The organism is Bradyrhizobium sp. NAS80.1, assembly GCF_001908205.1.
Lineage (GTDB): Bacteria > Pseudomonadota > Alphaproteobacteria > Rhizobiales > Xanthobacteraceae > Bradyrhizobium.
The window spans coordinates 1-56,075 of sequence record NZ_LGHL01000038.1 but is presented as its reverse complement, the minus strand read 5'-3'; the positions used below and the strand labels follow the sequence as shown (position 1 = coordinate 56,075).

General features: G+C 64.0%; 47 protein-coding genes and 2 pseudogenes. 28 read left to right on the top strand and 21 right to left on the bottom strand.

Annotation, left to right across the window (positions count from 1 at the left end):
- Positions 1 to 48: 48 nt before the first annotated feature.
- A complete protein-coding gene (locus tag AC629_RS09860) occupies positions 49 to 2,325 on the bottom strand; it encodes a hypothetical protein (RefSeq protein WP_084804604.1) in 2,277 nt (758 codons plus the stop codon).
- Between the two features lie 331 nt (positions 2,326 to 2,656).
- Between AC629_RS09860 and AC629_RS09855 the strand changes: the two genes are divergently transcribed.
- Entirely contained in the window at positions 2,657 to 3,025 is a 369-nt protein-coding gene (locus AC629_RS09855; RefSeq protein ID WP_084804608.1) for a hypothetical protein, read from the top strand.
- Here AC629_RS09855 and AC629_RS09850 read toward each other — a convergent pair.
- The 5 genes from AC629_RS09850 to AC629_RS09830 all read right to left on the bottom strand — a co-directional run bounded on the left by AC629_RS09850 (position 2,970) and on the right by AC629_RS09830 (position 7,529).
- Positions 2,970 to 4,301, bottom strand: a complete 1,332-nt coding sequence (locus AC629_RS09850) for a tyrosine-type recombinase/integrase (RefSeq protein WP_084804603.1) — start codon at positions 4,299 to 4,301, stop codon at positions 2,970 to 2,972. The genes AC629_RS09855 and AC629_RS09850 overlap by 56 nt on opposite strands.
- Positions 4,302 to 4,927: 626 nt before the next feature.
- Entirely contained in the window at positions 4,928 to 5,605 is a 678-nt protein-coding gene (locus AC629_RS09845; protein ID WP_084804602.1) for a hypothetical protein, read from the bottom strand.
- Positions 5,606 to 5,742: 137 nt separating this feature from the next.
- A complete protein-coding gene (greA, locus tag AC629_RS09840) occupies positions 5,743 to 6,225 on the bottom strand; it encodes a transcription elongation factor GreA (RefSeq protein ID WP_084804601.1) in 483 nt (160 codons plus the stop codon).
- 102 nt (positions 6,226 to 6,327) lie between these two features.
- Complete coding sequence (locus AC629_RS09835) at positions 6,328 to 6,813, bottom strand: hypothetical protein (RefSeq protein WP_084804600.1); 486 nt, start codon at positions 6,811 to 6,813, stop codon at positions 6,328 to 6,330.
- A gap of 383 nt (positions 6,814 to 7,196) precedes the next feature.
- Complete coding sequence (locus AC629_RS09830) at positions 7,197 to 7,529, bottom strand: hypothetical protein (protein WP_084804599.1); 333 nt, start codon at positions 7,527 to 7,529, stop codon at positions 7,197 to 7,199.
- A 284-nt stretch (positions 7,530 to 7,813) separates the two neighbouring features.
- On the opposite strand from AC629_RS09830, the gene AC629_RS09825 reads away from it, so the two are divergent.
- Positions 7,814 to 8,047, top strand: a complete 234-nt coding sequence (locus AC629_RS09825) for a DUF3551 domain-containing protein (RefSeq protein ID WP_084804598.1) — start codon at positions 7,814 to 7,816, stop codon at positions 8,045 to 8,047.
- A gap of 334 nt (positions 8,048 to 8,381) precedes the next feature.
- Positions 8,382 to 9,917, top strand: coding sequence for a peroxidase family protein (locus AC629_RS09820; RefSeq protein ID WP_084804597.1), 1,536 nt, complete (start codon positions 8,382 to 8,384; stop codon positions 9,915 to 9,917).
- Positions 9,918 to 10,236: 319 nt separating this feature from the next.
- Here the strand turns inward: AC629_RS09820 and AC629_RS09815 are convergent, their stop codons facing one another.
- Entirely contained in the window at positions 10,237 to 10,755 is a 519-nt protein-coding gene (locus AC629_RS09815) for a hypothetical protein (protein ID WP_084804596.1), read from the bottom strand.
- Between the two features lie 37 nt (positions 10,756 to 10,792).
- Positions 10,793 to 12,340 (bottom strand): acetolactate synthase large subunit, encoded by a 1,548-nt coding sequence (locus AC629_RS09810; RefSeq protein WP_084804595.1) that lies wholly within the window; start codon positions 12,338 to 12,340, stop codon positions 10,793 to 10,795.
- A gap of 267 nt (positions 12,341 to 12,607) precedes the next feature.
- Between AC629_RS09810 and AC629_RS09805 the strand changes: the two genes are divergently transcribed.
- Together AC629_RS09805 and AC629_RS09800 are read left to right on the top strand one after the other, a co-directional pair.
- A complete protein-coding gene (locus AC629_RS09805; RefSeq protein WP_084804594.1) occupies positions 12,608 to 13,186 on the top strand; it encodes a L,D-transpeptidase in 579 nt (192 codons plus the stop codon).
- 84 nt (positions 13,187 to 13,270) lie between these two features.
- Positions 13,271 to 14,086, top strand: coding sequence for a DUF2927 domain-containing protein (locus tag AC629_RS09800; RefSeq protein ID WP_084804607.1), 816 nt, complete (start codon positions 13,271 to 13,273; stop codon positions 14,084 to 14,086).
- A 168-nt stretch (positions 14,087 to 14,254) separates the two neighbouring features.
- On the opposite strand, the gene AC629_RS09795 is transcribed toward AC629_RS09800, so the two are convergent.
- Positions 14,255 to 15,382 carry a threonine synthase gene (locus AC629_RS09795; protein WP_084804593.1) on the bottom strand — a complete coding sequence of 376 codons (1,128 nt, stop codon included), beginning with the start codon at positions 15,380 to 15,382 and terminating at the stop codon, positions 14,255 to 14,257.
- A 387-nt stretch (positions 15,383 to 15,769) separates the two neighbouring features.
- On the opposite strand from AC629_RS09795, the gene AC629_RS09790 reads away from it, so the two are divergent.
- From AC629_RS09790 to upp, 3 genes and pseudogenes are all read left to right on the top strand, one after another.
- Positions 15,770 to 17,026 (top strand): GTP cyclohydrolase II, encoded by a 1,257-nt coding sequence (locus tag AC629_RS09790; protein ID WP_084804592.1) that lies wholly within the window; start codon positions 15,770 to 15,772, stop codon positions 17,024 to 17,026.
- A 7-nt stretch (positions 17,027 to 17,033) separates the two neighbouring features.
- A pseudogene (locus AC629_RS09785) lies at positions 17,034 to 18,273 on the top strand (URC4/urg3 family protein).
- Positions 18,274 to 18,328: 55 nt separating this feature from the next.
- On the top strand, positions 18,329 to 18,958 hold the full coding sequence (gene upp, locus AC629_RS09780; RefSeq protein ID WP_084804591.1) for a uracil phosphoribosyltransferase: 630 nt from the start codon (positions 18,329 to 18,331) through the stop codon (positions 18,956 to 18,958).
- Positions 18,959 to 18,967: 9 nt separating this feature from the next.
- Here upp and AC629_RS09775 read toward each other — a convergent pair whose 3' ends face one another.
- A complete protein-coding gene (locus tag AC629_RS09775) occupies positions 18,968 to 20,080 on the bottom strand; it encodes a M48 family metallopeptidase (RefSeq protein ID WP_084804590.1) in 1,113 nt (370 codons plus the stop codon).
- 3 nt (positions 20,081 to 20,083) lie between these two features.
- On the bottom strand, positions 20,084 to 21,241 hold the full coding sequence (locus AC629_RS09770; protein WP_084804589.1) for a YjgN family protein: 1,158 nt from the start codon (positions 21,239 to 21,241) through the stop codon (positions 20,084 to 20,086).
- A gap of 302 nt (positions 21,242 to 21,543) precedes the next feature.
- On the opposite strand from AC629_RS09770, the gene AC629_RS09765 reads away from it, so the two are divergent.
- Together AC629_RS09765 and AC629_RS09760 are read left to right on the top strand one after the other, a co-directional pair.
- On the top strand, positions 21,544 to 22,809 hold the full coding sequence (locus AC629_RS09765; protein WP_084804606.1) for a cytochrome P450: 1,266 nt from the start codon (positions 21,544 to 21,546) through the stop codon (positions 22,807 to 22,809).
- 181 nt (positions 22,810 to 22,990) lie between these two features.
- Positions 22,991 to 24,265 (top strand): cytochrome P450, encoded by a 1,275-nt coding sequence (locus AC629_RS09760; RefSeq protein ID WP_084804588.1) that lies wholly within the window; start codon positions 22,991 to 22,993, stop codon positions 24,263 to 24,265.
- Positions 24,266 to 24,659: 394 nt separating this feature from the next.
- Here the strand turns inward: AC629_RS09760 and AC629_RS09755 are convergent, their stop codons facing one another.
- Positions 24,660 to 25,580 carry a LysR substrate-binding domain-containing protein gene (locus AC629_RS09755; protein WP_084804587.1) on the bottom strand — a complete coding sequence of 307 codons (921 nt, stop codon included), beginning with the start codon at positions 25,578 to 25,580 and terminating at the stop codon, positions 24,660 to 24,662.
- A 126-nt stretch (positions 25,581 to 25,706) separates the two neighbouring features.
- Between AC629_RS09755 and AC629_RS09750 the strand changes: the two genes are divergently transcribed.
- The 4 genes from AC629_RS09750 to mdlC all read left to right on the top strand — a co-directional run bounded on the left by AC629_RS09750 (position 25,707) and on the right by mdlC (position 30,659).
- Positions 25,707 to 26,876 (top strand): acyl-CoA dehydrogenase family protein, encoded by a 1,170-nt coding sequence (locus tag AC629_RS09750; protein ID WP_084804586.1) that lies wholly within the window; start codon positions 25,707 to 25,709, stop codon positions 26,874 to 26,876.
- A gap of 9 nt (positions 26,877 to 26,885) precedes the next feature.
- The gene (locus tag AC629_RS09745; RefSeq protein WP_084804585.1) at positions 26,886 to 27,989 is read left to right on the top strand and encodes a CaiB/BaiF CoA transferase family protein; all 1,104 of its coding nucleotides are present in this window, start codon (positions 26,886 to 26,888) and stop codon (positions 27,987 to 27,989) included.
- Between the two features lie 14 nt (positions 27,990 to 28,003).
- The gene (locus AC629_RS09740; RefSeq protein ID WP_084804584.1) at positions 28,004 to 28,855 is read left to right on the top strand and encodes an HTD2 family dehydratase; all 852 of its coding nucleotides are present in this window, start codon (positions 28,004 to 28,006) and stop codon (positions 28,853 to 28,855) included.
- A gap of 181 nt (positions 28,856 to 29,036) precedes the next feature.
- The gene (gene mdlC, locus AC629_RS09735; protein WP_084804583.1) at positions 29,037 to 30,659 is read left to right on the top strand and encodes a benzoylformate decarboxylase; all 1,623 of its coding nucleotides are present in this window, start codon (positions 29,037 to 29,039) and stop codon (positions 30,657 to 30,659) included.
- A 325-nt stretch (positions 30,660 to 30,984) separates the two neighbouring features.
- Here mdlC and AC629_RS09730 read toward each other — a convergent pair whose 3' ends face one another.
- Complete coding sequence (locus tag AC629_RS09730; RefSeq protein WP_084804582.1) at positions 30,985 to 31,779, bottom strand: SDR family oxidoreductase; 795 nt, start codon at positions 31,777 to 31,779, stop codon at positions 30,985 to 30,987.
- A gap of 41 nt (positions 31,780 to 31,820) precedes the next feature.
- On the bottom strand, positions 31,821 to 32,516 hold the full coding sequence (gene trhA, locus AC629_RS09725; protein ID WP_084804581.1) for a PAQR family membrane homeostasis protein TrhA: 696 nt from the start codon (positions 32,514 to 32,516) through the stop codon (positions 31,821 to 31,823).
- A gap of 175 nt (positions 32,517 to 32,691) precedes the next feature.
- Here trhA and AC629_RS09720 point away from each other — a divergent pair, with 175 nt between their 5' ends.
- Positions 32,692 to 34,161, top strand: coding sequence for a YcjX family GTP-binding protein (locus tag AC629_RS09720; protein ID WP_084804580.1), 1,470 nt, complete (start codon positions 32,692 to 32,694; stop codon positions 34,159 to 34,161).
- Positions 34,158 to 35,186 carry a YcjF family protein gene (locus tag AC629_RS09715; protein WP_084804579.1) on the top strand — a complete coding sequence of 343 codons (1,029 nt, stop codon included), beginning with the start codon at positions 34,158 to 34,160 and terminating at the stop codon, positions 35,184 to 35,186. The genes AC629_RS09720 and AC629_RS09715 overlap by 4 nt, the downstream gene beginning before the upstream one ends.
- Positions 35,187 to 35,300: 114 nt before the next feature.
- Here AC629_RS09715 and AC629_RS09710 read toward each other — a convergent pair whose 3' ends face one another.
- Positions 35,301 to 36,842 carry a glycosyltransferase family 39 protein gene (locus AC629_RS09710; protein WP_084804578.1) on the bottom strand — a complete coding sequence of 514 codons (1,542 nt, stop codon included), beginning with the start codon at positions 36,840 to 36,842 and terminating at the stop codon, positions 35,301 to 35,303.
- A gap of 378 nt (positions 36,843 to 37,220) precedes the next feature.
- On the opposite strand from AC629_RS09710, the gene AC629_RS09705 reads away from it, so the two are divergent.
- From AC629_RS09705 to AC629_RS09690, 4 genes are all read left to right on the top strand, one after another.
- Positions 37,221 to 38,948 (top strand): adenylate/guanylate cyclase domain-containing protein, encoded by a 1,728-nt coding sequence (locus AC629_RS09705; RefSeq protein ID WP_143199030.1) that lies wholly within the window; start codon positions 37,221 to 37,223, stop codon positions 38,946 to 38,948.
- 135 nt (positions 38,949 to 39,083) lie between these two features.
- On the top strand, positions 39,084 to 40,283 hold the full coding sequence (sorA, locus tag AC629_RS09700) for a SorA family sulfite dehydrogenase catalytic subunit (RefSeq protein ID WP_084804576.1): 1,200 nt from the start codon (positions 39,084 to 39,086) through the stop codon (positions 40,281 to 40,283).
- A gap of 12 nt (positions 40,284 to 40,295) precedes the next feature.
- Positions 40,296 to 40,598, top strand: a complete 303-nt coding sequence (sorB, locus tag AC629_RS09695; RefSeq protein WP_084804605.1) for a SorB family sulfite dehydrogenase c-type cytochrome subunit — start codon at positions 40,296 to 40,298, stop codon at positions 40,596 to 40,598.
- A 208-nt stretch (positions 40,599 to 40,806) separates the two neighbouring features.
- Positions 40,807 to 41,007 carry a cold-shock protein gene (locus tag AC629_RS09690; protein WP_008563500.1) on the top strand — a complete coding sequence of 67 codons (201 nt, stop codon included), beginning with the start codon at positions 40,807 to 40,809 and terminating at the stop codon, positions 41,005 to 41,007.
- 170 nt (positions 41,008 to 41,177) lie between these two features.
- Here AC629_RS09690 and AC629_RS09685 read toward each other — a convergent pair whose 3' ends face one another.
- On the bottom strand, positions 41,178 to 41,639 hold the full coding sequence (locus AC629_RS09685; RefSeq protein ID WP_084804575.1) for an Lrp/AsnC ligand binding domain-containing protein: 462 nt from the start codon (positions 41,637 to 41,639) through the stop codon (positions 41,178 to 41,180).
- 114 nt (positions 41,640 to 41,753) lie between these two features.
- Here AC629_RS09685 and putA point away from each other — a divergent pair, with 114 nt between their 5' ends.
- The 3 genes from putA (at position 41,754) to AC629_RS09670 (ending at position 47,216) form a co-directional block, all read left to right on the top strand.
- Entirely contained in the window at positions 41,754 to 44,753 is a 3,000-nt protein-coding gene (gene putA / locus AC629_RS09680; RefSeq protein WP_084804574.1) for a bifunctional proline dehydrogenase/L-glutamate gamma-semialdehyde dehydrogenase PutA, read from the top strand.
- Between the two features lie 321 nt (positions 44,754 to 45,074).
- Positions 45,075 to 46,280 carry a CaiB/BaiF CoA transferase family protein gene (locus AC629_RS09675; RefSeq protein ID WP_084804573.1) on the top strand — a complete coding sequence of 402 codons (1,206 nt, stop codon included), beginning with the start codon at positions 45,075 to 45,077 and terminating at the stop codon, positions 46,278 to 46,280.
- 288 nt (positions 46,281 to 46,568) lie between these two features.
- The gene (locus AC629_RS09670; RefSeq protein ID WP_084804572.1) at positions 46,569 to 47,216 is read left to right on the top strand and encodes a glutathione S-transferase family protein; all 648 of its coding nucleotides are present in this window, start codon (positions 46,569 to 46,571) and stop codon (positions 47,214 to 47,216) included.
- A gap of 6 nt (positions 47,217 to 47,222) precedes the next feature.
- Here the strand turns inward: AC629_RS09670 and AC629_RS09665 are convergent, their stop codons facing one another.
- Complete coding sequence (locus AC629_RS09665) at positions 47,223 to 48,773, bottom strand: hypothetical protein (protein WP_084804571.1); 1,551 nt, start codon at positions 48,771 to 48,773, stop codon at positions 47,223 to 47,225.
- 93 nt (positions 48,774 to 48,866) lie between these two features.
- Positions 48,867 to 49,889 carry a hypothetical protein gene (locus AC629_RS09660; RefSeq protein WP_084804570.1) on the bottom strand — a complete coding sequence of 341 codons (1,023 nt, stop codon included), beginning with the start codon at positions 49,887 to 49,889 and terminating at the stop codon, positions 48,867 to 48,869.
- 289 nt (positions 49,890 to 50,178) lie between these two features.
- Here AC629_RS09660 and AC629_RS09655 point away from each other — a divergent pair, with 289 nt between their 5' ends.
- Positions 50,179 to 50,550 (top strand): Crp/Fnr family transcriptional regulator, encoded by a 372-nt coding sequence (locus AC629_RS09655; RefSeq protein WP_084804569.1) that lies wholly within the window; start codon positions 50,179 to 50,181, stop codon positions 50,548 to 50,550.
- Entirely contained in the window at positions 50,547 to 51,359 is an 813-nt protein-coding gene (locus AC629_RS09650; protein ID WP_084804568.1) for an MBL fold metallo-hydrolase, read from the top strand. The genes AC629_RS09655 and AC629_RS09650 overlap by 4 nt, the downstream gene beginning before the upstream one ends.
- Before the next feature lie 174 nt (positions 51,360 to 51,533).
- On the opposite strand, the gene AC629_RS09645 is transcribed toward AC629_RS09650, so the two are convergent.
- The 3 genes from AC629_RS09645 to AC629_RS09635 form a co-directional block, all read right to left on the bottom strand.
- Positions 51,534 to 52,031 carry a TPM domain-containing protein gene (locus AC629_RS09645; RefSeq protein WP_084804567.1) on the bottom strand — a complete coding sequence of 166 codons (498 nt, stop codon included), beginning with the start codon at positions 52,029 to 52,031 and terminating at the stop codon, positions 51,534 to 51,536.
- 2 nt (positions 52,032 to 52,033) lie between these two features.
- A complete protein-coding gene (locus AC629_RS09640; RefSeq protein ID WP_084804566.1) occupies positions 52,034 to 52,960 on the bottom strand; it encodes a TPM domain-containing protein in 927 nt (308 codons plus the stop codon).
- 137 nt (positions 52,961 to 53,097) lie between these two features.
- The gene (locus AC629_RS09635; protein ID WP_084804565.1) at positions 53,098 to 53,706 is read right to left on the bottom strand and encodes a LemA family protein; all 609 of its coding nucleotides are present in this window, start codon (positions 53,704 to 53,706) and stop codon (positions 53,098 to 53,100) included.
- A 165-nt stretch (positions 53,707 to 53,871) separates the two neighbouring features.
- Between AC629_RS09635 and AC629_RS09630 the strand changes: the two genes are divergently transcribed.
- The 3 genes and pseudogenes from AC629_RS09630 to AC629_RS09620 form a co-directional block, all read left to right on the top strand.
- Entirely contained in the window at positions 53,872 to 54,726 is an 855-nt protein-coding gene (locus tag AC629_RS09630) for an enoyl-CoA hydratase (protein WP_084804564.1), read from the top strand.
- A gap of 5 nt (positions 54,727 to 54,731) precedes the next feature.
- The gene (locus AC629_RS09625) at positions 54,732 to 55,880 is read left to right on the top strand and encodes an acyl-CoA dehydrogenase family protein (protein ID WP_084804563.1); all 1,149 of its coding nucleotides are present in this window, start codon (positions 54,732 to 54,734) and stop codon (positions 55,878 to 55,880) included.
- Positions 55,881 to 55,895: 15 nt separating this feature from the next.
- Positions 55,896 to 56,075, top strand: a pseudogene (locus tag AC629_RS09620) (acyl-CoA dehydrogenase family protein); the annotation flags it as partial.

Below are 56,075 nucleotides of genomic sequence, written 5' to 3'. Positions count from 1 at the left end.
GCTAACTTCTAGCATGTTTAGTCGGCCGTTTTCCTTGCTGGACGCTCCTCAGTTATCCTCCTCATCGGCCGTACCGTTAACGAGGTCAATGATGGTCCGAAATTCCTGTTGATTGGGTGCAACGGATTCAAAGAATTTGGTATCGCGATTTTCGGATCTCGTTGCTTCAAATTGTGGACCGAGACTGCTGGGATTTGGAATCCAGACGCTCATCGATTTTGGAAAGAATTTGAGTCTACAACAGACCGAAGGAGCAACGTTCCCTCCGCTCCGAGCCTCAATCTGTTGGCGGACTCGTTTCGACAGGGTCCAGGATAAAGGCGCTTCAAATTCAGGGTCAAAAAGCTCGTAGGCATGGACCGCTTTAAAGCCGGCGTCCTTCGCATCTGACGGTATGAATAGCCGCGCCTCTCTCACAGCTTCAAAGGTCGCAATGGGCGCAGTGAGCTCCGATTGAATGCTTCGCGAACCGCCCTTTTGTAATACTAACCTGGTGTGACCAAATGATATTAGATGGAACTCAACGTTAGCCATTAGCTTCTTGATCTCATCAGAGTCCTTCAGCTGGCGTATGATTTCATTAGCGGCACCGATGCCGCTGTTGTCCCAAAATCCGCCATCGATCAATTGCAATCCATCCGTTTCGCGCAACGTGACATCCGCTGCTTCACGACTTCTACGATACAAAATCCCCGGTGGGGTGACGTACGGGAAACGAGCACTTAGAACAGCAGCGGTACTCTTATTGAGCTCCAGATCAGGCTGGTATTCCAACAGGTTGAAGTATGAGGGTCGGTTGTACGCGTTAGCGATAAGAGCCTCCGCTAGTTTCTTTTCAAGAGGCTCTTCAGCCGACTTGGCGTCAGCTGTTTCGAATAAGAAATTTTGGCGCTCCCTAAGGAACACCTGCGATATGATAACAGGGACGCCGTAGTTTGAACTTGTGGTGTTGAAGAATAAGGCAGGAATACCAGCCTCAGGCGACCAGCTTGAGTAGAACGGTGTTGAAGCTCCAATTGCGCGCTCAAACGCCAATTCTAGAATGCGAGCGCGATCGTTAGTAAAGCGAAGTTGAGGAATCAAGAGCCTAGGAAAATCGAAAAAGAGCCCAGATGCGATAACCGGACTCACAAAATCGTTTGAGAAGAAACTTCGAACAGATTGCTCTAACAGCCCCGGTGCTGTCTCGGCGTAAGAACACTCGGTGCGTGGCGTGACCGATCTCCGAAGGAGTTCGGTGAACATTGCCGATCCAAAGCTTCCGCCCGACACGGCACTAATCGCGAATACATGATCCTTCAACTGAGGGCAGTAGTCGTAGAGACGCGCTAGGGACAGGGCCGTGTGATACGCCGCGTATAATCCGCCTCCTTGGGCGGCCACAATAAAGACTGGGAATTTTCGAACATCCGTGGGGGTTAGCTGATATTCGCGTTGCGCGTGGTTCCAGCGATCAAGCCGTGGATGAATCCAGTCATTGAATGCCTTCGGAAGGCTCGGCACGCCTCTCAAATGTACGGCGCGGTCGATAGAGCCAGCCTTAGACTGAGATAGCTGAGCAATTGTATGAGAAAATTCTGGTGGTTTGGATGCAAAAACGTGGCTCGCAACAATGATGAAGGTCGACCAACCCACAATGCTCAACCTACGCCTCCTAAGAAAACCGAAGGCAAGCAACGCCAGCGAAATGCAGATCAAAAAGAGCAAGATAACTCCGAAGCCTCCCATGAAGGTTGCGGCGCCGATCACGTCCTTCAACATCCAGAAATAGATTGTAGAGGCGGAGACGATTGATATTGCCATCAACAGAAGGCCGAGTCGGTTTGTTCTGGTACTGGTTTGACCTTTGAGCGCCCGCTGCCAACATGTGACGAAAATTCGAACTTGGAGAACGGCACTGAGGACAAGTACGAGAAAGGCGATCCACATCACCCAAGCAACGCTCGTGGTAGAAAAAGCCGCGCTTAAAACGAGGAAAGCAAAGGCGAGAGTTGGAGCTACGGCCGCAATTGCGCGCGCTGCGTGATCGATAAACAATTTCGCGCGCGAATTATATGGAACTGCTACTATCAAGAGGCGACAGTGAAGTCCTGCAAACAAAAGGTAAAGAAATATTCCGAGCCAAAATTGCAGGATTAGTCGGCTGCCAAAGTTGGCGGCCGTATATTCGGCTATATAAACGAAATAATCCTTTAGCTGTGCGAGCTGTGTAGCGGCGACACACGCGCACACTATCAGTCCCGCCGCCGTAAGCACGAGAAGGATGATCCCCCAGTCGGGGTCGCCGCTATCGCCCCTTTCAACTTCTGGATCAGTGACGTTCATACTGTCGCGTCCTCGGACAATCTAATTGGCCGGTTCTCGCTCTCATTCGCGCCCGCCGCAGCCGTCCGCTTCGAGCACGATTTTCGGGCTTTTTCGCCGACTCGGTGGTCAGCCTTGGGAATAAACTATTGCTCTTGAATCGGCTACGGGGTCAGGCGGCGTGCGACGGGTGTCCAAGGGGACGTTAGACCGCGAGCTAAGAGACCATCTCGATTCGTCCTATTTGTACGCCACAGCTACCCAGCAGCCATAAATGGGCTCTAGATTTCTTTCTTGCTGGAGAAGCCTGCGATCTTATTGCCTCAGACCGATGATGGTACGGGGCGGAGGTATGGGCGGCGAGGACGAAAAGACCCAGATGGAGGCATTAGGGACGCCTGGTAGTCGGAAAATGCTGAGTACCACGAAGCGCCGCCGCAAGAATCGTGGCATGCCGCCGCCCGCGACCTTCGATATCGATACGCTGCCGGGCAGCTCTAATTTGACGGCATTAGAGGCTGCTGCGGTCATCCGGCGCACGCCCGGGGCGCTGGAGCAGTGGCGGCGCGATCCGAACCACCCGCTGAAATGGCGCTACGTCGATGGCCGGCCACTCTATCGTGTCGATGCGGTGCGTGACTATCTGGTCCAGCGCGACAAAACCATTAAGACGCCTCAGCCGCATAATGCTCACGGAGACGCCCGAGGAGCTCGGCCTTGATCGGGTCAAGCGGGTTCGTCCGTTGCAGCCGCACGACTTTGCCGACCCGTTTCGCGCCGACCAACTCCGCAATGTAGTCGTGAGCCGCTTCGAACGCCATCTTGCGGATGATCCACTGTTCGTCGTGATTGTAGACCTGATCGATTCCGCTTGGCTTTTGCCCAACACACAGGCGCTGGATTTCGTTGTCGTAGCCACAGCGTGACATGATGGTGCGCAAGCTGCGCCTTAAGTCATGCATGGTGAACTTGGCGACGCTCGCTTCCTTGACCAGTCGGTTGACCATCTTGGTGAAGCCGGACATCTGGCCGCCGGTCTTTGGTGACGGGAAGACATAGTCGGAGGTTGCTCGCTGGAAATGTTTTGCGGCCGTGAGCACCTCGTCAACCAGGTGAGTACGCGGCACATCGTGGTGCAGCCCCATCTTGGTCCACGCCGCATCGAAGGTGATCCGGTCATCCATGATGTGCTTCCGCCATTCGATCATGGTAGGCTCACTGCGCCGCGGCCCACCGAGCAGGCACATCCGTGCCAGGAGACCGAAAGCCCCGAGCTTGCCGGATGCATCCCAGACCTTGATGATTTCCTCATCGGTCAGCGCGCGACCCTTCGTTCGGCGTCCGACCCTTTGCGCGCGGGTTTCCTTGGGCGCGCGATAGCCGGCGAGCACGTTGTGCTCGACATAGCCCTCGCCGACGCACCATTCGAGCAAGGTATGCACGTGCTTGCGCAAGTCCTTGGCTGCACCCCGCTTGCCGGTCTTGGCAATCTTGTCGACCGCAGCCATGATCTGCCGTCGCGTCAGGTCCCCCACGCCGCTCTCGACGTGATCCTTAAGCCCGCGCCGCAGCGCCGACATTGCTGGCTTCCAGTTGACGACTTGACGTTCGGTCAAGGACGTCTGGTAGGGACCATCTTCAACAATGAGGGTCGCTAGCGTGGTGCGCTGCTTCTCGGCTGCCTGTTGCCGCCTCGCCTCGCGCTTCGCGTCATTCGGGTCCAAGCCCTTGACGACCTCGCCTGCGGCGATGGTGGCGGCCCTGCGCGCGGCCTTCTCATTATATTTAGGCCACGCGCCGAGGGTCTTGCGCTGGGTCCCCCTCACCCCCGGTTTGGTGAAGAGGTAGACCCAGGTCCGGCCGCCGGTGGCGCGCAAGCGCAAGGCGAGGCCGGGCAGCTTGTCGTCGTGGAGATAATGCTGCGCCTTACCCGGCGGCAGCGTTGCGTTGCGGATCACCGCATCGGTGAGTGTCAGCTGGTTGGCCGGCTCCGTCATGCTTCCTTCCCTCTCTCTGTGCCCGGTGTGCCCCGCAAGAAGGGCGTCAGCCCTCGAACAGAACCGGAGCTCAGACCTTCCCCTTGCCGTGTGCCCGCGCAGGGAGGATCCACAGACCCAAACAGAACCGGGTCTCAGACCTCCCCCCGTTTTTTGTGCCCCGAGGGAAAATCCACGGCGGGCACAACGGGGGCATACAAAATGTAGCAAGGCCACCTATGGGCACTTATGGCCGCACAAGGCCATAACCCCCATTAATTAAAGGGGTTTTTACATCTCAACTATGGCCGGATTTGGTTGGCTCGGGTCTACGGATTGTGGTTCACACGGGAGAGGTCCAAGGTTCGATCCCTTGTGCGCCCACCATTCATCCTCCTGAACCATTCCGGTTGCGGCGATCGTCGACGCCTGACGGCCTTTGAGGCTGTCTGATCAAAAATGTCGAAAACAACCCCATGCACAGTAGCCGGCGCGAGCCGGATCAATGGGTTACGCCTTTTCCGAACTCGATTGACTCGTCGGGCAAAACAGCGGCACGATGCCATCATCCAGGGAGAGGCCCACGCCGGCTGAGCCCCGCGACCTTTCCTGCCAGGCCGATCTCCCGTCGCAATGACCGATCAGGCTTAAGCGGCCCGATCCGGCCGCCAGGCCGCGTAGAGACCGACGAGGGTCCCGATGGCGACCAGCCCTGCCGCCAGCAGCACCTGCAATTCTCCATCATCGGTGGCGCCTACGGACGACACAAGTCTGGTCACGACGACGAACAGAATACCCACAGAGGCCGCTGCACCCACGCAAAGATGGGCAAGTTCTCGCGCCAGGTTCCGGCCGAGAAGTCCGAGTGCCGTGAAATACATCGCGCAAGCGTTGGGATGAACGAACAAAGCAACGCGCGCGTAAGCACCATAGGCGTCGAAAAGGGACTCGCATCGGCTCAGTGCCGCTTTTGAGGCAACCCGCTGCAAGAACGGTCTGAAAAAACGAGCCTGTCCGTAACTCAGAACGGCACCCACGATGATGGCCAGCCACGCCACGATAAAAACGGAGACGTCCGCGGGCTTCGGATTGAGCGCCACGGACATCAAAATGAGGGCGGTTCCGGGAAAATAGCCAAAATACGGGAAGACCGACTCCAGGAGCACGCAGACGAACATGAAGACCGGAAACCACCATGAACCGGTCGCACCCTCGACGGTGGCGTTCAAGTCGAAGAGGTTCGTCTTGTACAAGACGAGGTACATGCACATGGCCAATCCGGCCAGCGCGTAAAACGGCAACGCTCCCGACAGAAACCGTCTCATCCAACCATCGGGCTTTGTTGCGCGGTCACAGCGGAGACCATCGATACCAGGACAAGACAACGGAAACGTATGGATCATGCTTTAGGCGAATGAGATTGCTCCTGTCGATAGCAATCCTCGCCTCGCCCTGCGCGCCCCTACCCAATCGACAAAATCTCGATCTCCTGCGCGCCTGAACCGACGACGTCGCCGACCGCCTTCCCCATCAGCGACTTCGCGACTGGGGCTACGAACGAGATCGAGCCGGCCTTTGGATCGGCTTCGTCCTCGCCGACAATGCGGTAGGTTTGCACGCGGCCGTCGGCACGGCTGAAGGTCACTGTGCTGCCGAAGGCGACTGTGCCGGTCGCCTCCGGATCGGGAATGACCTGCGCCGTGCGCAGCCGTTCAGCCAAATAGCGGGCGTCGCGCAAGGGCACCGCCGACTGACGGCGCTTCTCGTTGACGTCCTCGATCCGCTGCGCGGCCTCATAGGCTTCACGCGCTTCCTGAAGCTGCGTCTGTAAGGCTTGCAAGCCTGCTTCCGTCACGAGGTTTGGATGCGGAGAGATCGGGCGATCCGGCAACAGCGTCTCGGACGCGGTTTCGGCGCTCTCTTCCTTGGTAAAGGCAACGCTCAATTCGAAAATCCTATCGAACTGTTTCGGGTGACCGCTGCGCCTTCACCCCGCGATTCATCAACGGGAATCGCGCGAGGCAGCCGACGGTGATTTGACCCCGGACTATATCTCAAGTTCGACGAAACGACGGAGCTTGAAAACAAGATCCGGCATGGCCTGGCGGAACCGTGTTGCATTCTGGAATGTGGTCGAGAACGGCGCGAAGGTGATCATGGCGTTCCAATGCCGGTAGCCATAGACCGTGACCGAGGCGCCGGTCGCCGGAAAATCCTCGATCTTGCGCAACTCTCGGAGCACGAGATCGGCAATCGCCTCCGCAGGCAGCAATCGCTTGCCGTCCGGCGTCGTGGCAATTTTCGCCGGCTGCTCGACCGGCGTCACAGCGGCCGGCGCGACGTTGGACGCATCCTCGTGCCTGATCGATGGCGCTTCGGGGATGGACGCCGCAACAGCCTCGAATCCGTTCGTCGGCGCTATTGGTGGAACTTCAGCAGGCGGCGGTGATGCAACGCTGTCTGCGCGCTTGTTGCCTCCCAGGATGCTGCTGATCATCGCCACAAGGCCAGCATCCTTCACGTCATCGTTCATTACTCCCCCCGGGGCTTTGGCCTACTCTAGCACCGCTCTTGCAGACCGCCACAGCGGATGTGTGGTCGGGCCCCCTGGCCAGGGCTATCGCATATGAAGAAAGACGTGGCTGGAAGCTCGCCTGCGGCCATCCTTCGAGACGCCCGCGTACGGCGGGCCCTCAGGATGAGGTTGCGGCTCGCGGCGAGATATCAAACCCTCATGGTGAGGAGCCCGCGATAGGCGGGCGTAGCGGACGATGCTTCGCATCGCCGCGAGAACCATGCAGGCCGAGCACGTTCGGCAGCTTCTCAACCGTCATAGGCGATAGCCCCTGGCCAAGGCCGTCTTTCGATGGCACCGGCGGCGCAACGGCTGATCACGTCGCGCCGCCCTGCGATCGGTCACTGCTTATCGAACGGAATATATTGCTGGTACTGCTTGGGCACCGAGCTGCGGTAGCGTGCCGGAACGGTGCCGGTATCGACTGAATGCTCGATCTCCTGCTGCCGGGTCATCTTCTTCTTCGCCGGCTTCTTCGACGTGCTCTTCTTCGGATCGGGTGACGGAGTGGAGTTGGTCGCGCCCGGCGCTGGCGTCGTCGCAGCCGGCGCGGTGGTTGTCGCTGCAGGCGCCGTGGTTCCGCCGGCGGCTGGCGCAGTCTGGGCCAGCGCGAGCGGCGTTTGTGTGATAAGCGCCAGCGCTGCTGTCACAGCCAGCAAGTATGACCTTTGCATCAGAATCTCCAAATTTCCTGATCCGAATGAGACGAAGCGTAGGCCTCCGGGATCGACACGTGCAAGTCTGCCCACGATAGGGTGGTGCCCAGCCGCGAACTGTGGCCGAGATCACATCGCCGGCCACGGGCTGCGTCATGATGGGCCGCATCACCAGCGCAACGCACCGAGCCGATCCAAGACACACATGATCCCGCATCGGTCGAGCTCCTTTGAACGCCAGTTCTCGGAACACCAAGGCTCGGCTGACATGCCCATCCACTCATTTTTCGAAGGAGATTGAAATGCGTCGCACCATTCTCACGCTCGCATCATTCTCAGCCCTGATCGCCGCGACATTCCCGGCGGCTCAAGCCCACGCGGAAAATGACAGATACTGCCTGCAAGGCCGTATCTGGGGCTATCCCGGCAACTGCCAGTTCGCGAGCTATCAGCAGTGCCTCGCCACCGCCTCCGGCACATCGGCCTATTGCGGCATCAATCCGCGCTACGCGTTCTCGCAGCAGCGCCACTACTGACGACGCGGCGGCGTGCGCGCATGACGCGCGCGCCGCCACAATTTTTACGTGAAGACCATCCGGTTCACCGATGGCCCGGCGAATCGACGCCCTCAAAATCGCTTGCACCTGTCGATGACGAGAATGTTATCCGTCGTCGCTCCGCGAAAAATTTGCAAAGCGCGGCCGCAGCTTGTTGGCATCGCTCTCTTCCGGAACACGTCGAAGCCGAGCGCTGTGTGAAGCAACGGCTTGCGGCCGTCGCATCGCCCGATCTAGCCTAAAATGCATACCCTGTTTCGATCAACCTTAGCTCTATTCGTTTCCGTCGTAACTTTTCAGGGAGGTGTTTTCAATGAGCAGCCGCCACAGCATTGTCCCGCGCGGTCTGAACGCAACGCGTTCGCCGCTTTCGCAAGGCCGCTTCGGCCGTATGTTCCGCAACGTCACACCGGCGAAGTTCGGACCGACCGACGCCGACGCCATCGCAAACCTTTCGGCGCTGGCAGACAAGATGGTCGCCAGCTTCGATCCGCCGAAGGACGGACCGGACGCGGAGGAGAGCGGTATTCCCGCGCTCTACACTTACTTCGGCCAGTTCATCGACCACGACATCACCTTCGATCCGGTGAGTTCGCTGACCAAGCAGCAGGATCCGGATGGGCTCGTCGACTTCCGTACGCCGGCGCTCGACCTCGACAATCTCTACGGCCGCGGTCCGAACGACCAGCCCTTCATGTATGACGGCATCAAGCTCCTGCTCGGCGAGACACTGACCGGCACCGGCGTGCCCGATGCCAGCGACCTGCCACGCTTCAAGGGCCGCGCGCTGATCGGCGATCCCCGCAACGACGAGAACAGCATCGTCTCGCAGTTCCAGGCCTTGATGCTGCGCTTTCACAACCGCATGGTTGACGACAATGACAGCCTGTCGTTCGAAGACGTGCAGCAGCGCGTCCGTTTCCATTATCAATACGTCGTGCTGAACGACTTCCTGCCGCGCATCGTCCACGCCAGCGTACTCGACGGGCTGAGGACCGCCGGCCGCTACGATCGCAGCAAGCTCGCCTTCTATCACTGGAAGACTTTTCCGTTCATGCCAGTCGAGTTTTCGGTCGCGGCCTATCGGCTCGGGCACTCCATGATCCGCCCCGGCTATCGGCTGAACGATGCGGCCAACATGCTGTTGCAGATATTCCCCGATCCCAACAATCCTGACAAAAACGCGCTGACCGGTTTCCGCGCGATGGGCCCGGGGCGCGCCATCGACTGGGGCCGCTTCATCGATCTCGACACGCGGGCCTATGGTGTCGAGGACGACGATACCAATGCCGACAACAAGAAGCGGCTTCAGTTCGCCTATCGCATCGACACCGCGCTGGTCGACCCGCTGCGCAAACTGCCGCCGGAAGTCGCGTCCAATCCATCGTCGCTGGCGCTGCGCAATCTCGAGCGCGGTTGGCGGCTCGGCCTGCCGTCCGGCCAGGCCGTCGCCAGGGCAATGCATCTGACGCCGCTGACGGACGACCAGATCGTCATTGGCAAGGCCGTCGATGAGCCCGGCACGGGCGATCCGCAGACCAAGATCGCGACCATCGCGAACGGCGTGTTTGCCGACAATTGCCCGCTTTGGGCCTACATCCTGGCGGAGGCGCGGCAATTCCAGACCCCCGTCACGATCCCGGCTACCGGCGCGCCTGGCCCCATCAACACGCCGCAGCTTGGGCCGGTCGGCGGTCGCATCGTGGCCGAGGTTTTCCTGGGCATGATGTTCGGCGACGCATCCTCCGTGCTGTCCCTCGACCCGAATTGGGCGCCGGTGACGGGCTCCAGCTTCGCGCTGAAGGACCTCGTAGCCTACGCGCTCGGACAGGGCGATCCCCTGCACTAAGCTTGCGACGGTCGATGACGCAAAGGCCGCCCGCTCGATGCGGGCGGTCTTTGTCATAGTCGCTGGGGCCTGACGAGATGAGGCTCGCCTAGTGCCCCGACGGAGGTGCGTTCCCTCCCCCCTTGTGGGGGAGGGCTAGGGAGGGGGGTAGCCCAGGAAAAGGTTTCGGTTGTTGATGATGCACCGAGGGCGGGTGTGCGATGGAAAGAATCCCCGTGTGGCACCCCCCTCCCTGCCCCTCCCCCACAAGGGGGGAGGGAACGGAGAGAGTGCTGCTGTCGACCGAACTTGATTCGACTTCAACCCGTCACGTCCCAGTTTAATGCGCGGCTCCGAGGCCGCACTCGGCGAGTCGTGCCGCGAACCAGAGCGATAGCGGCTGATCGACAATGCCGCCGGCATAGATTTCCGACGCCGTCACATTGTGCTTGTCCAGCACCAGCAGCACGCCGATCCAATAGGCGAACCAGATATCCGCATCGGTCATCGCCATCAGCTTGTGCTGGTCGTGCTCGAGCGAGGTGTGATTGCTTGCCTTGCGGATCTCCACAGCGAGCAGGTTCTTCGGGATCTCGCGCTGATGCACGACGACATCCGGATAGATCGACTTTCCCAGATGATCGTCGGTCGAGATGATGGAGCCGTGCGGCAGAAGCAGCGTGCGCTCGCCGAGCCGGTCGTAGTTGCAGTCGACCGACCAGCCCCGGTACTGCCGCTCGAGATAGACAGCGAAGCGGTGGGTGACCGCCCGCTCGCCGCTGTCGTTCTCGAACAGGAATCCTTCGTGGGCGTATAAGTCCTGGAGCGCCGCGATCACCTTGTTCAGCTCGGTCTGCATCGTGCCCCCGGCCTTCGGCGCCCTGTAGACTGCTCCCCTACATCTGGACTTCGATCAATCGCGGCCCCGGCTCGGCGACGGCTTCGGCCAGCGCCTTGTTGAATTCGTCGGCGTTGGTGACGGCGCGGCCGGGCACGCCCATGCCCTTCGCCAGCGCGACGAAATCGAGCGTCGGCCGGTCGAGGCGCAGCATGTCGTTGGCGCGCTGGCCGGGCTCGCCGGCGCCGACATTGTCGAACTCGCCGCGCAGGATTTGGTAGATGCGGTTCGCGAACACGATGGTGACGATGTTGAGGTTCTCTCTAGCCTGCGTCCACAGCGACTGGATCGTGTACATCGCGCTGCCGTCGCCGACCATGCAGATCACCTTGCGGTCCGGACAGGCGATCGCGGCGCCGATCGAGAGCGGGGTGGAGAAGCCGATCGAGCCGCCCATGTTCTGGAGCCAGTCGTGCGGGGCGGCCGCCGCCGTCGGCGGAAAGAAGCCGCGGCCGGTGGTCAGGGACTCGTCGACCAGGATCGCATTCTCCGGGATCGCGCACGCGATCGCCTGCGCGATCGAGGCGAAGGTCAGCGCGCCGGTCGGCTTGACCAGCTCCTGCAAGGCCTGCGGCTTGACGTCCTTTGCGCTTGCCTTGACCGCGCCGGCGAGTGCTTCCAGCGCCGCGACCGAGTTCTCGCCCCAGGAGGTCATGTGGTGCACCTCGCAGCCCTCGGGCTTGAGCATGCTCGGCTTGTTCGGATAGGCGAAGAACGCCACGGGATCGTCGGACTCGACCAGCACGATGTGGCGGAACTTCGCCAGCATCGGCAGCGCGTTCTCGATCACGTAGTGGATGCGGTCGATCGAGTAGCGGCCGCGGCCGCGTGCCATCTTGGGACGGAAGGTCGGGCCCATCACGGTGCAGCCGGTCTTGTTCGCGATGTGCTCGGCCAGCGCCAAGCCCTGCTCGCTCAGCGCGCTGCCGGTCATCAGCAGCAGCGTGCCCTCGCCGTCACCGTGCAAAATCCTGGCGGCCTGCTCGACCGCCTGCGGCGAATAGCTGGCGCGCTGCTGCTCGGCCGGCACCTCGGCAATACCGTCGGCCTCGTTCCAGGCGGTGTCGGCGGGCAGGATCAGGGTCGCGATCTGCGGCGGGGCGCTCCTGGCGGCGGCAATCGCCGCAGCGCCGTCGGCGGCAACCGATTTGGCATCCGGCGAGGTGCGGACCCAGGACGACATCGGACGGGCAAGGCCCTCGATGTCCGAGGTCAGCGGCGCGTTGTAGCCGATGTGGTAGACCGCGTGCTGGCCGACGATGTTGACGATGCCAGAGTTCGCCTTCTTGGCGTTGTGCAGGTTGGCAAGGCCATTGGCGAGGCCGGGGCCGAGATGCAGCAGGGTCGAGGCCGGCGTGCCCTTCATGCGGAAATAGCCGTCGGCGGCGCCGGTCACCACGCCTTCGAACAGGCCGAGCACGCAGCGCATGCCCGGCACGCGGTCGAGCGCTGCGACAAAATGCATTTCGGAGGTGCCTGGGTTGGTGAAGCAGACATCGACCCCACCCTTGACCATCGTCCGCACCAGGCTTTCCGCACCGTTCATTCTTCAGCTCCTGCAACTGGCAATGTCCAGATATCCGTCCGACCAATCATTGTTCGCGGCCATCGTCAAAGCAAGAGCGGGCATTGCGGCCCTGCCCCGCGCGACAATGCGCCGGTTTGGCTAACGCTTTTCGGCAAATTGGCATGGTTGCCGATTTGGTAACGCCAACCGCGGGGAATGACGGCGCTCACGGGGCCGTGGCTTGCGGAATGCCCGCAAATATGGCCTCTGGCTTTCGTTGAAGCGATTTATTTTTGGGGGGAAACAATGATCCGGTTTTTTGCCGCGCCGATCGCCGCCATCGCACTGCTGTCAGCCACGGCGGCCGGCGCCCTCGCCGAGGAGTTCGACTCGCGCGACATCATGGGCGGTGGCCCGAACTTCTTCCGCTCCGGCGCCAACCCGATCCCCCGCGCCACCGTGATGTATTATGGCAATTACGCGCCCGGCACGGTCGTGGTGAACACCAGGGAGCGCCGCCTTTATCTGGTGCTCCAGAACGGCCAGGCGCTGCGCTACGGCATCGGCGTTGGCCGCGACGGCTTCCGTTGGGGCGGGGTCCACAAGATCACCGCCAAGAAGGAATGGCCAGACTGGACGCCGCCGTCGCAGATGCTGGCGCGCCGGCCGGACCTGCCGCGTCACATGAGGGGCGGCATCGAGAATCCGCTCGGCGCGCGCGCCATGTATCTGGGCTCGACGCTCTACCGCATCCACGGCTCCAACGAGCCGGAGACGATCGGCCAGGCGGTGTCCTCGGGGTGCTTCCGCATGACCAATGACGACGTCACCGACCTCTACGGCCGCGTTTCGGTGGGCACCACCGTGATCGTGCTCAACAATTAGCCCGGCAACTGCGGCGGGAACCCGCAGGGCGCGCGAATTTGCGGTCTTGTGCGTCGCTTCCGAATGCGGCAGCGTTGCGCAACGATGAGCGTATTGAACCCGTCCTCGCCTCTCCTTCGCACCGCTCTACTCGCGTTCGCAGCGCTCACATGTGTGCCTGACATCGCTGCCATGGCTGCCGCCGGCGAATTGCCGGCGATCGCCTCGCGGCAGCGCTCCGAGAAAAAGAGCTTCACCGACGGCGAGATCGTCGAGGGCTTTCTGAAGACCGCGTTCGGCGCCGAATATCACCTCGCCGGCCGCGTTGACCGCATCCGCAAGTTCGACGGGCCGGTGCGCGTGTTCGCCGAAAGCGACCGCGCCGATCGCAAGACGCAGCTCGCAAGAGTCGTGGCCGACATCGGCACGCGCGTGCAGCATCTCGACATCGCCATGACCACCACCGGCGAGGCGGCGAATGTGCGGGTGAAGCTGGTGCGCGACCGCGATCTCTACCGCACCATCGCGAGCTTCTACGGCGCCGAGAAGGCGCGCGAGATCCGCACCTCGCTCGATCCGCAATGCCTGTCCGGCTTCCGCAAGAACGACAATTTCGAGATCGAGCATTCCGACGTCATCCTCACGGTCGACAAAGGCGATTTCACCTTCCTCGATTGCGCCTATGAGGAGCTGCTGCAATCGCTCGGTCCGATCAACGACACCGCGAGCGTGCCGTGGACGATGTTCAACGACAACGTCTCGATGGGCTATTTCGACGTCTACGACCAATACATCCTCAACCTGCTCTACGACCCCCGCATCAAGCCCGGCATGACCGTGCAGGAGGTCAAGGCAGTGCTGCCCGACGTGCTCGCCGACGTGCGCGCCTTTGTGAAGCGCGTGAACAATCTGACGGAGTAGTTAGTCCGGTCGTCCTGAGCTGCGAGCCATAGGCATCGAAACGTTTAGCGTGAGAGGAAATCAGTAGGATGGGTAGAGCGCGGCGAAACCCATCGCACTCTCTCCGCGGTGATGGACGTGATGGGTTTCGCTTCGCTCTACCCATCCTACGAACTACAACTCGCCGCCCTATTGCACGAGCTCGGCAACGGCGGTTGCGGCCTTGAGGCCCGTGCCGGTGAGGACCGCCACCGTGGTCTCGTTCGCCTTGATGGCCCCGGCGCCAGAGAGTTTGTCCAGCGCGGCGGCCGCGCTGGCGCTGGTCGGCTCGGCGAACAGGCCCTGACGCGCAAGGCGGCGCAGGGCAGCAACGATCTCGTCCTCGGTCAGCGCCACGGTGCCGCCGCCACTCTCGCGCAGCGCGCCGATGATCTCGCGCAGGCGCAGGGGATTTTTGATGGCGGTGCCTTCAGCGATGGTCTTGTTCACCTCGCGCGGCACCGGCGTATCGACACCGGCCTTGAAGCTCGCATCGATCGGCGAGCAATTCAGTGGCTGCGCCGCGAACAGGCGCGGCAGCTTCGCGATCTGGCCGGCCTTGAGCAACTCGCGAAAGCCGAAGGCGCAACCGAGCAGGCTGCTGCCGGCGCCGACTGGAACGATGACATTGTCCGGCGCGCGGAAGCCGAGGTCCTCCCAGATTTCGTAGGCGAGCGATTTTGTGCCCTCGAGAAAGAACGGCTGCCAGTTGTGACTGGCGTAAAAAGTCTGGCTCGACTGGCGGATGGCTTCGGCCTCCGATTCCTCGCGCGGCCCTTCCACGAGCTGCACCGTGGCGCCGTAAGCGCGCACCTGCGCGATCTTCGCCGGCGACGTCGAGGCCGGCGCCAAGATCTTCACGCGCATGCCGCCGGCGGCACCGAGCCCGGCCATCGACGAGCCGCCATTGCCGGAGCTGTCTTCCAGAATGGCGTCGACACCGATCTGCCGCAGGAAGGACAGCATCACCGACGAACCGCGATCCTTGAAGCTGCCGGTCGGATTGAACCATTCGAGCTTGAACAACGGCCGCAGGTCGCCCCAATCCTGCTGCACAAGCGGCGTGCAGCCCTCGCCGAGCGTGATCGGATTCTTGATCTCGACCGGCAGCGCCGCCCTGTAGCGCCAGAGCGATCGCGTGCGAGGCTCGATCTCCTCGCGCGACATGCCTGTCCCCGGCGTCACCAGAAGCGGCGTGCGCTCGTCCGAGCACCAGCGCGGCTGGTCCAGCGGATAGAGCTTTCCGTTGCGGGGATCGATGTAGCTTGCGGCGGGCATTGGGGGTCTCCGGGACAGAGCCGATCCGGTCGATATGTCTGAATGTGCAGGTTTTATCCAGTCACCTGTTGAGAGGGGTGGACGCTAGAGGCTCGGCTAGCTCCCTTAAAAAAAACACGAATAATTCCATACATATAGTCCGCCGCCCCCTCGGGGAACCGCAGCCCAGAGCGGCGCTTTTGCACCATTCAGGGCGGGCACGCCGATACCTATATGAACGGCATCGGCAACGAACGGCCTTGCTGTGCGACGCCATTAACTTGTCTGTCGTGGCTGGGCGCTACAATATGTTGGATTGAGCTTGCGTCGCCGACGTTCCTCAACCGGCAACGCGACCGAGCCAGGCCCGTCCGAGCGGCGGGCCGTTGGCTTTTTGGGAGTTTGGTCATGAGCCGCGCGAACCGTACTGACCACATCCGCCTCACCTCCCATCCGGAGCCGGGCAGGAAGGCCGCCTTTCCGATCCACTGGGGCGCCGCAGACGCGCGCTCCCGCGGTCCGGTCATCGGCACGGTGTCGCGCGCGCAGGATCGCAACGTGATCGGCAGCCATGGCGGATCCTACGCGATGTACCGGGCCCTCGCCGTCTCAGCCGGCGCGCTCGATCCGATCCGGCGCCCCGACCTCACCAACACCTTCCCGGCCGCGACCATCGGGCCGTTTCCGCAGTGGAGCGATCCCGACAAGATCGTCGCGCTCGATCCCTGGGGGCATCTCGTCGCCGAAAATTTCCGCCAGGAGATCGCCGAGGGCGCCGACATCAGGCCGAGCATCGCGGTGACGCGCGCGCGGCTGGACCTGCCCGAGATCCGCGAGGCGCTTGGAGCAAAACGCCTGCGTGCCGACGGCGAGGTCGTGCACGCTAACGGCAGCGTGTCGGTGGTGAAGATCGCGATCGATCCGGTCTGGCACCTGCCCGGTCTCGCGCATCGCTTCGGCACCAGCGAGACCGAGTTGCGGCGTACGCTGTTCGAGCAGACCGCCGGCATGTTCCCCGAACTCGTGACGCGGCCGGACATGAAGGTGTTTCTGCCGCCGATCGGCGGCACCACCGTCTACATGTTCGGCGACGTCACCAAGCTGCCGGACCACCGCACCAAGATCACCTGCCGCGTGCATGACGAATGCAACGGCTCCGACGTGTTCGGCTCCGACATCTGCACCTGCCGGCCCTACCTGATCCACGGCATCGAGGAATCCGCGCGCGGCGCGCAGGAGGGCGGGCTCGGGCTCGTCGTCTACAACCGCAAGGAAGGACGCGCGCTCGGCGAGGTCACGAAATTCCTGGTCTACAATGCGCGCAAGCGCCAGGAGGATGGTGACGCGGCCGCGGCCTATTTCGAGCGCACCGAATGCGTCGCAGGCGTCCAGGATGCTCGCTTCCAGCAATTGATGCCGGACACGATCCACTGGCTCGGCCTGAAGCGCATCGACCGCTTCCTGTCGATGAGCGACATGAAATATGACGCGCTCACCTCGCAAGGCATCGACATCGTCGAGCGCGTGCCGATCCCGCCGGAGCTGATCCCGGCCGATGCCTATGTCGAGATCGCCGCGAAGAAGGCCGCCGGCTATTACTCGACCGACATTGCGCCGGAAGAGGACGTGAACGGCGTGGTCGGGCGCTCGCTGGAAAAGTACTGATCACGCGATGGCGGACGCTTTGGAATCGCAGGCACGTTCGCTGCTCACCGCAAAGGCGGTTCGCGCGCGTGCCGGGCAGATGCTCGAGCTCGGCCTTCGCGACGGGCTCCAGCACTTCACGATCGATCTCGACCGCATGAACGGCGTTGCCGATGCCGTGCTCGCGGTAACGCGCAAGGCCTATCCGACGCTGGACATTCCCTTTCACGCGCGGTGGCGGCACTTCGTGCTCGGCGGCGTCGATCGCTGGGCGCGGCTTGCCGACGCTGTGACCTGGCCCGACCGCGCGGCGCGGGCGCGCGCGGAGTTCGACCTCGCCATCGTCAGCGTGCTGCTCGATGCCGGCGCGGGCGCGACGTGGCGATACCGCGACGCAGTGACAAGGGAAGGCATCGGCCGATCCGAGGGCCTTGCGATCGCAAGCCTCGACATGTTCGCAAGCGGCCTCTTTTCGCGCGATGCCAGTGCGCCGTTCAGGGTCGATGCGGACGTGCTCGCGCAATTGCCCCTCGCCGCGCTCGCATCCGCCTTCCAGGTCACGGATGCCAATCCGCTGCTCGGCCTCGAAGGACGCACTGATCTGTTACAGCGCCTGGGCCGGCTGGTGGCGGAGCGTGTGGAGGTCTTCGGCCTGCAAGATACGCCGCGGCCCGGCGGCTTGTTCGATCACATCGCGGCGCAGGCGACGGGCGGCGCCATCGCCGCGCCGGCCATTCTCTCCGCTGTGTTGAACCAGCTCGGGCCGATCTGGCCGTCGCGACTCGCGCTTGCCGGAATTCCGCTCGGCGATTGCTGGCGCCATCCGGCCATCGAGACGGACGACGCGACCACGGGCCTCGTCCCCCCTGCACAAGCTATCGCAATGGCTGAGCTATTCGCTGATCGAACCGCTCCAGCGCGCCGGGTTTGCGGTCACCGACATCGACAGGCTGACCGGGCTCGCCGAATACCGCAACGGCGGCCTGTTCGTCGACCATGAGGTGCTGCGCCTGCGCGACGCCGGCGATGCCAAGCGCGCGCATGCGGTGGACTCGCTGCTCGTCGTCGAGTGGCGCGCGCTGACTGTAGCGCTGCTCGATCTTTTGGCAGATCGCATCCGCGCCAGGCTCGGCCGCGCCTCCGAGTCATTACCGCTCGCCAGCATTCTGGAAGGTGGCACCTGGGCAGCGGGCCGGGCCATCGCCTTCGCGCGCCGCCCCGACGGCGCGCCGCCGCTCAAGGTGATCAGCGACGGCACGGTTTTCTAGCGCATGATCCGCAAGCCACCTTATTGCACTTGGTGAATTTCAGGAGCGTCCGATCATGGAAGGCGTCACGATCGTCGATCATCCGCTGGTGCAGCACAAGCTGACCCTGGTGCGGGACAAATCCATCTCGACGAAATCGTTCCGGGAGCTGATCAAGGAGATCGGCATGCTCCTGTGCTACGAGGTGACGCGCGACCTGCCGCTCACCGACGTCGTCGTCGACACGCCGCTGGCGCGGATGCACTCGGCCAAGATCGCCGGCAAGAAGCTGGTGTTCGTGCCGATGCTGCGCGCCGGCACGACGTTCGTCGACGGCATGATGGATCTGGTGCCGACCGCGCGCGTCGCACATATCGGGCTCTATCGCGAGCCACACAGTTTTGCGGCGGTCGAGTATTTCTTCAAATCGCCGCACGATCTCAGCGAGCGCCTCGCGATCGTCGTGACCCCGGTGGTCGCGACTGCCAACACGGCCGTCGCCGCGATCGACCGGCTGAAGGAGCGCGGCGCGAAAGATATTCGTCTCGCCTGCCTGATCGCCGCGCCGGAAGGACTCGAGCGGCTGCGCGGGCTGCATCCGGACGTGCCGATCTGGACCGCGGCGATCGATGAAGGGCTCGACGAGAACGGTTTCATCTTGCCGGGCCTTGGCGATGCCGGCGACCGCGCCTACGGGACGAGATAGGCGGCAAGCTCAAATCTTCCCGCTGCCGCAAATGCCCTTCAGCGCCTGCCACTCCTTATCCGTCAACAGCGGCGGACCGCTTGCGGGGCGATCTTCCCTCGTCATGCGGGCAAGGCGATCCTCGGTCAGTGGGTGGCTGGCGAGGATGGTCGTGAAACCAGAGCCGCCTTCCTTGCCGGTGATGCGGAACATCAGTTCGGCCGCCGGCTTCGGCGAGCGGCCGAGTGCGTTCATGATCTCGATCGCGAAGGTATCGGCATAGGTCTCCGCCTCGCGCGAATAGGAGGCTTCGACCACGCTGCGCGAGGCGAAGATCACGGCGCTTGAGCCGGTGACGTCGCCGAACAACAGGCCGATCAGGAACGAAGTGCCGCCGTTGTAGATGAGGCCGCGCATATTGTCGTGATGCTTGAGATGGCCGAGCTCGTGCGCGAGGACACCGGCGAGCTCGTCGGGGTTTTCGGCCTTGTCGAGCAAGCCCTTCAGCACGAACACCTTGCCGCCTGGCAGCGCAAACGCGTTCGGCACCAAGGTCGGCAGCACGCCCGCCGTCATGGCGTCGTCGTCGAGGCCCGCAGCATCGCGCAGGCGATTGACGAGTTTCGTGAACGCGGCCTTGCCCGCGGGGTCTTCGCACACGCCGCGGCCGAAGATGGTTTTGATCTGGACTTCGGCGGCATCGCCGATGCGTCTTTCGACCGGCTTGGGCACCAGCGGCGCGAGACGGTCGGCGGCGAGCGGCACGCCGAACAGCACGACGCAAACGATCGAAACGGCGGCGGCCACCGACCAGCCGACGATCTTGGCAATGCCGCGGCGTGTGGTCTGGTGCTCGTCGAGGCGCGTGCAGCGGGCGGTCACCTCAGCGGCCAGCGCAGTATCGCGGATTTCGAGTCGCGCCAGCGGCGGCGCGGTTGTGCAGGCAAGGCGCAAAATACCGACCGGGCTGTCGGCCCGGCGGATGTCGGCATAGGCCCAGCGAACCGGCGTTCCCCCCTCTTCGAGGATCTCGAGCGCCTCGCCGAGCGTCAGCGTCACCTGCCGCCTGCGGCTGGACACGCCGTCGAAGAAGATCGTCGGCTTGGCGGACTGCGCTACGGCCTCAGCGGGCACGTCACTCACGGTTCAGAATCCCGCAACATCGAGCCCATCGGCAAAACCTTCGCCGAGCGCGCTGGCGAGCTCGCCGCTGCCGCGCACGTCCGCAGCGGCTGCGATGTCATGCACCTCGACGGTTTCCAGCACCTTGGCCCAGAGATCGCGCTGGAGATAGACCCGCATGACGATATTAAGCGCAAGCGCCAGGGCGAAATAGCCGATGACAGTCATCACCAGCATCGGGATGCTCTTGGAGGCATTGGCGGGCCCGAACACCTGCTCGGCCGGAAGGCCGCTCAGCTTGACGACGAGCATAATCGCGCCGCCGAGATAGGCGCCGAAAAGGATCGAGAGCAGCATCCACCAACCGACCACCTTCCAGTAGAGACCGTAGAACACGTTGTGCGGCAAATCAGAGGACAGGCTCACGCCGCCGATGCGGATACTGTCGAGCCACCAGCGCCATTCGCGTGCCTTGAACTCGGCATAGAAGAACGGCGCGAGCGGGAAGATCACGAGCGCGATCGGGCTCAGGAGCCACAGCCACCAGCCGCGCTTGAAGAACGTCCAGCCGTCACCTTCGAAGTCGCCACACAGATCGCCGTAATGGGTGTGCTGCATCTTGTAGCGCTCGAGCGAAGCCGCGCGCCAGGGCAGCGCCAGGCCAAGGGTCAGGAACACCAGCAGGCCCCAGAGCATGGCGCGGAGCGAATAGGCCCAGCCCGATCCGTCCATCCAGAAGCGCACGCCGCGCCAGACCGTGCGGGTCAGACGATAGCGTCGCGCGCGAAAAATCGCGAACTGGCCGAAGGCGTAGAAGCTGATGAAGAGCGGCGTCGAGGCAAAGCCCTGCCAGCGCTCGAACTCGATACCGACGAGGAAATAAGCAAGATAGATCGGCACCAGGATCGCGAGCGCGAACAGGAAGCCGATCAGGAGCTCCTTGCCGCGGCCCGTGTATTCGGCGGCATCGCCGTCGATCGCGGTGTGCGACCACAGATGACGGCGGATGTCGGTGACGAGCCAGAACCGGTAGAAGCCGAAGGTCACGAGCTCGAGCATGGCGCCCTTGGTGACCATTTTGCGGAACTCGGAGCGGTTGCCTGTGAAATCGACCCGCGTGGGCGGCAGCGGCGGCGGGACCGGTTGGGGCGGCCCGACGGGGGCCCATTGCAAGTCGTTCACGGCGGCAACCTCTGGGTGCTGGCCTATTGTGATCAAACTATAGATCAGAGGTTAGTCGATCCCCAAGATGGCCGGGTTCGATTTACCCCGATTCCGGTTGATTTCTTGCACGATTCCCCGCCAAACGGCGTGCGCGGGATCACGTTCACACTGCCGCGCGACGACCGTCCGGCACTCTCGCGAAGGTTGGATGTGGCAAAACTCTCACTTGCTCCGGCGCAGACAACCGGCTGTAATTGCAAATCAAATACCGCAGCGCAGAATTCAACGAGAACGCGCGGTTCACGCCAGGGAGAACGGTCATGCATGGGACCATCGAGAGCGCGGAAAAGCTCGACGCCTTGCGCGCGCGCGCATCGTCATTGCCGATCGAGCAATTCGATCCGGGCGATCCAGAATTGTTCAGGACCGATACGTTCTGGCCCTATTTCGACCGCCTGCGCCGCGAAGATCCCGTGCATTACTGCAAGGACTCGATGTTCGGGCCGTACTGGTCGGTGACACGCTACAACGACATCATGGAGATCGAGACCAACCATTCGGTGTTCTCCTCGGCTTCCTCGCTCGGCGGCATCACCATCCGCGACATCGATCCGGATCTGCGCCGCGAGAGCTTCATCTCGATGGACCCGCCGCGCCACGCGGCGCAGCGCAAGACCGTGGCGCCGATGTTCACGCCGACGCATCTGGACAATCTCGCAATCAACATCCGCAAGCGGTCGGCCGAGTGCCTCGACAATTTGCCGCGCGGCGAGGTGTTCGACTGGGTCGACCGCGTCTCGATCGAGCTCACCACGCAGATGCTCGCGGTGCTGTTCGATTTCCCCTGGGATGACCGCCGCAAGCTGACACGCTGGTCGGATATCGCGACCACCATTCCCGGGCCAGACGGCCTTGTCGCCACCGAAGACGAGCGGCAGGCCGAACTGACGGAATGCGCGGCCTACTTTTCGCGGCTGTGGAAGGAGCGCATCGAGCAGCCGCCGAAGAGCGACCTGCTCTCCATGATGGCGCATGGCGCTGCGACGCGCGACATGGATGCGAAGAACTTCCTCGGCAATCTCGTCCTTTTGATCGTCGGCGGCAATGACACCACCCGCAACACCATGTCAGGCTCGATCTACGCGCTGAGCCAGCATCCGGATCAGTATCGCAAGCTGCGCGAAAACCCCGCGCTGCTCGACAGCTTCGTGCCGGAAGTGATCCGCTGGCAGACGCCGCTGGCGCATATGCGGCGCACGGCGCTGTCCGACTTCGAGTTCCGGGGCAAGCAGATCAAGAAAGGTGACAAGGTCGTGATGTGGTACGTCTCGGGCAATCGCGACGAGGAGGCGATCGAGCAGCCGTACGATTTCATCATCGATCGCGCCCGCCCGCGCACGCATCTCTCCTTCGGCTTCGGCATCCATCGCTGCGTCGGCTTGCGGCTTGCCGAACTCCAGCTCAAGATTATCTGGGAAGAGATCCTGAAGCGATTCGACCATATCGACGTGGTCGGCGAGCCCAAGCGGGTCTATTCGAGCTTTGTAAAGGGTTTGGAAACGCTGCCGGTCAAGATTGCGGCGTGATGCGTGAGAACTCCCTCTCCCCGCTTGCGGGGAGAGGGTTGGGGTGAGGGGGAGTCTCCACAGGGACGGTGAGAGCCGAATCGCGGAGAGTCCCCCCTCACCCGGAATTCAAGCTTCGCTCGAATTCCGGCCTCTCCCCGCACGCGGGGAGAGGCAAAGACCAAAACACTGGAGCCAATAGATGAACATCCAAACGCCGGTTAAAGTGGACAAGGCCGAACGCATGCGCAGGGCCCGTGAAGAGGCCTATGCGACGCCGCTGGCGCAATTCCACCCCGGCGCGCCCAGGCTGTTCCAGGACGACACCTTGTGGCCGTGGTTCGAGCGACTGCGCAAGGAAGAGCCGGTGCACTACTGCACCAACGCACCGATCGAGCCCTACTGGTCGGTGGTGAAGTACAATGACATCATGCATGTCGACACCAACCACGGCGTCTTCTCCTCCGACTCGACGCTCGGCGGCATCTCGATCCGCGACGTGCCGGAAGGCTATGACTGGCCGAGCTTCATCGCCATGGACCAGCCGCGTCATTCGGCGCAGCGCAAGACGGTGTCACCGATGTTCACGCCGGCGCATCTGGACGAGCTGGCCAAGCTGATCCGCCAGCGCTCGCAGACCGTGCTCGACAATCTGCCCCGCAACGAGACGTTCAACTTCGTCGAGCGTGTCTCGATCGAGCTGACGACGCAGATGCTCGCGACCCTGTTCGACTTCCCCTGGGAGGAGCGGCGCAAGCTGACGCGCTGGTCGGACGTCTCGACCGCGCTGCCCAAGAGCGGCATCGTTGCGTCCGCCGAAGAGCGCCGCCGCGAGATGGACGAGTGCTACGCCTATATGTCGAAGCTCTGGAACGAGCGCGTCAATTCCGCGCCGCGCAACGACCTGCTGTCGCTGATGGCCCATAACGACGCCACCCGCTTCATGGACCCCGACAACCTGATGGGCAACATCATCCTGCTCATCGTCGGGGGCAACGACACCACGCGCAACACCATGACCGGCTCGGTGCTGGCGCTGAACGAGAACCCGGACCAATACGAGATGCTGCGGAAGAATCCGGCGCTGATCGATTCCATGGTGCCGGAGGTGATCCGCTGGCAGACGCCGCTGGCGCATATGCGGCGGACCGCGCTCCAGGACACCGAGATCGGCGGCAAGCACATCAGGAAGGGCGACCGTGTCGTGATGTGGTACGTCTCGGGCAACCGCGACGAGGAGATGTTCGAGAAGCCGAACGAGTTCATCATCGACCGCCCGCGGCCGCGCACGCATCTCTCCTTCGGCTTCGGCATCCACCGCTGCGTCGGCATGCGCCTCGCCGAGTTGCAGCTCCGGATCGTCTGGGAAGAGATGCTGAAGCGGTTCGACCGGATCGAGGTGGTCGGCGAGCCGAAGCGGATCTATTCGAGCTTCATCAAGGGATATGAGTCACTACCGGTGCGGATTCCGGGGTGAGTCCCAGGAGCGACTCGCTCAACGCTTCCCCTCACCCTGAGGAGCCTGCGCAGCAGGCGTCTCGAAGGGCGAGGCCACCGGCCGGGCCTTCATCCTTCGAGACGCGCGCAAGAGCGCGCTCCTCAGGATGAGGATCGGACGCCGAAGCCCAGCTATAAAAATCCGGCATGACAGGTCGCAAAGGATGCGAAGGGCCGACCGCGTGCTTGTGTCCTAAACCGCAGCCGAGGCGTCGGTGTGCTCCCTCGCCCCGCTTGCGGGGAGAGGGTTGGGGTAAGGGGGGAGCCTCCGCGGGAACGATGATAGCCGACTCGCGGAGACTCCCCCTCACCCGCCGCGCTTCGCGCGTCGGCCTCTCCCCGCAAGCGGGGCGAGGCGAAGAAGGCGTCGGCCGTCAGGCAAGCCTGATGTCCCACAGGCCGTCCTTGCGGCAGGCCGCGACCTCGTCGCGCAGGAGCGCCGTGACGGCGAGCGAAGCCGTCGAGGCCGGACGGTCGATCGGAGAAGCGAAAATGAGCTCGCGCGTCATCGGCTTCGAAACAGCCGTGGTTTCCAGCCGCCCCTCGGCGACCTCGCCGTGGACCGACGATGGCGGCAGCAGCGCAAAACCGAGCCCCTCCTCGACCAGGCTCGTCAGCACGCGAAACGAATCCGCCTCGAGCTGGACGTTGAGCTTGATCTTACGTTGGGCGGCCGCGTGCTCGATCAGCGCACGGAGACCGTGCGAATGACTGGGCAGCACCAGCCGCTGCCGCAGCAGCCAGCCGATGTCGACGTTCTTCTTGCGCGCCAGCCCGCAGCCGCGCGGGCCCACCGCGACGATGTTGTCACGGCCGAGGCTCTGTACGTGGAGATGCAAATCGGCCGAGCGCCCATAGAGGATGGCGAGGTCCATCTCGCCACGGTGCAGCCACTCGACGAGATGGCCGCTATAGCTCTCGACGATGCGCAGCGAGATGCCCGGAAACTTTTCGACGCAGCGCCGCGCAAAGCGCGCGGAGAGCACACAGCTCACGGTCGGAACCAGGCCGAGCACGACCTGGCCGGACGGCGGCCCCTTGGCCGACTGGATATCGTCGCGGATCTGGTCGACCTGCCGCACGATGCCGGAGGTGCGCGCCAGCAGGAGACGGCCGGCCTCCGTCAGCACCATGCCGCGGCCGTTGCGGGTGAACAGCTCCGTGCGCAGCTCATGTTCCAGAAGCTTGATCTGGCGGCTGAGCGCCGGCTGCGCCACGCGCAACGTGTCGGAGGCCTTGGAGAGGCTGCCGAGCTCCGCCACGCAACTGAAGGTCCTGAGCTGTCGGAAATCCACGCTTGCCAATCCTGGAAGGCTACTCCATACGCTATAGCAAATGAGCATAGGGGGCTGGCGTTGTTTTCACAACGCCGGGGGGATTGGCCGGCGTTATCTTAACTGCCGCTATCAACGGGAAACGCGATGAGTCAAGAACACCACACCGAAGATCACGCCGACATCCGCGAAGCCGTTGCAAAGTTGTGCGCGCAGTTTCCCGGCGAATACTGGCGCAAGCTCGATCGCGAGATGGCCTATCCCAAGGCCTTCGTCGATGCGCTGACGCAGGCGGGTTATCTTTCGGTGCTGATCCCCGAGGAATATGGCGGCGCCGGCCTGAAGCTCTCCGCTGCGGCAGCCATCCTCGAAGAGATCCAGCGCGCGGGCTGCAACGGTGGCGGCTGCCATGCCCAGATGTACACGATGGGGACGGTGCTGCGGCACGGCAGCGCCGAGCAGAAAGCAAAGTACCTGCCGAAGATCGCGAGCGGTGAATTGCGGCTCCAGGCTTTCGGTGTCACCGAGCCGACCAGCGGCACCGACACCTCCTCGCTAAAGACCTTTGCCCGCAAGGAAGGCAACGACAGCTACATCGTCAACGGCCAGAAGATCTGGACCAGCCGCGCCGAGCATTCCGACCTGATGGTCCTGCTGGCGCGCACCACACCGAAGGAGCAGGTCAAGAAGCGCACCGACGGGCTCTCCGTGTTCATCGTCGACATGCGGGAGGCGAAGGGCAAGGGCCTGGAGATCCGCCCGATTCGCACCATGATGAACCACGCGACCACCGAAGTGTTCTTTACCGACATGAAGGTGCCGGCCGAGAATTTGATCGGCGAGGAAGGCAAGGGGTTCCGCTACATCCTCTCCGGCATGAATGCCGAGCGCATCCTGATCGCAGCCGAATGCATCGGCGATGCAAAGTGGTTCATCGCGAAGGCCACGAACTACGCCAAGGAGCGCGCGGTGTTCGGCCGGCCGATCGGTCAGAACCAGGGCATCCAGTTCCCGATCGCCAAGGCTTACGCCTCGATGCGCGCGGCCGAACTGATGGTGAAGGAGGCGACTCGCAAATACGAGGCCGGGCTCGACTGCGGCGCGGAAGCGAACATGGCCAAGATGCTGGCGGCGGATGCCTCCTGGGAGGCGGCCAACGCCTGCATCCAGACTCATGGCGGCTTCGGCTTCGCCGAGGAATACGACGTCGAGCGCAAGTTCCGCGAGACGCGGCTGTATCAGGTGGCGCCGATCTCGACCAACCTCGTGCTGTCCTTCGTCGCCGAGCATGTGCTCGGCATGCCGCGCTCGTACTGAGGTCGCGCCATGGGAGCACTTGACGGGATCAGGGTGATTGCGGTCGAGCAGGCGGTCGCGGCGCCGTTCTGCTCGTCCCGCCTGGCGGATGCTGGCGCGGAGGTGATCAAGATCGAACGGCCCGAAGGCGATTTCGCCCGCGGCTATGACGCGGCGGCAAAGGGGCAGAGCAGCTATTTCGTCTGGCTCAACCGCGGCAAGCAGTCGGCCGTGGTCGATCTCGCCACCAAGGAGGGCTGCGCCGAGCTCGAGAAGCTGATCGCGAGCGCTGACGTGCTGATCCAGAACCTCAAGCCGGGCTCGATGGACAAGCTCGGCTTCTCGCGCGAGCGGCTTTTGAAAGACTATCCGAAGCTGATCTCCTGCACGATCACCGGCTACGGCGACGAGGGTCCCTACGCGCATCGCAAGGCCTATGATCTCTTGATCCAGGCCGAGAGCGGACTGGCCTCGATCACCGGCAACCCCGACGGCGCCTCGCGCGTCGGCATGTCCATCGTCGACGTCGCGACCGGCGCGACCGCGCATGCGGCGATCCTGGAGGCGCTGATCGCGCGGAGCCGTACCGGCAACGGCGCCGACATCCGCATCTCCATGTTCGACGTGATGGCGGACTGGTGCACCGTGCCGCTGCTCAACTCCGAAGCCGGCAATCCGCCGAAGCGCATGGGCCTCCGTCATCCCTCGATCGCGCCCTATGGCGTGTTCACCTCGAAGGACGGCAAGGACATCCTGATCTCGATCCAGAGCGAGCGCGAGTGGAAGGCGCTCTGCGTGAAGGTTCTTGATCAGCCCGACCTGCCCGCCGATCCGCGCGTCGCCAACATGGTCGAGCGCGTCCGCAACCGCGACTTCACCGACAAGACGGTGGCCGATGCCTTCGGCAAGATGACACGCGATGAGTTGCTCAAGCGACTGTCGGACGCAGACATCGCGTTTGCCGAGGTCAACACCATGGCCGACCTCACCAACCATCCGCATCTGCGCCGCATCGAGGTCGACACGCCCAACGGCCGCGTCAGCTATCCCGCGCCGGCGCCGATCATCGTCGGCGAGACGCGCTCTTACGGCGCGGTGCCCGGCATCGGCGAACGTCCCCAATCCAGGAAATAAAAGAGCGAGGCGTCATGACCGAGAAGCTCGACATCGATCACTTAAGGCAATGGATCGGCCGCAGCCAGGAGGCAACCGACATCGTCACCGCGCAGCTCGTCAAGGGCCTGCGCGCGACGCTGTTCCAGGAGGTCGGCGAACCCAAAACGGGCGATGCCGCGCCGTTCACGGTGCACTGGTGCCTGGCACAGCCGGTGTTTCCGATGTCGATGCTCGGCCCTGACGGCCATCCGACCCGCGGCGGCTTCCTGCCGCCGGTGCCGCTGCCGCGCCGGATGTGGGCGGGCGGCGAGATCGAGTTCTTTCAGCCGCTTCGCGTCGGCGATGAATCGACGCGAACCTCGCGCATCGCCGATGTTCAGGTGAAGACCGGCTCGACCGGCACATTGTGCTTCGTTTCTGTCGAGCACAGCATCTCCTCGCCGCGCGGCGTCGCCATTCGCGAGCGACAGGACATCGTCTATCGCGAGATGACGAGCAGCGCGCCTGCGACGGCGAAGGCCCCGCCCCCGCCGCCGAAGGCGCAGCATCGCGAGACCCATGTCTCCGATCCGGTCCTGCTGTTCCGCTATTCGGCGCTGACGTTCAACGGCCATCGCATCCACTACGACCGCGACTACGTGACCAAGGTCGAAGGTTATCCGGGCCTGATCTTCCACGGGCCACTACAGGCGGCGTTCATCATTGAAATGGCCGCGAAATTGCGTAGCGGCAAGCCCCCGAAGAAGTTCACCTATCGCGGCTTGCAGCCGCTGTTCGAAGGCACGGAATTCTCCATCAACGCCAACGAGACCGAGGCCAGCATGGAGCTGTGGACCGCGAACGCGGAAGGGCAGCCGACGATGAAGGGCACGGCGGTGTGGTGAGCCGCCGCTGCTTCCTTCTCGTCATTGCGAGCGTAGCTGCGATGTAGGAACTTAGACCCTCACCCTGAGGAGCGCGCCCTTCGCGCGCGTCTCGAAGGGCGAGGCCACAGACCGGGCCTTCATCCTTCGAGACGCGCGTTCCGCGCTCCTCAGGATGAGGAACTAACAGGGGACGGAAACCATGGCAAAGAACGGCAAGACCGGCAGCAAATCCGTCACTGTCAAGCAGGCGACCCTCGACCTGCTCCGATCCTTCGGCATCGACAAGGTGTTCGGCAATCCCGGATCGACCGAGCTGCCGTTCCTGAGCGACTGGCCCGGCGACATCGACTACGTGCTGGCGCTCCAGGAAGCGAGCGCCGTCGGCATGGCCGATGGCTACGCCCAGGCGACGCGCAATGCGGGTTTCGTCAATTTGCATTCGGCGGCCGGCGTCGGCAACGCGCTCGGCAATATCTACACCGCGCATCGCAACCAGACACCGCTCGTGATCACCGCGGGCCAGCAGGCGCGCTCGATCCTGCCGTTGCAGGCGTTCCTCTATGCGGAACGCGCCTCCGAGTTTCCGCGGCCTTACGTCAAATACAGCGTGGAGCCGGCGCGGCCCGAGGATGTGCCGGCTGCGATCGCGCGGGCCTATTACACCGCGATGCAGCCGCCGTGCGGGCCGACTTTCGTGTCGATCCCGATCGACGACTGGGCGCATGCGACCGCTCCGATCGAAGCGCGCAAGGTCAGTCGCGAAATAGGACCTGAGCCGGACGCGATGAAGGCGGTGGTCGCAGCGCTCGGGTCGGCCAAGCACCCTGCCCTCGTCGTCGGTCCCGGCGTCGACCGCGCCGGCGCGGTCGACCTGATGGTGCGCGTTGCCGAGAAGGCCAAGGCGAGCGTCTGGGTCAGCCCGTTCTCGGCGCGCTGCTCATTCCCGGAGCGTCACCCGCAATTTGCCGGCTTCCTGCATGCCTCGCCGGCACAATTGTCCGACGCGCTGCGCGAGCACGATCTCGTCGTCGTCATCGGCGCGCCGGTGTTCACTTTCCATGTCGAGGGTCACGCCGCCATCTTCGACGGCGGCGCGACCATCTTCCAGATCACGGACGATCCGGATGCGGCCGCGGTCACTCCGGTCGGCACCAGCATCATCGCCACCATGAAGCCGGCGCTTAGCCTGCTGCTCGACCTCTTGCCGGAGAGCAAACGCGCCACGCCAAAAGGCCGTACGCTGCCACCGGCGCCGCAAGCCGCCCACCCGCTGCCGGTGGAATTCCTCCTGCACTCGCTGTCGCAGGCGATGCCTGACGGCGCATCGCTGGTCGAGGAAGTGCCCTCGCACCGGCCCGCGATGCAGAAATTCATGCCGATGCGCGGTCAGGACAGTTTCTACACCATGGCAAGCGGCGGCCTCGGCTACTCGCTGCCTGCAGCAGTCGGCATGGCTCTGGGCAAGCCGACGCAACGGACGGTCTGCCTGATCGGCGACGGCTCGGCGATGTATTCGATCCAGGCCCTGTGGACCGCCGCGCAGCGAAAACTGCCGCTCACCATCGTCGTCATCAACAATTCCGGCTACGGCGCGATGCGCTCGTTCAGCCAGGTGATGCAGGTGCGCAACGTGCCGGGGCTGGAGCTGCCCGGGATCGACTTCGTCAGGCTCGCCGAAGGCATGGGATGCCATGCGGTGCGGGTGAGCCAGGCGGCGGAGCTGGGTGACGCGCTCAAGCGCGGGATGGCGTTCGCGGGCACCAGCCTCGTCGAGGTGGTCGTGGATTCGGCCGTGCCGGTGCTGTACGGGCAGAAACATTAGGCGACGCACGACGTCTCCCCAATGTCGTCCCGGGGCGCGCGCAGCGCGAGCCCGGGAGCCATAACCCCAAGGAGCAGTGTGGCGCGAAGCTGCCAACCACGAGTCTTCGCCAAACCACATCCTGGGCTATGGGTCCCGGGCTCGCGCTGCGCGCGCCCCGGGACGACACTGAATTTGTAGCGCCAGAGTGCGCATCCCGGATCGAGCACACGAAATCCAGGCTACGAGCCTCACTCTCGTCATTCCGGGGCAGTCCGTCGGACTGAACCCGGAATCTCGAGATCCCAGGTTCGATGCTTCGCATCGCCCCGGGATGACCTAACGGTCACTTCCCAAACTCGTCCCGCATCTTGGCCTGGATCTTGGCCATGCCGCCGATCCAGCGGTCGTAGTTCTCGGTCTTCTTGCGCATGTAGCCGAGCACCTGGGGGTGCGGCAGGATCAGGAACGTCTCCTGCTCGAGGCCGGCAAGAACGTCTTTCGCGACCTGCTCCGGCGTGAGATCGCCGTCACCGGATTGCGGCCCCTTGGGAATCGAGCGCAGCATGTTGGTGTCGACGCCCTGCGGACAGAGGATCGAGACTTTGATGTTGTGGGCCTTGTGCGAGATCGCGAGGTTTTCGGCAAAGCCCACCGCGGCATGCTTGGTCGTGGAATAAGCGGGGCTGCCGACCTGCGACAGCAAGCCCGCGGCTGAGATCGTGTTGAGGAAATACCCGCCGCCGCGCGCCTTCATGCGTGGCACGAGATGCCGCGCCGCATAGACATGCGCCATGACGTGGATCGCCCAGCTCCGCTGCCAGGGCTCGTCCGACGCCCCGCCGGCATTGACCGACATGGGATCAAAGCCGCCACCGATGCCGGCATTGGAACAGAACAGGTCGATCGGGCCGAACTGCCGCTCGGTCTCCTCGATGACGTGCGCGATCTCCTTTTCCTGCGCGACGTCGCATCTGAAGGCGGCGCCATCAACCGTGGCGGCGACCGCCCTTGCATTGGCGGAATCCATGTCCGCGACGACGACCTTGGCCGCGCCGGCCTTGTGAAAGGCCTCGCATAGCGCCTTGCCGATGCCATTTGCGCCGCCCGTGACGACTACAACCTTGCCGGTCACCTGCATGCGACGTCTCCTCTTTTTCTTATACCGCGTATTGGTCTTGCTCAGCTCAACACGAGGTCGAGCACCGCGGTATAATGGCATGCCGCGCCGGCCAAGACAAAGCCGTGCCAGATCGCATTCTGGAAACGCAGGCGCCGCCAGGCATGGAAGATCACGCCAAAGCTGTAGAGCAGGCCGCCCGCAAGCACGAGACCCAGCGCCAGAGCGGGCAGCGCCTTGACCACGGAGTCGTAGAGCATGATACCGCTCCAGCCCATCGCGAGGTAGAGGCCGACCGAAACGCGGTCGAACCGGCCGGGGCAGCAGAGCTTCAGCACGATGCCGAGGATCGCGACGCACCAGACGCCGGCAAGCAGCACCAATGCGAACACGCTGTCCTTCACCTCCAGGATGAACGGCGTGTAGGTCGCCGCGATCAGCAGGTAAATCGCCGAATGGTCAAGCCGGCGCAGCAGCCATTTGGCCCGCGAGACCGGCCAGAGATTATAGGTCGCCGACAGCACCAGCATCGAGAGCAGGCCGGCGACATAGATCGAGACGCCGACGATGTCGGTCGCAGTCGCATAGACCGCCGTCAGCACCACCAGAACCGTCGCGGCGATGATACCGCAGAGCACGCCGATCGCGTGGATGACGCCGTCGGCGATCAGCTCGGCGCGGTCGTAGTCCCAGCCGATCACGTCGGCCGCGGCGTAGACGGAGCTCGATGCGAGCTGTTTCAGTCGGAAGACGGTCATGGCAGTCCGGAGGCGATGCACTCTCGTATGGGTCTTTCGCGATCGGCGCGACGTTCAAACGGCTGATTTACCGAGAAACGCGGTGGAAGTATGAAGCTTGATTTTCGTCAGGTAGTTGCCACTTTTGTGACTAGTCCATTTTGCGTATCCCCTGCCCGAGCCCCCTCACGTTCATATGGCATTCAGTTTCCAGGATATGGTCGAGGAGGCGCGCCTGTCGGCCCGGGCGCTGATCGACTATGGCGAGCACTTCTTCAATCCGACGGTACGATTAGGGGTCACAGGCCTGTCGCGGTCCGGCAAGACGGTGTTCATCACCGCGTTGATCCACGGGCTGACGCGCGGCGGCCGGTTTCCGGTGTTTGAGGCTTATGCATCGGGCCGGATCGCGCGGGCGCATCTGGCGCCGCAGCCGGACGACGCCGTGCCGCGCTTTGCCTATGAGAACCATCTGCGGGCGCTGGTCGAGGAGCGGCGCTGGCCGAACTCGACCGTGGACATCAGCGAGCTGCGCCTCGTCATCGACTATCAGCGCCAGAACGGCGCCGACCGCACCCTGACGCTCGACATCGTCGATTATCCCGGCGAATGGCTGCTCGACCTGCCGCTGCTCCAGAAGAGCTATGAGCAATGGTCCGCCGAAAGCCTGGCACTGTCGCGCGAGGCACCGCGCGCGCATCTTGCGGCTGACTGGCACGCGCATCTCGCAGCGCTCAAGCCCGAGGCACGCGAGGACGAGCAGGCGACGCTCACGGCGGCAAAACTCTTCACCGCCTATTTGCGCGCCTGCCGCGACGAGCGCTTTGCGATGAGCCTCCTGCCACCCGGCCGCTTCCTGATGCCCGGCAATCTCGCCGACACGCCGGCGCTGACCTTTGCACCGCTCGACGTGCCCGCAGACGGGCAGGCGCCGGACGGCTCGCTATGGGCGATGATGGTTCGCCGCTATGAGGCCTACAAGGACGTCGTGGTGCGGCCATTCTTCCGCGACCATTTTGCGCGGCTCGATCGACAGATCGTGCTGGCGGATGCGCTTGCCGCGTTCAACTCGGGACCCGAAGCGCTGCACGATCTCGAAGCCGCGCTCGCCGGCATCCTCGATTGCTTCCGCATCGGCCGCAGCACCTTCCTCTCCAGCCTGTTCCGTCCGCGCATCGACCGCATCCTGTTCGCGGCGACCAAAGCGGACCATCTGCATCATTCCAGCCACGATCGGCTCGAGGCCGTGCTGCGCCGCGCGGTCGCCCGCGCCGCGGCCCGCGCGGAAGATACCGGCGCGGAGATCGATGTCGTGGCGCTCGCTGCCGTCCGCGCCACGCGTGAAGCGCAGGTCGCGCATGGCCGCGACAAATTGCCGTCGATCCTGGGAACGCCCGCCGCGGGCGAAAGCGCCGGAGGCGAGTTCTTCGACGGCAACACCGAGGTCGCGACCTTTCCGGGCGACCTGCCGCTGGATCCCGAGCCGCTGTTCAAGGGCACCGATGCGTTTCGCGGACTGTCGACGGCGGCGGCCGAGAAGAGCGATTTCCGCTTCCTGCGCTTCCGCCCGCCAAAGCTCGAGCGCGAGGGCAGTGAAGAGCCCGCGCTGCCTCATATCCGCCTCGACCGTGCGTTGCAGTTCCTGATCGGAGACAAGCTGCTATGAACGACCGATCCCAGCATCGGCGCCCGGCGACGTTCCGGCTCGACGATCCCGGCGTCGTCGTCACGGAAGCCGACGAGACGAGCCGGCTCGGCCGCGCCACCATCCAGATCACGCCGGAGCCCGATCCACTGGCACTGCCGGTGCCGATTGAACCGGCGCTCCCGGCACGTCGCCGCTTTCCCTGGGGCACGCTGTTCTGGTCCGGTGTCGCCGGACTGACGCTGCTCGGCGTCGGGCTCGCCGTCGTCCATCTGATCGAGGATCTGTTCGCGCGCAGCGAAAGCCTCGGCTTTGTCGGCCTTGCCCTCGCCTTCGTTACCGCGCTTGCGCTCGCCGTGGTAATCGGGCGCGAGGCGTTCGGGCTGGCGCGGCTTGCGACGATTGAGAAGCTGCATCAGCGCGCAGCCGCCGTCCTTGCCAGTGACGACCGCAGGGAGAGCCGCGTGATCGTGCAGGACCTGCTGAAGATCGCACACCAGAATCCCCAGCTCGCGCGCGCCCGCGCCACGCTGGAGAGCCATGCCGGCGAGATCATCGACGGCGCCGACATGATCCGGCTCGCCGAGCGCGAATTGATGTCGCCGCTGGATGCGGAGGCCCGGCGGCTGGTGTCGTCGGCCGCACAACGCGTCTCGATCGTGACGGCGGTCTCGCCGCGCGCGCTGATCGACGTGATGTTCGTGTTCGTTGCTTCGCTCCGCCTGATCCGCCAGCTCGCTTACCTCTACGGCGGCCGCCCCGGCGCGCTCGGCATGATCCGCCTGCTCCGCCACGTCATCGCGCATCTCGCCATCACCGGCGGCATCGCCGCGAGCGACAGCCTCGTGCAGCAGATGCTCGGCCATGGCATTGCGGCAAAGCTGTCGCAGCGGCTCGGCGAAGGCATGCTCAACGGACTGCTGACGGCGCGGCTGGGCCTGGCGGCGATCGACGTGACGAGGCCGCTGCCGTTTGCTGCGCTACCGCAGCCGAAGCTGACAGACCTGGCGACGGATCTGCTGCGGAAGAAAGACGACGAGGAGTAGCGCTATTCGCCTCTCCGCGCTTGCGGGGAGAGGCCGGAGCGCATCGCCAGATGCGGTCCGGGTGAGGGGGACTCTCCGCGAGTCCAACTGTCACCTCCCCCGTTGAGACTCCCCTCACCCCAACCCTCTCCCCGCGAGCGGGGAGAGGGAGAAGAGGGCCAGCACGCGCCACTGAAACAGCGGCGATTCCTTTGGCGGCGAGAGCTCCGGCGTCCAGCCAGTGAGCTTGTCCAGCGCGTAGGTATCGATCACGAGACCGCGCCAGCGGCGTTCGACTTGGCCGAGCGGCTCGCGCTTGGCGGGGATATTGTCCCACAGCGTTGACCGATTGTCCGGCTCACGCCCGACATAGATGCCCGCGTGCCCCTTGATCCGGTCCATGCCGGGATCGCGAAAGTCCTGGAAGCGGCCGCGCTCATTGATCTCTATGACAGGCACGCGGCCCCTGAACAGCCAGCGCATCATGGCGTAGGTGCGATAGTCCGTGGCCGCGATCCAGGTCGCGCCGGTCTCGTCCAGCGCAGCCTGCGCGCGCGCCGCGACCTGCTCGTAGCCGGCCTCGGCGCCGATCGGATCGATCTTGCCGAGGAAATTCCAGGGCGCGGCGACGTAATAGAAAAACACGATGACGACAAACGCGATGCCCGAGACGACTGCCGTCCTGGCCCAGAACAGCGACGACTTGATCATCCGGGCTGACCAGCCTTCACGGGACAGCATCGTGAAGTTAATGGCTGCGGCGGCAAAGCCAACCGGCCACATGAACATCGGCCAGGTATCGCCGACCCTGAGCGTCATCGATTTCACGAGAAAATAGAAGAACGGCACCAGCACCGCGGTCGACAACAGGATCGCGACCGGCTCGCGCTTGCGATAGCCGCGCCACGCCGTCATCACGAGCCCTGACAGCACCACCGGCAGCATGACGAAGCCGACAAGGCCGAATTGCAGGCCGATGTAATCGCCGATGGTGCGGAGCGAGATTCCATAATTGGCGGTGGCACGCACGCCCTGGAATCGGAACGAGGCCCAGTCGTGTTGCGCGTTCCAGATCAGAACCGGCGAGAACACAGCGATCGCGATCAGAACGGCGAGATAAGGATAAGGGCTGCGCAACCAGCGCCAACGCCAATTCGGCACCAGCAAAAAGGCGGCCACCGCCGGCGCGAACATGATCGCAGTGAACTTCGACAGCATCGACAGCCCGGCGAACAAGCCGGCAGCGAGCCACCAGCGTCCATCACCGCTCTGCGCAAGCCTGACCAGCGACCACATCATTGCCACCGCAAACGAGATCGTGGCAACGTCAGGCGCGACCTTGGCCATCAGCAGGCCGTAGTAGAGCGCTGCCTCCGGCATCAGCACCGCGAACATAATGGCGCGGGCATCATGGGTGAGGCGGCGGACGATGTCGGCAAGCAGGAGCTGCGTCACCAGCATCGCGACGATGCCGCCGAAGCGGACGCCGAGCGTGGTGTCGCCGAAGATCGCGGTGCCGAAGCGGATGAGCCAGGCGATGCCAGGGGGATGATCGAGGAAGCTCAGCGCCCCCTCCTTCGACCAGGTCCAGTAATAGGCCTCGTCAGTCCGCAGCTCGATCACGGAGGCGTAGACGATGCGCAGCACCGTCATCGCGGCGATGACGAGCACGGCCATGACGAGGGGCCGGCGCGCGGCGCCGTGGGATTTCACGGGAATGTCAGGGGCTGTCGTCACGGCCGCGCTTTTCCCCAACTTGGGAGAGGGAGTCAATGCGGGGGGACTACTACCGTCGTCCCGGGGCGCGACGTAGTCGCGAGCCCGGGACCCATAGCCACAGGGAGTGGTCTTTGCACAGGCTGGTAACTGCGAATCTTCGTCAAACCCGATCCTGTGGTTATGGGTCCCGGATCGGCGCGCGCTCAGGGCGCGCTTGTCCGGGACGACAGCGAATTACGCCGGCGGCTTGCCGCGCATGTGATCGTAGAAGCTGTCCGCCCCCGGAATTAAGCGCTACGCTGGCTGATCTCCTTCTTGAACTGAGACGACCGAATTATGGCCATCGCTTCTGCACGATTATCCGAACTCGTCCGCGGCATCGGCCTGCGGCAGGTGCGGCTGGTCTGCGGCGTCATCCTGTTTTCCTATGTGGTCAGCCATTTCCTCAACCACGCGCTCGGGAACATCTCGGTCGATGCCATGCAGGCCGGGATCTATTACCACATGGCCTTCTGGCAGTTCCTGCCGGTCGCGATCGTGTTCTACACGGCGGCGCTGACGCATATGGGGCTCGGCGTCTACGCGCTATACCAGCGCCGACAGTTCCGCTGGAAGACGATCGAGCCCCTGCAGCTCGTGCTCGGCCTGAGCGTCCCCGCCCTCGTCATGGCGCATGTCATCGGTGTACGCCTCGGCCAGACGCTCTTTGGGCACCAGAAGCTCTATCCCCAGGAGCTCTATGTTTTCTTCGTCGGTTCGCCCAATCGGCTCTGGACCATGACGACCCTGCTCGTGATCGCCTGGGTGCATGGCTGCATCGGGATCTATTTCTGGTTCCGGCTCAAATCGTTCTTCACGCGCGCCGCGCCCTATCTGCTCGCCGCCGCCGTGCTGATCCCGACATTGGCGCTGCTCGGCGTCTACCAGGGCGGCCGCAGCGTCGCGGCGGACGCTGACGACGGCGAGTGGCGAACGCACAATCTCGCCCGACAGTTCGGCACCGCGGCCGAAGGCGATACGCTCGAGCGCATCACCGGTGACCTCACCATCGGTTATTTCGGCCTGCTCGGGCTGGCGCTGCTGGCGCGCGGCGTACGCGCCTTGCGCGAACGGCGTGGCGGCATGATCTCGCTGTCCTACGGCAACGGCAAGACGGTGCGCGTACCCAAGGGCCTGTCCGTGCTGGAAGCGAGCCTGCGCTACAATGTGCCGCATGCCAGCATGTGCGGCGGCCGTGCCCGCTGCTCGACCTGCCGCATCCGCGTCATCGGCGATCACGGCGATCTGCCCGAGCCGTCCCAGCGCGAAGCCTTCGTGCTGGCCCGCGTCGGCACCACCGATCCATCGATTCGTTTGGCCTGCCAGTTGCGGCCCACGTCCGACCTCTCTTTCTTCCAGTTGTTCACGCCGACGCTGACGGGAAATGCGCAGGCCTCGACGCCGGCGCGGATCGGCCAGGAGCGCTATCTCGTCAGTCTGTTCGTGGACATGCGCGGCTCGACGCAGCTCGCCGAAAAACGGCTGCCGTTCGACACCGTCTTCATCGTCAACCGCTTCCTTGGCGCAGTATCGCAGGCTGTGATCGAGCACGGCGGTCAACCCAACCAGTTCGTCGGCGACGGCATGCTGGCGCTGTTCGGGCTCACCGCCGATCCGCAGACCGCCTGCCGGCAGGCGCTGAAGGCCGCCGCGAGCATCGCCACGCATATCGACGAGCTCAACGAGCTCCTGAGCCACGATTTGCGCCAGCCGATCCGCTTCGGCATCGGCATTCACGGCGGCGAAGTCATCATCGGCGACATCGGCTATCGCGATCATATCGTCTTCACGGCGCTCGGTGACGCCGTCAATGTCGCCGCCCGCCTTCAGGACATGACCAAGGCCCTGGCCTGCGAGGCGATCGTCTCGGAGGAAGTCCGTCGCACCGCGGGCCTTGCCGACGGCGCGCTGCCACAGCAGGAGGTCGCGATCCGCGGCCGCGACGAGCCGATGGCCGTACGCATCGTCGCGGACACAAGGCAATTGTCCGCCCTCGTCGCGGGCGGTGAGCGCGTCGCGGCGTAACACCGGCTTGCTGCAACGCAGCGGCATGGGCCTGCTGCGAAAGCACGAATTGACTTCATCGGGATCGTTGCGACAGATGGGCGCGGGATCGCGGCGACGGCCGCGACTCAACGAAAAGCTCCGGGAGGAGACCAAATGTTTGATCGACGCGACCTGCTCAAAGGAGCGGGCCTTGCTGCAATCGCGGCCGCACTGAACTCAACGAAAGCGCTGGCACTCGACACCGTCACCCTGCCCTTCGCCAATGGCGAACGGCCGCTGGTGAAATACCCGCAGAAGCGGCCGATGATCGGCCTGACCAGCCGGCCGCCGCAGCTCGAGACGCCATTCGTGGTGTTCAACGACGGGCCGATCACGCCGAACAATGCGTTCTTCGTGCGCTATCACCTCGCGGACCTGCCCTACAATCTCGACCCCGACAAGTTCACGCTGGAGGTCAAGGGCAAGGTCGACAAGCCGCTGAAGCTCTCGCTCAAGGACATCAAGAAGATGAAGGCGACGGAGATCGTCGCCGTCAACCAGTGCTCCGGCAATAGCCGCGGCTTCTTCGAGCCGCGCGTCGCCGGTGGCCAGCTCGCCAATGGCGCAATGGGCAATGCGCGCTGGCGCGGCGTGCCGCTGAAGGCGGTGCTCGAAATGGCTGGCGTGCAAGCCGGCGCCAAGCAGGTCACATTTAACGGCATGGACGGTCCCGTCAGCGACAAGACACCTGATTTCGTCAAGGCGCTCGACCTCGATCACGCCACCGACGGCGAGGTGATGCTGGCCTATGGCATGAACGGCGAGGACCTGCCGTTCCTCAACGGCTTTCCGCTGCGCCTGATCGTGCCCGGCTATTACGGCACCTACTGGGTCAAGCACCTCAACGAGATCACCGTCATCGACAATGTCTATGACGGCTTCTGGATGAAGTCGGCTTATCGCATTCCGGACACGCCGAACAATGCGGTCGAGCCAGGCACCGCACCCAAGGCGACGATCCCGATCAACCGCTTCACCATCCGCTCCTTCATCACCAACGTCCCCGACGGCGCCAAGCTGAAGGCGGGAGGCGCGACGCTGCGCGGCATCGCCTTCGACGGCGGCAAGGGCATCAAGGAGGTCGAGGTCTCCACCGACGGCGGCAAGACCTGGACGAGCGCCAAGCTCGGCAAGGATCTCGGCAAATACTCCTTCCGCGAATGGAAGCTGCCGGTGAAGCTCGCGGCGGGCTCCTACGACCTCAAGGTCCGCGCCACCGGCAACGGCGGCGAAACCCAGCCGGATACGCCACGCTGGAATCCGGCGGGTTATTTGCGCAACGTCGTCGAAACTGTTCGCGTCAGCGTGGCCTGAAGGAGAATGATCATGCAGCGCACCGTTCTCCTCGCGATCGCACTTGCCGCCGGCTTCGGCTCCGTGACCGCAGCGCCCGTCAACTACCAGATCCCGAACGAGGTCGCCGCCTTCAAGCCCGGCCCCAATCTCGAGGTCGTGCAGGGCAATTGCAGCGCCTGCCATTCGGCCGATTACGTCAAGACGCAGCCGCCGATGAAGGACAAGAAGGGCTTCTGGCAAGCCGAGGTGACCAAGATGATCAAGGTCTACGGCGCACCGATCGACGATGCCGATGTCGGCAAGATCGTCGATTATCTGGCCGCAACTTATTGACGGATGGCGCGCGGCGTGTGAGCCGGTTGACCGCGAAACGGGCAAAACCGGCAAAAACGCCGCGAAGTTGAGCGGAATTCGGCGAATTGCCGACGTGGTTTGAGCTACCAAGCCCGCCACATTCCGCGTATCCTGTTAGGACCGAGCCGGCCGGTTGGCGGGGACTGGCGGTTCGAGATCTCGGAGGAAGACCCGCGGAGAAGTCGTGATGGCTAAAGGTACGGTCAAGTGGTTCAACCCGACGAAGGGTTATGGATTTATCCAGCCTGCGTCGGGGGGCAAGGACGTGTTCGTGCATATCTCGGCAGTGCAGAAAGCCGGCCTGTCGACCCTCAATGAGGGACAGACGGTGGAATACGAAGAGATCGCAAACCGGGGCAAGACCTCCGCAGAGAACCTCAAAGTATAAGCCCGCCAGCCTTTGCTGCCTCCCGGATTGATCCGGGAGCGGGGCCAAGAAAATTTTAGAAGACGGTCAGTGCATTCGACGACAGGCGTTGCGATTGCACGGGGGGAGCTATTTTCCAGCGGAAACCGCTTGATCAACGCCACAGCAATGACAATCGCGACGGCACATCGTTAGTCCACCGGCAACGGTGCGTCGCGCTTGATCTCTTCCATCACCGCATAGGTTCGCGTCTCGCGCACGCCCGGCATCGACAACAAGGTCTCGCCGAGGAAGCGACGATACGCGGTCATGTCTGCAAGCCGAGCCTTCACCAGATAGTCGAAGCCGCCTGCAACCATGTGACACTCCAGCACCTCGGGCGCGAGCTTCACTGCGCGCGCAAAGCGCTCGAAATTGTCGGGCGTGGTCTTGTCGAGGAGCACCTCGACGAACACCAGAAGCCCGAGGCCGAGACGGTGCGGGTTGAGCCGCGCACCGTAGCCTTCGACGAAGCCCTCGCGCTGCAACCGCTTCAGCCGCTCGCCGATCGCGGTCGGCGACAGCCCGATGCGTTCGGCGAGTTCGACATTGGCGATTCGCCCATCCTGCTGCAGAATCGAGAGGATTTTCCGGTCGGTTCGGTCAAGTTCCATACTTTGCGTGGCTTTTCCGCTGAATCCCTTCATTATCTAAGGTAAAATGACTAATTTGTCTATCGAACTACGGTAATGCGGGCATTATCCTGGATTTCAGCCACTGGACACGCCATGCCGAACATCCCGCCTCCCTTCACCGCTCCTTACGCGCCCGATGACGCCGAGATTGCCGCGCGCCTCTTGCCCTCGGTGCATCTCAGCCCGCCGCAGGAGGTGCGGATCGACCGTACGGCGACGCGGCTGATCGAGGCGATCCGGAAGCGGGACGACCGCCTCGGCGGGGTCGAGGACATGCTGCGCGAGTTTGCGCTCTCGACCAAGGAAGGGCTGGCGCTGATGGTGCTGGCCGAGGCGCTGCTGCGCGTGCCCGATGCGCGCACCGCCGACCAGTTCATCGAGGACAAGCTCGGCGAAGGCGACTTCATCCACCACGAGACCAAGTCCACGGCCTTCCTGGTCAACGCGTCGGCCTGGGCGCTCGGCCTGTCGGCGCGTGTGATCCAGCCCGGCGAGACGCCCGACGGCACCATCGGCCGGCTGGTGAAGCGGCTCGGGGCGCCGGCGGTGCGCAGCGCCACGCGCCAGGCGATGCGGCTGATGGGCAATCATTTCGTGCTAGGTGAGACCATCGAGCAGGCGCTCGAGCGGGGCCGGCCGCGCTCCGGCCAGAAGCTACGCTACTCCTTCGACATGCTCGGCGAAGCCGCCCGTACGGCGTCCGATGCGAAGCGCTATTTCGACGCCTATGCCAGCGCGATCGAAACCATCGGCAAGGCGGCAGGCCCCCATCCCCTGCCCGACCGGCCCGGCATCTCCGTAAAACTCTCGGCGCTGCATCCGCGCTTCGAGGCAACCAGCCGCGACCGAGTGATGGCCGAGCTGGTCCCGCTGCTGCTCGATCTGGCGCAGCGCGCCAAGGCGCATGACCTGAACTTCACTGTCGACGCCGAGGAAGCCGACCGGCTGGAACTGTCGCTCGACGTAATAGCGGCAACGCTTGCTGATCCCTCGCTCAAAGGCTGGGACGGATTTGGCCTGGCGGTCCAGGCCTATCAGAAGCGCGCAAGCGAGGTGATCGACTATGTCGGCGCGCTTGCCCGCGCGCATGACCGCAAGCTGATGGTGCGGCTGGTCAAGGGCGCCTATTGGGACACCGAGATCAAGCGTGCGCAGGAGCGCGGGCTCGACGGCTATCCCGTGTTCACGCGCAAGGCGATGACGGATATGAACTACGTCGCCTGCGCTTCGAAGCTGCTCGGCTTACGGCCGCGCATCTTCCCGCAATTCGCCACCCACAACGCGCTGACGGTCGCGACCGTGCTGGAGCTTGCCGCGGGCAGTGGCGGCTTCGAATTCCAGCGCCTGCACGGCATGGGCGAAGCACTCTACGAGCAGCTCTCCAAGGATCATCCTGACATCGCCTACCGCACCTATGCGCCGGTCGGCAGTCATCGCGACCTGCTCGCCTATCTGGTGCGGCGACTGCTGGAGAACGGCGCCAATTCCTCCTTCGTGGCGCAGGCGGCCGATTATCGCGTGCCGGTCCCGGCACTGCTGCAACGTCCGGCAGACGCCGTCGCCCGGCCGCAACAGGCCGCCCACCCCAGGATTCCGTTGCCGGGCGATCTCTTCGCGCCGGAGCGGCGGAATTCGCGCGGCGTCGAATTCGGCGCGCGCGCCGCGCTCAACCAGTTACTGACAGACGTCAAGGCCGAGGCACCCGATCTCAAGCCCATCGCCGATGCAACGCCGGATCAGGCCAACGCGGCGGTGAGCGCAGCACACGCGAGCTTTGCCGCCTGGACCCGGACTCCGGCGGCCACGCGCGCGGCGGCGCTGGAGCAGGCCGCGTATCTCCTGGAGAGCCGGAGCGCCCATTTCATCGCGCTGCTGCAAGCCGAAGGCGGCAAGACGCTCGACGATGCACTGTCGGAGCTGCGCGAAGCCACCGACTTCTGCCGCTATTATGCCGCGCAGGGCCGCAAGCTGTTCGGGACCGAGGCCGCCATGCCGGGCCCGACCGGCGAGAGCAATGCGCTCGCCATGCGCGGCCGCGGCGTGTTCGTGGCGATCTCGCCCTGGAATTTCCCGCTGGCGATCTTCCTCGGTCAGGTCACGGCGGCACTGATGGCCGGCAACAGCGTGGTTGCAAAGCCCGCCGAGCAGACACCGCGCATCGCGCGCGAGGCCGTAGCCCTGCTGCACGAGGCCGGCATCCCGGGAAGCGCGCTGCATCTCGTCACCGGTGATGGCCGTATCGGCGCCGTGCTGACCGCGCACCCTGATATCGCCGGCGTTGTCTTCACCGGCTCGACCGAGGTTGCCCGCAGCATCAACCGGACGCTCGCCGCCAAGGACGGGCCGATCGTGCCGCTGATCGCGGAGACCGGCGGCATCAACGCCATGATCGCCGATGCGACCGCACTGCCCGAGCAGGTCGCCGACGATGTCGTCACATCGGCCTTCCGTTCCGCCGGCCAGCGCTGCTCGGCGCTGCGGCTGCTGTTCGTGCAGGAGGACGTCGCCGACCGCATGATCGAGATGATCGCGGGCGCCGCTCGTGAACTCCGGATCGGCGCCCCCAGCGATGTCGCGACCCATGTCGGCCCGGTGATCGACCACGAAGCCAAGCAGCGCCTCGATGCGCACATCGTGCGGATGAAGACGGAGGCGCGGCTGCACTTTGCCGGCACCGCGCCGGAAGGCTGCTTCGTTGCTCCGCATATCTTCGAGCTCAAGGACGCCGGCCAGCTCACCGAGGAGGTGTTCGGCCCGATCCTCCACGTCGTGCGCTATCCCGCCGAGAACCTGGAACGTGTCCTGCAGGCGATCGAGCGCACCGGCTACGGCCTCACCCTCGGCGTCCATTCGCGCATCGACGATACGATCGAGGCGATCATCGACCGCGTCCAGGTCGGCAACATCTACGTCAACCGCAACATGATCGGCGCCGTGGTCGGCGTGCAGCCATTCGGCGGCAACGGCCTGTCCGGAACCGGCCCGAAGGCCGGTGGCCCGCATTACCTCGCGCGCTTTGCCACAGAGCAAACCGTGACGATCAACACCGCGGCGGCCGGCGGCAACGCTGCCCTGCTCGCAGGGGAGGAGTGAGCCTCGCAGCACGAAGCGCCCGCAACAACGCATAATGCCGATTCCGTCATCCCGAGGTGCCGGAGCGCAGCGGAGGCCTCGAAGGATGAACGGCCCGGATGCAGTGGGGCCGTCGCCCTTCGAGGGCCGCTTTGCGGCCACCTCAGGGTGACGGAGGAGGAATTCAGGTCCGTAGCGGAGACGTCCTGAGCACCGCAGCGATGCCCTGCGCCCGACGCCGTTGCATCCCGCCGAAACATCGGTCTAATGCTCCCATGACGGGCCCGTGCAAAACATTCCAGCGCGCGGGAAACAACAAGAGCGCGAGGGAGCAACGCCGCGATGGAAAAGGGCATTTTTGCAGGGCTCAAGGTTCTGGACTGCGCGAGCTTCATCGCTGCGCCCGCGGCCGCGACCGTGCTGTCGGATTTCGGCGCCGACGTCATCAAGATCGAGCCGCCCGGCGCCGGCGATCCCTACCGCAATCTGCCCAATCTGCCGGGCTATCCGACCGGCGAGCACAATTTCGCCTGGCTGCTGGAAGCCCGCAACAAGAAGAGCATCGCGCTCGACCTGTCCAAGCCGGAGGCGCAGGCGGTGCTCTACAAGCTCGTCGAGGAAGCCGACGTCTTCATCACCAACATGCCGCCGCCGGTGCGGGCCAAGCTCGGCATCACCTATGACCACCTCGCTCATCTCAACGACCGGCTGATCTACGCCTCCTTCACCGGCTATGGCGAGAAGGGCGAGGAAGCCAACAAGCCCGGCTTCGACAGCAACGCCTATTGGGCGCGTTCCGGCCTGATGGACCTCGTCCGCGCCGACATCGACACGACCCCGGCCCGCTCGGTCGCCGGCATGGGCGATCATCCCTGCGCCATGGCGTTCTACGGCGCCATCGTCACCGCGCTCTATCAGCGCGAGAAGACCGGCAAGGGCTCGCATGTCGCCTCCAACCTGATGGCGAACGGGGTGTGGGCCGCCAGCGTGCTGGCGCAGGCAAAGCTCTGCGGCGCCAAGTTCAGCGAGCGGCGCCCGCGCGAGCGCGCGTTGAATGCGGTCGCCAATCACTACCAGTGCAAGGACGGACGCTGGCTGATCCTGTCGCTGCTCAACGAGGAGCGGCAGTGGCCGACGCTTGCCAAATGCCTCGGCCTCGAAGGCCTCATCGCCGATCCGCGCTTCGCCACCAAGCCCGACCGCCACGCCCGCTCGGTGGAGCTGATCAAGATTTTTGACGCGACCTTCGCCACCAAAGACCTCGCCGAATGGCGCAAGATCCTCGACGGCAATGGCCTCGTGTTCGGCATCGTCGGCATTCTCGACGACATTCCGAACGACCAGCAGATGCTCGACAACGAGGTGCTGGTGCCGTTCGAGAACGACACCATGCTCACCATCTCCAGCCCGATCTGGATCGACGGCGCGAAGAAGGTGCAGCCGCGCAAGCCGCCCGCCGTCGGCGAGCACAGTGACGAGATCTTGCGCGGGGCGGGATACGACGAGAAGGCGATCGAGCAGCTGCGGTCGTCGGGGGCGGTGGGATAAGGGGCGGCGCCGCATCTTCCGCTGTCATCCCGGGGCGCGCATAGCGCGAACCCGGGATCCATAACCACAGGGAGAAGTTGTAGCAAGCAGTGGCGACCACGAGTATTCGCCAAACAATGGTCTGTGGCTATGGGTCCCGGATCTGCGCTCCGCTTCGCTGCGCTTGTCCGGGACGACGGGGGGCAGCTCGCTTCACCGCGGATGCATTGCTGGATTGCTTCGCTACGCTCGCAATGACGACGCGAGAGGATGTAGCTTCATCGCCAACATCCGCCTCGTGAGGCCCCCATGCCCAGCTACCGCCTGCACTACTTCCCGGAATCCGGCAACAGCTACAAGCTGGCGCTGATGCTGACGCTTTGCGGCGAGACGTTCGAGCCGGTCTGGACCGATTTTGGCGGCGGCGTCACGCGCACGGCGGAATGGCGCAAGGCCGTGAACGAGATGGGCGAGATTCCCGTGCTCGAAGTCGACGGCGTGAAGATGACGCAGACCGCGCCGATCCTGCTGAAGCTCGCCGATCAATACGGCCGCTTCGGCGGTGAGACAGCGGACGAGAAATTCGAGCTGCTGCGCTGGCTGTTCTGGGACAACCACAAGCTCACCGGCTACATGGCGACCTATCGTTTCATGCGGGCCTTCACTGAGAACAACGATCCGCAGGTGCTGAAGCATTTTCGCCGGAGGCTCGAGGACTTTCTCGGCATTCTCGACGGACATCTGCAGCACAATGCCTTCGCGATTGGCAGCAAGCCGACAGTCGCCGATATCTCGATGATGGCTTATCTGCACTATCCGAGCGACGAGCATGGCTTCGATTTCGCGACGAGCCATCCCGCCATCCACGCCTGGCTCAGCCGCATGGCCGCTCTGCCTGGATGGAAGCCGGCGTATGAGCTGCTGCCGGGAAAACGGATGACGAATTACGCGAAGTAAATCGGTTTAGCGCGTCTTGATGAAGCACATGCCGATGCGGCTCGAGGCTGCGGCAGCCTGACAGGCCAGGCCTTCGGCACAGCTCCATGACGTAAAACTCCTGTCTGGCGTTCCCGATCCCGCATTTTGCAGGGAACAATGCGCGCCCCAGCCGTCCTCATATTCGGTACCGGCCAGTTCGTGGCTGCCGCGGGTCTGCGGCCGGCTGGCAAATCCGCGTGAGAAATCGGGGCGTTTGCCCGCGGCAAATGCGGCCAGAATGTCACGGCGGCGGACCTGGTCGCCGAAGAAATGCGGCGAAGCCGGCACGATGGTGGAATTGGATGGCTTGTCCGCGAGCCAGTCGACGCCCGGGAAATGGAAGCCGCCGATGCCGCGAGTCTGGTGGCAGCCGGCACAGGTGACGTCATTGAGGCGTCGCTGGAAGCCCGCGACCGAGCGGATGTTCTGCATATCGATGCCGCGCGCAGCCGCCTGCTTCAGCGCGCCGACCACATCATTGTCGGTGAAGACGGGATCCGCCTTGTTCGTCTCCTTGCCCTCGCCTTGCATCATGCCGAATTCGGGCTGCAGCTCAGAGGCATCGAGGCCGGCAGGCGTCGGCACGACCGCGGCCCTGGCCAGGAACTGTTCCGGGATCAGCACCGTCCCGCGGTCGAACTCGCGAAGATGATCGGGTTCCAGCATCCAGTCTTTGAAGTCGCGCCGGAGTGCGTCGTTTGCCAGGATCCGGTCACGGTCGATCTGGTTCTCCAGTGTCGACTCCACGAACTGCTTCGTGGCGGGATCGTACTTGAACACCTTGAGCAGGTAGTCGGTGCGGAAATCGTGGAGCGCCGATTTCGGCGCGATCGAGATCTGGATGTTGGTCTCGATGCGATCAAGCATCGCATCGTAAGGGTCGAAGTGGCTACCGATCAGCGCCTGCCAATCGCCATTGTCGAGCCAGCGCCGAGCGACCTCGGCGCAACTGACCGGCCTTCCGTTCCCATCGGTCTGGCGCGCATCCCTTGCCTTCATCACCAGATTCAGCGTCATCGGCAGGCGCGTCACCGACTTGCCGCCATCCGGCTTGGTCTCGAAACGCGTCAGCCGATAGATCAGGCGGATCTCGCCGCAGGCGTCTTCCGATACATAGGCGCGATCCATGCGGTTCACGATGCCGGCCAGCACGAAGCGCGTGTCAGGCGATTTCAGATTGGCCCGATCGAACAGCTGGACGTCAAAGCCTTCGCCGACGCCGATGGTTTCGCTCGGCGACGCCGCCTTGTGCCCTGCGATGTAGCGATCGAACTCCGCATCAATCGCCGGCGGAATTTCCTTGAGCTGCGGCACCTGCGAGAACAGCAGATCAGTCGTGAGCGGAAAGTCCGCGTTCCGCTCCGGCCACAGCAGGCGCGAGATCGTGAGCGCGTCGTGCTGGTCGAGCTTGCGCAGGAGATCCGGATCGATGATCGCCGTGCCGCGCGTGAGTGGCGCGTTCTCCGCTGCGAAAAGCGAAACGGGCACGCCGCATAGCACGACGACAGCAATGAGAATTCGCAACGCGCGGCTCATGCCTCCAGTAACACCGCGCCCGTCCGCCTATTCAAGAAAAAAGGCGCTTCACATCACGGTGAAGCGCCTCTTCGGAAGTCGGATATTCAACGCTCAACGCGCGACGATCAGGCCCTTGCTGGTGACGACCACCCAGCGGCCGTCCTGGCGACGGATCGCATCGACGCGGCCGACGCCGGGAACGGGATCGCCGGCATAAACCTCGTAGAGGCCTGTCCGGCCTTCGATCAGCGCGCCGCCATTGGCGACGTCGCGCAGCGTCCAGCCTTCGATCGTCGGCAGCCGGGCGATCTCGACCTTGGGGGCAGCAGGCGCGGGAGCCGCGGTCGGCGCGGCAGTCGCAACGTGGCCCGGGGTGATCGAGCCGGTGGTTTCCTTAGCCGGCGCGGCGGCCGCGGCCTGTGCGGGGGCTGCGGGCGGCGTGGCACGGAGCTTGTCGACGGTTTCGGACAGCTTTGCCAGCTTGGCCATCGGCTCGGCCTGCGCCTTCTCCAGCTTGTCGAGGCGGTCGTTGGCCCGGTTGAACTGGCTAAGGCCGGTCTTCGAGGTGTGCTCGACATTGGCCTTGAGCGCGACCACATCGGCATCGATCCGGGCGACCGAGGATTCCAGCGCGCTGGTGTCGGCAACCTGGACCGGGGCCGGGCTGGCGGCAAAGTGCATCATGCCGGCGGTCGCGAGCGCGCCGCTGATCGCGCCGACGCAAGCGGCAATCGCCACCACTGCGGCCATCGCCGACAGGCGTCGCTTGCCACCGGTCTCACGCGGCTCCTCCGGCTTCACATGCGGGGCAAAGTCCTCGCGGTCCCAGGAGCGATCCGACAGCCCCATCACGATGAGCTTGCCGGGCTTCGGCTCGGGCTTGGTCTCTGCCTTTGGTTCAACCTTGGCTTCGAACTCGGGCTTGGCATCGAGCTTCGGCACGACGATCCGGGGCGGCACGACCTCAGGCACATCCGGCTTGACCAGGTCCGGCTTGACAAGGTCGGCCTTGGGCGGCGCCTCGTGGTCGGGGGCGATCGAAGGGGCCTCGATGCCGGCAGCAGCCTCGACGGCCTGCGGCGCGATCGCGGCAGCGTCGACGGCGCCAGTGTCCTGGCCGGCCTGTTCGGGCATTGCTTCACTCACAGCTCAAATACTCCAGTCTCGATTGACCTTTTGGTAACTTTCATTGCTTGCGAAATCCTTACTCTGGACCCGCTTACCAAAATTTTAGGAACTCTTCCGGGGCCGAATTGGGCCGGGAAAGTGGAACCGATGTGGCGGGCGCAAAACAAATTGTAAGCCGATGCTGCCCCGCAGCAGACCGCGTGCGTTAGCCGAAGGGGTTGCTTGCCGGACATTGGCGTCCGGTTAACATGGCGCGTCCCGTCAGAAGGGCTCCAGCAGGGCTTTTAGGGGTGTCATGACGATCGAGAAATGCATCAACGAGTTTGGTGTCGATGACGTCATCTTCGAGGAGGGATCGACCGGCCGCGAGCTCTTCGTCGTGCTCGACGGCGAGGTCGAGATCGCCAAAGTCAGCGGCGCAACCAGGGCCACCATCATCAAGCTCGGCAAGGGCGAGTTCTTCGGCGAGATGGCCGTGATCGACGGCTCGGCACGCTCGGCAACCGCGATCGCCTCGGCGCCGAACACGAAGGTGATGAGGATCAACCACGCTCGCTTCGTCTATCTCGTCAGCCAGCAGCCGGCGTTTGCGCTGATGGTGATGGATGCGCTCTCGAAACGCCTGCGCGCCTCCAACGCGGTCACCTACAGGGCAGCGCAATCATGAGCGATCGCAAGCCGACGGCCTTCCCGGTCCTGATGAAGAACGACACCTGCTCGCTGATCCAGGCGGCGGACGACGTCTATCAGATCCGCTTCTCCAACCGCGCGGCGAATGCCTACCTCGTGCGCGGCTCGGCGCGGACCATCCTGATCGATGTCGGCCTGTCCTCGAACTACCTGGCGATGGTGGAATGCCTGAACTTCGCCGGGTGCCCGCCTGAAAAGATCGACATGGTGGTGCTGAGCCACGAGCATCTCGACCATATCGGCGCCGCCTGGCACTTCAATGAGCGCCGCACCTTCGTCGCGGCCCATCGGCTTGCCGCCAACAAGATCATGCTGCGCGACGATTTTTCGATGCTGCGAAAGATGTTCAACGAGCCGAACGTGCCGATCAACATCGACATCTGGCTCGAGGAAGGCAATCTGATCGACCTTGGCAATTTCCGTCTCAACGTGATGTACACGCCAGGGCACACCTCGGCCTGCATCACGCTGTTCGACCAGAACAAGGGCCTGTTGTTCGCTGCCGACACACTCATGCCCGGCGGCGTGATGGGCGGCGTGTTCGGCTCCGGCAGCATCGCCGACTACATCCAGTCGCTGGAACGCCTGAAGGGACTGGATTCGAAGATCCTGCTGTCAGGCCATGGTCGCTTGTCCGACACGCCGCAGGAGGATGTCCGCATCGCGATCGCGAGGTCGCATGGACTGCTGGAGGACACCGCGCAATTGTTCGACGCGCTGGATGCGCGCTCGAACTTCGAGCCGATCATGCAGTCGGTGCGGGATCTGAACAAGCTGGATGATTGACAGTACAGCTCCTCATCCTGAGGAGCGCGCTCCTGCGCGCGTCTCGAAGGATGAAGGCCGCGCTGGTGCCCCTCGCCCTTCGAGACGCCGCTTCGCGGCTCCTCAGAGTGAGGGTGAGAGATGGCAGTTCCTGGCTCCCGCAACGTCATTGCGAACGCTGGGCAATCAGCCGGGTCACATCACCACCGGCTTATCCGGCAGCTCGTTCGGATGCGGTCCGCTCGGCGGAAAATGCCTTGCGAGCTCCCGTGACACCGCCTCGATGCCGCCGATCACGCCGCGCTCGAACTGGCCCGACCTGAACTCGGCCTCCATCGCGCGGCAGATCTGCTCCCAACGCTCGGCCCCGACCTGCGCGTCGATGCCGCGGTCGGCGACGATCTCGAAGTCGCGATCTGCGAGCAGGAGATAGATCAGGACGCCGTTGTTGTGCGCGGTGTCCCAGATCCGCAAATGCGAGAACACGTCGAGCGCGCGAGAGCGCGCCTGCTGGTTGCGGAACAGGGGCGCGCCGTCGAGCGCGCCTTCGACGACGAAACGAACCTGGCCGCAATGCGTGGCCTCGCCCTGCCGGATCGCCTGCTCAATCCGGTTGAGGACATCAGGCGGGAAGATGCGCTTCACCCACCAATGGTGCTGCACGAGATGCCTGGCGATGCGCCCGATACTCATGTCTACCAGCTCCCCGAGGCGCCACCGCCGCCAAAACTGCCGCCCCCGCCGCTGAAGCTGCCGCCGTCGCTGCTGCTCGATGAACCGCTGCTCCAGCCGCCCGACGAGGACCCGGTCGACCATCCGCCGCCACGGGAATAGCGCCTGCCCGGCGGGGCCGACGGAAAGAAACCGGCGATGAAGGCAAGGAGAAAGCCGACGGCACCTACGGCAACCGCGATACCCCAGGAACCCACGATCATCCAGGCCAGCGCCGCGACCACGCCTCCGGTCGCAAGCGAACCGAGCAACCGTCCCAGCATCGTGCGCAGGATTCCGCCGACGAACAGTGAGGCGAACAGACCAAAAGGCAGGAATGGCACGAAGTCGCCGAGATCATTGTTGTAGCTCACGCTGCGCCCAGGCGCGGGCAACGGCTCGCCGTCGATGACGCTGATCATGCGATCGACACCATCCGAGATGCCGCCGCTGAAATCGCCCGTCCTGAATTTTGGTGTGATCACCTCATCGATGATCCGCCGCGAGGTGACGTCGGTGAGCGCGCCTTCGAGGCCGTAGCCGACCTCGATACGCAGATGCCGGTCGTTCTTGGCCACGACGAGGATCGCGCCGTCGTCGACCTTCTTGCGGCCGACCTTCCAGGCCTCCGCGACGCGGATCGAGAACTGCTCGATCGTCTCCGGGTCCGTCGTCGGCACGATCAGGACGGCGACCTGGCTGCCCTTTCGCGCCTCGAAGTCACGCAGCTTTTGCGACAGCGCGGCGATATCGCTGCTGGAGAGCGTGCCGGTCTGATCGACCACGCGGCCGGTCAGTTGCGGCACGGCTACGTCGGCTGAGGCGGGGAACGCAAGGGCGAGGAAGAGTACGAGCAGCAGGACGCCGCTCGATGACAATGCACAACAAGCCCGCAGCGATCTCGCTGTCATCGCCCGCGGAGGCGGGCGATCCAGTATTCCAGAGGCAGTAGTGCTTGAACCGAGAAGCCGCGGCGTACTGGATTCCCCGCTTTCGCGGGGAATGACGACGCTGGGTGGGGCTAAGCGCATCGCGAAACAGCACGCGCTTACTTGGACGGCGCCGGCGCCGGATTGAAATCGACCTTCGGCGCGGTCGAGATTTCCTTCTCGTTGTCGACCGAGAAGTTCGGCTTCTCCTTGTAGCCGAACGCCATCGCGGTGAGGTTGCTCGGAAAGGAGCGGATGGTGACGTTATAGTCCTGCACCGACTTGATATACCGATTGCGCGCCACCGTGATGCGGTTCTCGGTGCCCTCGAGTTGCGACATCAAATCCTTGAACAGGGCATCCGACTTGAGCTGCGGATAATTCTCGGTGACGACCAGGAGGCGCGACAGCGCGCTGGAGAGCTCGCCCTGGGCGGCCTGGAATTTCTGGAAGGCGGCGGGGTCATTCAGCACTTCGGGGGTCGCCTGGATGCTGCCGACCTTGGCCCGCGCATTGGTGACCCCGAGCAGCACGTCCTTTTCCTGCTGCGCAAAGCCCTTCACCGAGTTCACGAGATTGGGCACGAGATCGGCGCGGCGCTGATACTGGTTCACCACCTCGGACCAGTTGCTCTTGATCTGTTCGTCCTCGCTCTGGATCGCGTTGTAGCCACAATTGGTCAGGCTCAGCGAGGCGAGCGCCGCCAGCACGGTCAGGATCTTGCGCATCAAATTTCTCCCCGTGGAATCTGGCGCAAACTATCAGATTGCGCGAGTGAGGCGCCAGACGTCTTGGTGGCGCGAAAAGCAGCCGACTGACGCAAGCCTCTTGCCTATCGCTGGCCGACATAGTCAACTCAGGCAAAACAAGAACGGAAAGGCCAGGGAAACGCGATGACCTCGTTCGAGACCATCCTCGTGGAGAGGCCGGAGCCCGCGATCACCCGGATCGTGATGAACCGGCCCGATGCGCGCAACGCGCAAAACCTGCAAATGACCTACGACCTCAACGCCGCCTTCGATGCAGCCGTGCAGGACGATGCGGTCAAGGTGATCATCCTCGCCGGCAACGGTCCGCACTTCTCCTCCGGCCATGACCTGCGACCGGGCGGCAAGAATGCCGCAGGCGTCGATTTTCCCCCGATCGGAAATTGGGGCGGTTTCGCCGAGCCCAATGCCCACGGCCGGTTCGCGCGCGAGCAGGAAATCTATCTCCAGATCACGCGGCGCTGGCGCAACCTCGCCAAGCCTGTCATCGCCGAGGTGCACGGCAAATGCATCGCCGGCGGCCTGATGCTGGCCTGGGCCTGCGACCTCATTATCGCGAGCGACGATGCGCAGTTCTGCGATCCCGTCGTCACCATGGGCGTCTGCGGCGTCGAATGGTTCGTGCACCCCTGGGAGCTTGGGCCACGCAAGGCCAAGGAATTCCTGTTCACCGCCGACGCATGGAGCGCACAGGAGGCGCACCAGCTCGGCATGGTCAACCAGGTCGTGCCGCGCGCGGAGCTGTCATCCGCCGTGCTGGCGCTGGCCCGTAAGATCGCGGCAAAGCCGTCCTTTGCGCTGAAGCTGACCAAGGAGGCGGTGAACCGCTCGGTCGACGTGATGGGCCAGCCCGCGGCGATCGACCAGGCCTTTGCGCTGCATCAGCTCTGTCACGCCCACAATCTTCAGGAGTTCGGCATGGTGGTCGACCCATCCGGCCTGCATCCCTCAGTGCGCAAACCGCCGGCGGCCGCGGAGTAGATACGATGGACCTCAATCTCAGTGACGAGCAACGGCTGCTGCGCGAGAGCGCGGAACGGTTTGTAGCCGAAAGCTACGATGCCGATCATCGCCGGAAGATGGCGAACGATCCGCTCGGCTTCAGCCCGGCGGTGTGGAAGCAGTTCGCCGAGCTCGGCTGGCTGGCGCTGCCCATCCCGGAGGACTTTGGCGGGCTTGGCGGCGGCGCAGTCGAAATCGGCATTCTCATGGAAGCTTTCGGCCGCGGGCTGGTGTCCGAGCCGTATGTCGCAACGGTCGTGCTCGGGGCTGCGCTGATCGACAGATGCGGCAGCGCGGAGCAAAAGCAGGTGAGCCTGCCCAAGATCGCGGACGGATCATTGAAACTCGCCTTCGCGCACTCCGAGCGCGCAGCGCGGTTCGATCTCGCCAAGGTCGCAACAGTCGCCAACAAAACGGCGCAAGGCTGGCGCCTAGCCGGCAGCAAGATCGCCGTGCTCGACGGCCATGCCGCCGACGAAATCATCGTCTCCGCGCACATTCATGATCATCAGGGGCCATCGGGACGGATCGGCCTGTTCCTGGCGCCGGCGACGGCGCCGGGCCTGGTGCTCTCCGACTATCCGCGCCTCGGCGGCGGGCGCGCCTGCAACATCGAACTATCCGACGTGCATCTGGCTGAAGACGCCCTGCTCGGCGGCGGCAAAGATGCGCTGCCCGCGATCGAATGGGCCGTCGACCGCGCCATGGCCGCGCTCGGCGCGGAGGCCGTCGGCATCATGCAGACCCTCCTCGAGACGACGCTGGAGTACACCAAGATTCGCAAACAGTTCGGCCGGCCGCTCTCCGCCAACCAGGTGATCCGCCATCGCCTTGCCGACATGGCGATGCAGGTCGACGAGGCCCGCTCGATGGCGCTGCGCGCCGCGCTGAAGGCTGATAGCCCGCCGGTCGAGCGGGCACGGGCCGCCTCCGGCGCCAAGGCGAAGATCGGTAAATGCGCGCGCTTTATCGGCGAGCAGTCGATCCAGCTTCATGGCGGCATGGGCGTCACCGAGGAGCTCGAGGTCGGCGCCTATTTCAAGCGGCTGGTCGCCTTCGACACGCTGTTCGGCGGCAGCGCGCACCACTATAGCCGCCATGCCGAGCTTGGCCGCAACGCCGTGCCGGCCTGACAAGAGGAGCGCATCATGGACCTGTCGTTCAATGCCGAGGAGCGCGCCTTCCAGGACGAGGTGCGCGGCTTCATTGCAAAAAACCTGACCGAGGAGATGAAGCGCGCGACGGCGCTGACGCCATCGGTGTTCTCCGATCCTGACATCGGCATGGCCTGGCAACGCGCGTTGCACCGGCAGGGCTGGGGCGCGCCG

Excerpts from the sequence above, each read along its gene's own strand:
- AC629_RS09630 (WP_084804564.1), top strand. The coding sequence starts at position 53,872 with ATGACCTCGTTCGAGACCATCCTCGTGGAGAGGCCGGAGCCCGCGATC.
- upp (WP_084804591.1), top strand. The coding sequence starts at position 18,329 with ATGGAAGGCGTCACGATCGTCGATCATCCGCTGGTGCAGCACAAGCTG.
- AC629_RS09815 (WP_084804596.1), bottom strand. The coding sequence starts at position 10,755 with ATGCAGACCGAGCTGAACAAGGTGATCGCGGCGCTCCAGGACTTATAC.
- AC629_RS09715 (WP_084804579.1), top strand. The coding sequence starts at position 34,158 with ATGAACGACCGATCCCAGCATCGGCGCCCGGCGACGTTCCGGCTCGAC.
- AC629_RS09640 (WP_084804566.1), bottom strand. The coding sequence starts at position 52,960 with ATGACAGCGAGATCGCTGCGGGCTTGTTGTGCATTGTCATCGAGCGGC.
- putA (WP_084804574.1), top strand. The coding sequence starts at position 41,754 with ATGCCGAACATCCCGCCTCCCTTCACCGCTCCTTACGCGCCCGATGAC.
- sorA (WP_084804576.1), top strand. The coding sequence starts at position 39,084 with ATGTTTGATCGACGCGACCTGCTCAAAGGAGCGGGCCTTGCTGCAATC.
- AC629_RS09625 (WP_084804563.1), top strand. The coding sequence starts at position 54,732 with ATGGACCTCAATCTCAGTGACGAGCAACGGCTGCTGCGCGAGAGCGCG.
- AC629_RS09850 (WP_084804603.1), bottom strand. The coding sequence starts at position 4,301 with ATGACGGAGCCGGCCAACCAGCTGACACTCACCGATGCGGTGATCCGC.
- sorB (WP_084804605.1), top strand. The coding sequence starts at position 40,296 with ATGCAGCGCACCGTTCTCCTCGCGATCGCACTTGCCGCCGGCTTCGGC.
- AC629_RS09710 (WP_084804578.1), bottom strand. The coding sequence starts at position 36,842 with ATGGCCGTGCTCGTCATCGCCGCGATGACGGTGCTGCGCATCGTCTAC.
- AC629_RS09835 (WP_084804600.1), bottom strand. The coding sequence starts at position 6,813 with ATGAACGATGACGTGAAGGATGCTGGCCTTGTGGCGATGATCAGCAGC.
- AC629_RS09805 (WP_084804594.1), top strand. The coding sequence starts at position 12,608 with ATGATCCGGTTTTTTGCCGCGCCGATCGCCGCCATCGCACTGCTGTCA.
- AC629_RS09670 (WP_084804572.1), top strand. The coding sequence starts at position 46,569 with ATGCCCAGCTACCGCCTGCACTACTTCCCGGAATCCGGCAACAGCTAC.
- AC629_RS09820 (WP_084804597.1), top strand. The coding sequence starts at position 8,382 with ATGAGCAGCCGCCACAGCATTGTCCCGCGCGGTCTGAACGCAACGCGT.
- AC629_RS09750 (WP_084804586.1), top strand. The coding sequence starts at position 25,707 with ATGAGTCAAGAACACCACACCGAAGATCACGCCGACATCCGCGAAGCC.
- AC629_RS09650 (WP_084804568.1), top strand. The coding sequence starts at position 50,547 with ATGAGCGATCGCAAGCCGACGGCCTTCCCGGTCCTGATGAAGAACGAC.
- AC629_RS09745 (WP_084804585.1), top strand. The coding sequence starts at position 26,886 with ATGGGAGCACTTGACGGGATCAGGGTGATTGCGGTCGAGCAGGCGGTC.
- AC629_RS09685 (WP_084804575.1), bottom strand. The coding sequence starts at position 41,639 with ATGGAACTTGACCGAACCGACCGGAAAATCCTCTCGATTCTGCAGCAG.
- AC629_RS09765 (WP_084804606.1), top strand. The coding sequence starts at position 21,544 with ATGCATGGGACCATCGAGAGCGCGGAAAAGCTCGACGCCTTGCGCGCG.
- AC629_RS09800 (WP_084804607.1), top strand. The coding sequence starts at position 13,271 with ATGAGCGTATTGAACCCGTCCTCGCCTCTCCTTCGCACCGCTCTACTC.
- AC629_RS09635 (WP_084804565.1), bottom strand. The coding sequence starts at position 53,706 with ATGCGCAAGATCCTGACCGTGCTGGCGGCGCTCGCCTCGCTGAGCCTG.
- AC629_RS09810 (WP_084804595.1), bottom strand. The coding sequence starts at position 12,340 with ATGAACGGTGCGGAAAGCCTGGTGCGGACGATGGTCAAGGGTGGGGTC.
- AC629_RS09740 (WP_084804584.1), top strand. The coding sequence starts at position 28,004 with ATGACCGAGAAGCTCGACATCGATCACTTAAGGCAATGGATCGGCCGC.
- AC629_RS09825 (WP_084804598.1), top strand. The coding sequence starts at position 7,814 with ATGCGTCGCACCATTCTCACGCTCGCATCATTCTCAGCCCTGATCGCC.
- AC629_RS09830 (WP_084804599.1), bottom strand. The coding sequence starts at position 7,529 with ATGCAAAGGTCATACTTGCTGGCTGTGACAGCAGCGCTGGCGCTTATC.
- AC629_RS09855 (WP_084804608.1), top strand. The coding sequence starts at position 2,657 with ATGGGCGGCGAGGACGAAAAGACCCAGATGGAGGCATTAGGGACGCCT.
- AC629_RS09660 (WP_084804570.1), bottom strand. The coding sequence starts at position 49,889 with ATGCCCGAACAGGCCGGCCAGGACACTGGCGCCGTCGACGCTGCCGCG.
- AC629_RS09675 (WP_084804573.1), top strand. The coding sequence starts at position 45,075 with ATGGAAAAGGGCATTTTTGCAGGGCTCAAGGTTCTGGACTGCGCGAGC.
- AC629_RS09790 (WP_084804592.1), top strand. The coding sequence starts at position 15,770 with ATGAGCCGCGCGAACCGTACTGACCACATCCGCCTCACCTCCCATCCG.
- AC629_RS09730 (WP_084804582.1), bottom strand. The coding sequence starts at position 31,779 with ATGCAGGTGACCGGCAAGGTTGTAGTCGTCACGGGCGGCGCAAATGGC.
- AC629_RS09760 (WP_084804588.1), top strand. The coding sequence starts at position 22,991 with ATGAACATCCAAACGCCGGTTAAAGTGGACAAGGCCGAACGCATGCGC.
- AC629_RS09845 (WP_084804602.1), bottom strand. The coding sequence starts at position 5,605 with ATGAGACGGTTTCTGTCGGGAGCGTTGCCGTTTTACGCGCTGGCCGGA.
- AC629_RS09665 (WP_084804571.1), bottom strand. The coding sequence starts at position 48,773 with ATGAGCCGCGCGTTGCGAATTCTCATTGCTGTCGTCGTGCTATGCGGC.
- mdlC (WP_084804583.1), top strand. The coding sequence starts at position 29,037 with ATGGCAAAGAACGGCAAGACCGGCAGCAAATCCGTCACTGTCAAGCAG.
- AC629_RS09720 (WP_084804580.1), top strand. The coding sequence starts at position 32,692 with ATGGCATTCAGTTTCCAGGATATGGTCGAGGAGGCGCGCCTGTCGGCC.
- AC629_RS09655 (WP_084804569.1), top strand. The coding sequence starts at position 50,179 with ATGACGATCGAGAAATGCATCAACGAGTTTGGTGTCGATGACGTCATC.
- trhA (WP_084804581.1), bottom strand. The coding sequence starts at position 32,516 with ATGACCGTCTTCCGACTGAAACAGCTCGCATCGAGCTCCGTCTACGCC.
- AC629_RS09705 (WP_143199030.1), top strand. The coding sequence starts at position 37,221 with ATGGCCATCGCTTCTGCACGATTATCCGAACTCGTCCGCGGCATCGGC.
- AC629_RS09795 (WP_084804593.1), bottom strand. The coding sequence starts at position 15,382 with ATGCCCGCCGCAAGCTACATCGATCCCCGCAACGGAAAGCTCTATCCG.
- AC629_RS09690 (WP_008563500.1), top strand. The coding sequence starts at position 40,807 with ATGGCTAAAGGTACGGTCAAGTGGTTCAACCCGACGAAGGGTTATGGA.
- AC629_RS09645 (WP_084804567.1), bottom strand. The coding sequence starts at position 52,031 with ATGAGTATCGGGCGCATCGCCAGGCATCTCGTGCAGCACCATTGGTGG.
- AC629_RS09860 (WP_084804604.1), bottom strand. The coding sequence starts at position 2,325 with ATGAACGTCACTGATCCAGAAGTTGAAAGGGGCGATAGCGGCGACCCC.